Genomic DNA, 57,671 nt, shown 5'->3' with positions numbered 1-57,671 from the left:
TCGGCGAGCCGATGACACTGTCGTCGGTGACCGCGACCGGCGACACCCACGACCCCGGCCGGCACCGCGCGACCGCTGTGCTCGACACCGACCTCGACACCCTGCTCACCCAGGCGATCACCGCGCACAACTCGGCCAATTCCGCGCTCATCGTCGCCGCCCTCGCCGCCTACGTCCGCTCGGTCACCGGCAATCCCGACGTGGTGCTGAGCCTGCCCGTCTCGGCGCGCACCACCGTGGCGTTGCGCCGCTCGGCGGGTGTGGTGTCCAACGTCGTTCCGCTGCGCGTGCGTTTCGACGAGAACACCACCGTCGCCGACGTGGTCCGCCAGACCGAACTGCAGATCACCGGCGCCCTGCGACACCAGCGCTACCGCTCCGACGACATCCGCCGCGACTGCGGCTACTCGCGCGACGCCCGTGGGTTCTTCGGGCCGATGGTCAACATCATGCTGTTCCACGACGAGCTGAAATTCGGTGACATCACCGGTCAGCTGCACGTGCTGGCGACCGGCCCCGTCGAAGACCTCTCCATCAATATCTACAACGGCGACGGCGGCCGTATCCAGCTCGACTTCGAGGCCAACCCCCGCCTCTACGGCGAGGCCGAGAACTCGGCGCATCACGCCCGCTACCTGGACTTCCTCGCCCGGTTCCTGGCCGCCGCCCCCGACAGCCCGGCCAACGCGCTCAACGCCATCACCGCGACCGAACGCGAACGCGTGCTGCGGGAATGGAATGCCACCGAGATCCCGGTGCCCACCGGCACGCTCGTCTCGCTGTTCACCGATCAGGTGCGACGCAGCCCGCACGCCGTCGCGCTCGAGTACGGCGACCGCGCCATCGGCTACACCGAACTGTCCGAACGGGTGAACCAGCTGGCCCGCGAACTCATCGCGCGCGGTGCGGGCCCGGAGACCACCGTCGGATTGTGCCTGCACCGCAGCATCGAGATGGTGATCGGCATGTACGCCGTGCTCGCCACCGGCGCCGCATACCTGCCGATCGATCCGGAACATCCGGTCGACCGCATCGATGCTGTTGTGGCGCAGGCGAAACCGGTGTGTGTGCTGACCGCCGCCCGCGACGGTGTGCGGCTGCCTGCGGGTGCCGTGCGCGTCGATCTGGACACGCTCGACGTCACCGGGCACGACACCGCCCCCGTCACCGACGCCGACCGCCGTGCGCCGCTGCGGCCCGAACATCCCGCCTACGTCATCTTCACCTCGGGCTCCACCGGCAAGCCGAAGGGGGTGGCGGTCACGCACGCCGCCATCGTCAACCGGCTGCGGTGGATGCAGGCCGAATACCCGCTCGACCACAGCGACGCGGTGCTGCAGAAGACCCCGGCCACCTTCGACGTGTCGGTCTGGGAGTTCTTCTGGCCGTTGCAGGTCGGGGCGCGGCTGGTCGTCGCCGTACCCGGCGGGCACCGCGATCCGGCGTATCTGGCGCGGATCATCACCGAGAAGTCCGTCACCACAGCGCATTTCGTGCCGTCCATGTTGTCGTTGTTCGTCACCGATCCGCGCGTGCGCGGCGGTGCGAACCTGCGGCGGGTGTTCTGCAGCGGTGAGGCCCTGCCCGGCGCCACCGTCGCCCACTTCCATGCCGCACTGCGCGGGCCGGAACTGCACAACCTGTACGGGCCGACCGAGGCCGCGGTCGACGTCACCTACTGGCCGTGCCCGGTCGGGGCGACCACCGTGCCGATCGGGTCGCCGGTGTGGAACACCAAGACCTACGTGCTCGATCCGCAGCTGCGCCCGGTCCCGCCCGGCGTGGTCGGCGAGCTGTACCTCGCGGGCACCCAGCTGGCGCGCGGCTACCTCGGCAGGCCCGATCTGACGGCCGACCGGTTCGTCGCCAACCCGTTCACCCCCGGGCAACGCATGTACCGCACCGGCGACCTGGCCCGCTGGCAGCTCGACGGCGGCGTCTTGGAATACCTGGGGCGCACCGACTTCCAGGTCAAGATCCGTGGGCTGCGCATCGAACTCGGCGAGGTCGAGTCGGCGCTGCTCGCTCAGGACGGTATCGCCCGTGCCGTCTGCGTGGCACGCACCGGCCGCACCGGCGACGACGAACTCGTCGCCTACGTGGTCGCCGCGCCGGGCGCCGCGGCACCCGAGGTGGCGGCCTTGATGGCGGCGCTGCGCCGGGCGCTGCCCTCCTACATGGTGCCCTCGGCCTTGGTCGTGCTCGACGAACTGCCGCTGAGCGCCAACGGCAAGGTCGACCGCAAGGCACTGCCCGCCCCCGAGGTGGGTGTGCGGGTGACGACGGGCGCGGACGCACCGCAGACCGAGCTGGAATGCGCGCTCGCCGAGATCTTCACCGAGGTGCTCGCGCTCGACGGCACCGGAATCGGCGTGCAGGACAGTTTCTTCGACCTCGGTGGCAACTCGCTCGTCGCCGCGCGCGCCGTCGCCAGGATCAACACCACCCTCGACGCGAGCATCAGCATCCGGCACCTGTTCGAGTACTCGACCATCGCGTCGCTGGCCGAGTACATCAGCACCCACCGGCCCGAGTCCTCCACGCCCGAGCTGGTTCCCGCGACCCGGCCGGAACGGGTGCCGCTGTCGCTGGCCCAGCAGCGGCTCTGGATCCTCAACCGGTTCGCCGAACACGCCGCCGCCTACAACATGCCGCTGGCGCTGCGGCTGACCGGCCGGCTGGACCTCACCGCCCTGCGAGCCGGCCTGCGGGACGTGCTCGACCGCCACGAAAGCCTGCGCACCAGCTTCCCCGACGGCCCGGACGGGCCGTACCAGCTGATCCATCCCGCCGCCGCCGTGGCACCCGAACTCGTCGCGCGCGACGTGGACGGCCGGATCGACGACCTCGTCGCCGAGGTCGCCGGTCGCGGCTTCGACCTGCGTGACGAGACTCCGCTGCGGGTGGTGCTGTACCGCCTGGCTCCCGACGAGCATCTGCTGGTCGTGGTGCTGCACCACATCTGTGGCGACGGCTGGTCGGTCGCGCCGCTGGCCAGGGATCTGATGACCGCCGTCGCCGCCCGCGCCGAGGGCAATGCGCCGCGGTGGACGCCACTGCCCGTGCAGTACGCCGATTTCGCACTGTGGCAACGGGAACTGCTCGGTGACGAGACCGACCCGGAGGCACCGCTGGGGCGTCAGCTCGGGCACTGGCGCCGGGCCCTCGCCGGACTGCCCGATCAGCTCGACCTGCCGCTCGACCGTCCGCGCCCGCTGCGACGGACCACCGGCGGCGACACGGTCGCCTTCACCATCGATGCCGAAACACGCCGGGCAGCAGCCCAACTCGCCAGCGGCCGCGGGGTGAGCATGTTCATGGTGCTGCACGCCGCGCTGGCCACGGTGCTCGCGCGCGTGTGCGGCAGCACCGACATCACCATCGGCACCCCGATCGCGGGACGTTCCGACCCGGCGCTCGACGAGCTGGTCGGCATGTTCGTCAACACCCTCGTGCTGCGCACCGAGGTCGACCTCGGCGCCGGTTTCGACCGGGTCCTCGACCAGGTCCGCGAAACCGACCTCGACGCCTTCGCCAACCCCGACGTGCCCTTCGAACGGCTCGTCGAACTGGTGAACCCGGACCGGTCGACCAACCGGCATCCGCTGTTCCAGGTGATGCTGTCTTACGACCGCACCCCTGAGCTGCGCGTCGAACTGCCCGGTGTGGCCGCCGAACTCGTACCCGTGCAGACCGGTGTCGCCAAGTTCGATCTGCAGCTCGAGGTGCGCGACAACCACGATGACGGCCCGCTGCACGCCGAATTCGGTTATGCCACGGATGTTTTCGACCGCTCGACCATCGAGGGCGTCGCCCGCCGGTTCACCACCATGCTGCGGTCCGCGCTGGCCGCGCCGCAGGAACCGATCGGTGACCTGCCGCTGCTCGACCGTCGCGAGATCGCGCGGCTCGTGCCCGTGGTGGGCGCACCGGCCGAACCGGCCGACACCCTCGCGCGCCTGCTCGCCGATACCGCCCAGCGCCTGCCCGATTCGGTCGCGGTGCGTTATCTCGGGCTCGATACGACCTACCGGGAGCTCGACGAGCGCTCGAACAGGTTGGCGCGCAGCCTGATCGCCCACGGCGCGGGCCCGGAGTCGGTGGTGGCGGTGGCGTTGCCGCGTGGGCTGGAATCGATCATCGCCATCTGGGCGGTGGCCAAGACCGGTGCCGCGTACGTGCCGGTCGACCCGGCGTACCCCACCGAGCGCATCGCGCACATGATCGGCGACTCCGGTGCGGTGCTCGGGCTCACCCTGCCCGAACACCTCGCCGCGCTGCCGACCACCGTCGGCAAGCACCGCCGGGCGCCGGAATGGCTGGTGTTCGGGACCGCCGCCTTCGAGGCCGACTGCGCACACCGCTCGGCCGCGCCTGTGCGCGACATCGAGCGCACGCACCCGATGCGGCCGACCCAGCCCGCGTACCTGATCTACACCTCGGGCTCAACCGGCCTGCCCAAGGCGGTCGTCGTCACCCATGCGGGCATCTGCTCGCTGGCCAGCGAGCAGACCCAGCTGTTCCGGGTGACCGATGCCGCCCGTACCCTGCACTTCTCCTCACCGAGTTTCGACGCCTCGGTGCTGGAGCTGCTGCTCGGCTTCGCCGCGGGCGCGACCGTCGTCGTCGCCCCGGCCGACCTGTACGGCGGCGCCGAACTGGCGGGATTCCTTCGCTCGGAGCGGATCACGCACGCCTTCATCACCCCGGCCGCCCTGGCGACCGTGCCCGCCGGTGAGTTCCCCGAACTCAACACCGTCATCGTCGGCGGCGAGGCCTGCTCCGACGAACTGGTCGACAGCTGGGCCGGTCGCTACCGGATGCACAACATGTACGGCCCGTCGGAGGCGACCGTCGCGGTCACCGCGAGCGTCGCCATGGTGCCCGGCGAACCGGTGCCGCTCGGTGCGCCCGTGCGCGGGATGCGCTTGTTCCTCCTCGATGCCCGGCTGCACCCGGTGCCGCCGGGGACTCCGGGGGAGCTGTATGTGTCCGGTCCCGGTGTGGCGCGCGGGTACCTGGGCAAACTCGGGCTCACCGCACAGCGCTTCGTCGCGAACCCGCACGGCCGGGTGGGCGAAAGGATGTACCGCACGGGCGATCTCGTGGTCGCCGACGCCACCGGACGCCTGCGTTTCCTCGGCCGCGCCGACGACCAGATCAAGATCCGTGGCTTCCGGATCGAGCTGCGCGAGATCGACCATGTGCTGCGCGAACACCCGGGGGTGCGCTCGGCGACGACCGTGGTGCACGTGGACGAACACGGTCAGCAGCGGCTCGCGTCCTACGTCACCGCCGACGGGCCGATCGAACCGGCGGCCGTGCTCGACACCGCACGCGGCAGGCTGCCCGGTTACATGGTGCCCGCCGCGCTGGCGGTGCTCGACCGGATGCCGGTGACCCCGGCGGGCAAATTGGACCGAAAGGCCCTGCCCGCACCGGAATTCGCGGCGGCAGGCGGATCGCGCGCACCGCGTACCCATCTCGAGATGCGGGTGGCCGCGGTGTTCACCGAGATCCTCGGCAGGCCGGTGCCCGGCGCGGAGGACAGCTTCTTCGACATCGGCGGCAACTCGCTGCTGGCCACCCGGCTGGCCGCGGCGCTGCACGCCGACTTCGAGGTCGATCTGCCGGTACGCCAGATCTTCGAGGCGCCGACGGTCGCGGGCATCGCCGGTCTGATCGCGGAAGCGCCCCGGACGCAGCGGGTGGCGCTGGCGGTACACACCCCGCGCCCGGGACGCATACCACTGTCGCTGCCGCAGCAACGACTGTGGTTCCTCAACCGATTGTCACCCGAATCCAGCGCCTACAACATCGCTTTCGTCTTGCGAATCGGCGGCGATCTGGATATCGACGCCCTGCGCGGCGCGGTCACCGACCTGGTGCAGCGGCACGAGGTGCTGCGCACGGTCTTCCCCGAGGACCTCTCGGGCGCCCAGCAGGTGGTCTTGCCGACGGCCGGGTCGGTGCCTGCGATCGAGCCCGTCGACACCGATCCCGCACGGGCGGAGGAGGTGCTCGCCGAGTTCGCCAGGCAGGGCTTCGATCTGACCCACGAGACGCCGCTGCGAGTCTCGTTGCTGCGCACCGGCACTCAGGAGTACCTGCTCGGCGTGGTCGTGCACCACATCGCCGCCGACGGGTGGTCGCTCGGCCCGTTGACCAAGGATCTCGCGGTGTCGTACGTGGCGCGCGCCGGCGGCAGTGTCCCGGTGCGTGAACCGCTGCCGGTGCAGTACGCGGACTTCAGCCTGTGGCAGCGGGCCGTGCTCGGCGCCGAGGACGACCCGGACAGCATCGCCGCCACCCAGCTCGCGTTCTGGCGCGAGACGCTGGCCGAACTGCCCGACGAACTGCCGTTGCCGTTCGACCGGCCGCGTCCGGCGGAGCCGGTGGGCACGGCGGCCACCGTGGTGTGCCCGGTGTCGGCGCCGTTGCGTGCGGCGATGGAGGAGCTGGCGGCCGACACCGGCGTCAGCCTGTTCATGGTCGTCCGTTCGGCGCTCGCGGTGCTGCTGCGCGGGGTCACCGGTGGTCGCGACATCCCGATCGGCACCCCGGTCGCCGGGCGCACCGACATCCAGCTCGACGAGCTGGTCGGCATGTTCGTCAACACCCTCGTGCTGCGCTCCGACGTCGACCCCGGCACCAGCTTCACCGAACTGCTGCACGCCGACCGCGATTCGGAGCTGGCCGCGCTCGCGCACGCCGACCTGCCGTTCGAACGGGTCGTCGACGCGCTCGGCCGCGACAGCCGGGCCAACAACCGGCACCCGCTGTTCCAGGTGGCCCTGAGCATGCAGGACGACAGCGCACCGGAACTGGAACTGCCCGGTCTGCGGTTGCGCGCCGAGGAGCTCGACATCGCCCGCGCCAAGTTCGACCTGGAACTGCGGGTGGCCCCCGACGGCGACGGGCAGCGTTTCGAATTCGTCTACTCCACCGAGCTTTTCGACCGGGAGACGATCGAGACGCTGGCCAACCGGTTCGCCGCGATCCTCACCCAGGTGACCGCCGACCCGCGCAGGCTGGTGTGCGATATCGACCAGCTCACCGTCGCCGAACATCGCGCGCTCGTCCCGGCGCAGGGCCCGGCGCCGGTCACCCCGGTGGTGCTGTCCGACATCATCGACCGGGCCGCCGACTGGTATCCGAGCAGGCCCGCGCTGCGGTGGTTCGCCGGCGGCAGCGTGGCGGGCGAGGTCGGTGAACTCGACTACGACGAGGTGGCTCGCCGTGCCCACCGGCTCGGTCGCGCACTCATCGCACGGGGGATCGGCACCGGCGATCGAGTCGCCGTCGGCCTCACCCGGTCGCTGGACTGCGCGCTCGCCATCTTCGGTGTCGCCGCGAGCGGTGCCGCGTTCGTGCCCGTCGACCCGCGCTACCCGGCCGACCGGGTGCGGCACATGCTCACCGACTCCGGTGCGCGCGCCGTGCTCACCACCAGCGCCGACGCCCCCGCCCTGCGCGAGGCCGCCGGACCGCTCGACACCCGGTGGCTGCTGGTCGACGACCCCGACCTGCACACCGAACTGGCCGGATACGACGACGCCCCGATCCGCGACGCCGAACGCATCCGCCCCATCCACACCGCCGACCTGGCGTACCAGATCTACACCTCCGGCTCCACCGGTCTGCCCAAGGGCGTCACCGTCACCCACGGTGGTCTGGTCAGCCTCGCGCTCGACCTGCGCGAGCGGATGGGCCTCGACCGGTTCGCCAGGACGTTCTTCTTCTCCACCCCCAGCTTCGACGTGTCCGTGCTCGACATGCTGCTCGCGGTGTACTCCGGCGCGGAGATGGTGATCGGCCCGATCGACGTCTACGGCGGCGACGAACTCGGCGCCCTGCTGGAACGGGAGGAGATCACCCACACCTTCCTCACCCCCGCCGTACTCGCCTCGATCGACGCGAGCCGCTGGCCGCTGCCGCGCCTGCGCGGGCTGATGGCCGGTGGCGAGGCCGTGCCGCCGGACCTGGTGGAGAACTGGGCGCCCGGGCGCCGATTCGTCAACGCCTACGGGCCGACGGAGTTCACCGTCATCGCGGCCATGTCGGAGCTGCGGGTCGGTGTGCCGGTGACCATCGGTACACCGGTGCGCGGATCGCGGGCCCTGGTGCTCGACGAACGGTTGAAACCGGTCGTGACCGGGGTTCCCGGTGAGCTCTACATCGGTGGTGCGGGTATCGCCCAGGGCTACCACCAGCGGTTCGGGCTCACCGCGTCGCGCTTCGTCGCCGATCCGTGCGGGCCCGCGGGCAGCCGGATGTACCGCACCGGCGACGTGGTGCGCTGGACCGCCACCGGCGAACTGGACTACCTCGGCCGCAGCGACCACCAGGTGAAGGTACGCGGTTTCCGCATCGAGCTCGGTGAGATCAGCGCCGTGCTCGGCAGCCACCCCGATGTCCGTTTCGCCCATACCGAGGTGCGCACCATCGCGGGTGACGACCGGATCGTCGCCTGGGTGCAGCTGGGTGAAGGCGCGGTCCCGGCCGATCTGGCCGACGTGCGCAATCACGCCGTCAAACACCTGGCCGGACATATGGTTCCGGCCTCGCTGAACCTGATCGACGCCGTGCCGCTCACCCCCGTCGGCAAGCTCGACCGGACGGCGCTGCCCGAACCGGAGTTCACCGTCGCGGCGGGTCGCGCCCCGCGCACCGAGTCCGAACGCCTGGTGGCCAGGGTGTTCGCCGAGCTGCTCGGTGTCGAGGACGTGTCGGCCACCGACAGCTTCTTCGACATCGGCGGCAACTCGCTGCTGGCCACCCAGCTGGTCGCCCGGCTGGCGGCCGCGAGCAATGTGCGACTCGAGGTGCGTACCGTGTTCGCCGCACCGACCGTCGCCGAGCTCGCGGCGCTGGTGGAGACCGGGCCGTCCGGCGACGAAGGCCGCCCGGACCTGGTGAAACAGGATCGCCCGGAACGGATCCCGCTCTCGGCGGCCCAGCGCAGGCTGTGGTTCCTCAACCGGTTCAACGCCGGTGCGCAGGACCAGTCCGCCGGTGCGTACAACATCCCGGTGGTGCTGCGGTTGCACGGTCCGATCGACCTCGACGCACTCATCGCCGCCCTGCACACGGTGCAACGCAGGCACGAGACGCTGCGCACGGTGTTCCCGGAAACGGCGGGCGAGCCCGAGCAGCTGGTGCTCGACCCGCAGCTCGCGGCGGTCACCCTCTTCCATGCGAGTGCGACACCGCAGGAGGTCGACACCGCCGTCGCGCGTTTCGCCGCGCCGGGCTTCGACCTGTCGGTCTCGGTGCCGTTGCGGGCCGCGCTCATCACCGTCGACCGCACCGGGCTGCCGGTGCCCGCCCAGGCGAAACTGGCCGTCGCCGGGTCTCAGGAGCACGTGCTCGTGCTGGTGGTGCACCACATCGCCATGGACGGGTGGTCGCTGGAACCGCTCGCCGCCGAGGTGGCCGCCGCGTACCGTGGCATCCGCACCGGCGAACCGTTCGGCGAACAGATCCCCGAGATCCAGTACGCCGACTACACGCTGTGGCAGCAGCAGCTCCTCGGCACCGAGGACGACGAGAACTCGCTGATCCGCAAGCAGCTCGACCATTGGCGCGACACCCTCGACGGGCTGCCCGAACTGCTCACCGTGCCCGCCGATCGGCCGCGCCCGCCGGTGCCCTCCTACCGGGGCGGCACCGTGGACTGCACGGTCGACGCCGCCACCCACCGGGCGCTGCGCGGGATCGCCGCCGCCAACAACGTCAGCATGTTCATGGTGCTGCACGCCGCGCTCGCGGTGCTGCTGCACCGGGTGACGGGCACCGACGACATCGTCGTCGGCACCGCGAGCGCGGGACGTGGTCATCCGGCACTCGACGCGCTGATCGGCATGTTCGTCAACACCCTTGTGCTGCGCACCGAGGTGTCCGACGACCGCGCCTTCGTCGACCTGCTGCGCACCGTGCGCGACCGCGACCTCGACGCCTTCGCCCATGCGGATCTGCCGTTCGAGCGGCTGGTCGAGGTGCTCAATCCCGCACGCTCGCAGGCGCATCACCCGCTGTTCCAGGTGATGCTCTCGGTGCGCAACAACCCGGTGCGGATGCTGGAACTGCCCGGCCTGCGGATCGAGGCGGTCGACGCCGACGCGGGCATCGCCAAGTTCGATCTGCAGTTCACCTTCACCGAGACCCAGACCGGTGATCGCGTCGGTGACGGCATCACCCTGTCGGTGAACTACGCCGCCGACCTGTTCGAGGAGGTCACCGCGCGCCGCCTCGGCGACCGCCTGGTGCGGCTGCTCACCGCTGTCGCCGCCGACCCGAACACCGCCGTCGGCGACCTGGCCCTGCTCGACGCGGTCGAGTGGACCGCGCTGGCACCCGTCCACGGCGCCCGGCCCGACACCCCGGTCACCCTGGCCGAGGTGTTCGACGCCGCGGCGGCGCGGGCCCGCGACGGGGTGGCGCTCAGCGCGGGCGACACCGTGGTCACCTACGACGCCCTCGACCGCTGGACCAACCGGCTCGCCCGGCTGCTCATCGGCCAGGGCATCGGCCCGGAAAGCCTTGTCGCGCTAGGTATTCCGCGTTCGGTGGAGTCGGTGGCGACCATGCTGGCCGTCGCCAAGGCCGGTGCCGCGTTCGTCCCGGTGGACCCGAACTACCCGCCGCAGCGGATCAGTCACATGCTCACCGACTCCGGTGCCGCGATCGGGCTGACGTTGCTCGCGCACCGCGACCAGCTGCCCGGTGACTGCCGGTGGTTGGTGCTCGACGACCCGCACACCCGCGCCACCGTGCTCGGCACCGACGACGCGCCGATCACCGACGCCGACCGGGTCCGGCCGCTGCGCCTGGCCAACCCGGCCTACGTGGTGTACACCTCCGGGTCGACCGGCACCCCGAAGGGTGTGGTGGTCACCCACGGCGGCATCTCGAACTTCGCCGCCGAATGCGCCGACCGCTACGACGTGCGACCGGGCAGCCGGGTGCTGCACTTCGCCACCCCGAGCTTCGACGGGTCGATGCTCGATATCCTGTTCGCGCTCGGTGGGGCGGGCACCCTCGTCATCACGCCCGCGGGCATCGTCGGCGGCGAGGACCTGCGTCAGCTGTTCATCCGGGAGCGGATCACGCACGCCTTCATCACCACCGCCGCGCTCGGCACCGTCGATCCGACGGGTGTGCATTCGCTCGCGCACATCCTCACCGGTGGTGAGGCGCTGCCACCGGACCTGCTCGCTCGCTGGGCGCCGGGGCGCAACTTCTACAACGTCTACGGGCCGACCGAGACGACCATCGTCACCCTGATGCCGCAACCGATGAGCCCGCAGGGCCCGATCACCATCGGCGGTCCCATCCGCGGTGTCTCGGCCACGGTGCTCGACCGGCGGTTGCATCCCACCCCGATCGGCGTCACGGGCGAGCTGCAGCTGGCCGGTGCTGCGCTGGCCCGCGGCTACCACAATCGGCCGGGGCTCACCGCGCAGCGTTTCGTCGCCAATCCCTATGGTGCGCCCGGCGAACGCATGTACCGCACCGGCGACCTGGTGCGCTGGCGCGACGGCAGGAAGTCGGCGCTCGACGTGGAGTACGTCGGCCGCACCGACCACCAGGTGAAGGTGCGTGGGTTCCGGATCGAACTCGGCGAGATCGATGTGGCCTTCGCCCGGCACCCCGACGTGGAGCTGGCGCTCACCGTCGGGCACACCACTCAGGCCGGGGTCACCGCGCTGGTGTCGTATGTGAAGGCCCGCGCGGGTGCGTCGCCGACGGTGCCCGAACTGCTCGAGCACATCGGTGCGCACGTGCCCAATTACATGGTGCCGCAGGCGATCATGCTGCTCGACGAGGTGCCGCTCAGCCCGGTCGGCAAGCTCGACCGTGCCCGGCTGCCCGAACCGGTGTTCACCGCCTCGGGCGGGTACCGCGCACCGGTGACTGCTGCCGAGGTGGCGCTGTGTGCCGCCTTCGCCGAGGTGCTCGGGGTCGAACGGGTCGGCGCCGACGACGGGTTCTTCGAACTGGGTGGCAACTCGCTGCTGGCCACCAAAGTCGTTGCGGCACTGCGGGAGCAGGGCTACGAGATGCCGGTGCAGATGATGTTCGGCGATGCCACGCCGGCCGCCATCGCCGCCCGGCTCGACGGCGCCGACCCGGCGGACGTGATGGCCGCCGCCCTGGAACCGGTGCTGCCGATCCGCCCGTCGACCGGTCCGCACGACACCCCGCTGTTCTGTGTGCACCCGGCCATCGGCCTGGCCTGGTGCTACTCGGGGCTGCTCGCACACCTGGCTCCCGATCGTCCCGTGTACGGCCTGCAGGCCCCGCACGTGTCCGGTCAGGACAGCTTCACCTCCATCCCGGAGGCCGCGGGTCACTACGTGGCCAATATCCGGGCGATTCAGCCGCACGGGCCGTATCACCTGCTCGGCTGGTCGCTCGGTGGGCTCATCGCCCAGGAGATCGCGGTGCAGCTGCAGGAACTCGGCGAGGACGTGGCGCTGCTGGCGATGATGGACAGCTACCAGCTCGGCGACCGCTGGCTCGACACCGCGATGCCGAGCGTCGCCGACATCCTCGGCGAGTTCGGTGCCGACCTCGTCGACGGCGCACCACTGCCCGCCGACCTCGACCTGCACGAAGCGGCGGATCTGCTGCGCGCACAGCCGGGGCCGTTCGCGGCGCTGTCGGTGGACAACCTGCAACGCCTCTACACCGGGTACGCCGACGGGACGGTGATGGCCAACGCGTTCCGGCCGCGCACCTTCGACGGCGACCTGCTGTTCTTCACCGCGGCGGCGGACGAGATCAACGCCGCCGATCCCGCCAGGCGGGCCGGTTCCTGGCAACAGTTCGTCACCGGCACCATCCACAACCACGACCTGCCCTGCAGGCACGCGGCGATGACCACACCGGAGGTGCTGGCGGCGATCGGCCCCGTGCTGCACCGCCATCTCGACGGGGTGCCCGGGATCACCGTGTGCGGCGGCGCCGAGAAGGAGATGCGTCCGTGAGTCTGGCGGTAGAAGTGCGCGGCCTCGCCAAGAGTTTCGGCAAGGTGCGCGTACTGAAGGAGATCGACCTCGAGATACCGGCGGGCACGGTGCTCGGCCTGCTCGGGCCCAACGGCGCGGGCAAGACGACCACCGTGCGGATCGTCACCACGCTGCTTCGCCCCGACGCGGGCACGGTGCGCGTGGCCGGGGTCGACGTGCTGGCCGATCCGGCCGCGGCCCGCACCCGCCTCGGGTTGTCCGGCCAGTACGCGGCGGTCGACGCGAACCTGACCGGATACGAGAACCTGCGCATGGTGGCGCGCCTGTACGGCATGTCGAAGAAGCAGGCCACCGAACGTGCCGACGAATTACTCACCGCGCTCGGTCTCGACCACGCGGCGAGCCGACGCGCGGGCACCTACTCCGGTGGTATGGCCCGCCGCCTCGACCTGGCCGGTTCTCTCGTCGCACGGCCGCCGGTGGTCGTGCTCGACGAACCGACCACCGGCCTCGATCCCCGGGGGCGCCTGGACATGTGGAAGGTGATCGGCGACCTCGTCGACGACGGCACCACGGTGCTGCTCACCACCCAGTACCTGGAGGAAGCCGACCTGCTCGCCGACCGGATCACCGTGATCGACAAGGGCACCGTCATCGCCCGTGGCTCCGCCGACGAACTCAAGACCTCCATCGGCGGCGACCGGCTCACGGTCACCCTGGCCGCCGGGCAGAGTCCCGACCTCGCGGTCTCGGTGCTCGATCAGGTGGGTGTCGGCACGCCGATCCACGAGCCGGGCAGCGACGAAGTATCGGTGGTGGTCGGCAACGGCTCCCGCACGATGGTCGAGGCCCTGCGCCGGCTCGACGACGCGGGGGTGTGCGTGCTCGACGCCGTCGTGGTCCGCCCGACCCTCGACGACGTGTTCCTCTCGCTCACCGGAACCCCGGCCGAACCGGCCACCGAACCCGAAACCGACGACGTGCCAGAGGAGATCCTGTCGTGAGCGTGGCCCCCGACGTCGAGGTGGACAACGACACCCGCGAAATGCCCATCACCCCTGGCAGCTCGCGGCCCGCTGCCGCCGACCAGACCCCGCCGCGTGCCCGGTTCCTGCGCGACAGCGCGATCGTGGCCTACCGCAACCTGCTCACCATCCTGCGGGTGCCGACGCTGCTGGTGACCGCGACCATCCAGCCGCTGATGTTCGTGTTCCTCTTCGCCTACATCTTCGGCGCGTCCCTCGGCGGTGACCAGTACCGCGAGTTCCTGCTCGCGGGCATCTTCACCCAGACCGTGGCGTTCAATGCCGCGTTCACCACTGTCGGGCTGGCCGGTGACCTGCAGAAGGGGATCATCGACCGGATGCGAACGCTGCCGATGTCGCGACTCGCGGTGCTGATGGGCCGCACACTGTCCGACCTGGTGGTCAATGTCGCGAGCCTCGGGGTGATGGTGATCTGCGGGTACATCGTCGGCTGGCGGATCAACGGCAGCATCGCCGACGCCGCGCTGGCCTTCGCCATCATCCTGCTGTTCGCCTTCGCCATGTCCTGGGTGGGCGCGCTGACCGGGCTGATCTCGCCGACCGTCGAGGTGGCGCAGAGCGCGGGCCTGATCTGGATGTTCCCGCTGTCGTTCATCTCCTCGGCGTTCATCTCCGCCGAGACCCTGCCCGGTCCGCTGCGCACCATCGCGGAATGGAATCCGATCACCGCCGTCTCGGCCGCCGGACGCAAACTGTTCGACAATTCCGCGCCGCCGTCGTTCGCCCCGGCCACCGGCTGGGCAGCCGACAACTGCATCCTCTACGCGGTGATCTGCTCGCTGGTCATCCTGGCCGTCGCCATGCCCGCTGCGTTGCTGCAGTACCGAAAAGTGGCCAGTCACTGACGAGATGAAACGGCGAAGGCCGCCTTCCCGAGGGGAGGCGGCCTTCGCCGTTGTCGCCTGTGCTAGCCGCGGCGGCGGGACTTGAGCAGGTCGAGGCGCTCCTTGAGCAGCTCCTCGAGCTCCTCCTTGCTGCGACGCTCCAGCAGCATGTCCCAGTGGGTGCGCGGCGGCTTCACCTTCTTGGTTTCGACCGAGGTGCCCTCCATGAGCTGCCCCTCCTGGCCGTTACGGCACAACCAGGTGGGCGGGATCTCCGCGTCGTCGGCGAACGGGACGTCGAATTCCTCACCGTTGTCGGTGCGGTAGCGGGCGATCCGGCGCGGGGCCAGGTCATGGTCGCGATCGGTCTCGTAGCTCACCGCTCCGAGCCGACTGCCCCGGAGTACGCGATCTGCCATGTGTGCTCCTGTGTCTTTGGCGGCTGGCGCCGCGTGGTTGTCGGCCTGTTCCCCGCACCCTCTGGTCAGTCCAGATCGAGGCGGCCGACAACCGGTACGTGGTACTACCGTTCAACGCGCGGGAAGACTGAACTGTTCCATTGTAGTCGCTACGGCCCGGGTGGCCGTCGGACCCACTGGATGAGTGCCCGCTCAGCGAGACCTGAACCGCCGGATCGGTCGTCGGGCCGCTAGGGTTTCGCAGCATGTCGCGCAGTCGCCTGCTGTCCTGCTCGTGGTGCGGGCGGGAGATCGTCGATTCCGAATCGGGTCGGCGTCGCCGCTATTGCCGTCAGTCGTGTCGGCAACGTGCCTACGAACACCGCACGAGTCTCAAGGGGACGGGGATTCCCGAGGACGCGGTGGTGCTCACCGCCCAGGAGGCCGCCGATCTGGCCGACCGGTGGTTCGCGGCGCGGTGCGCGGCCGAGGACGTGGCGACGGCCGTGGCCGAGGGCGCGGATCAGGCCGAGCTGGCGCAGTTGAGTGCGACGCTCGTGCAGCTGACCAAGGAAGCCGAACGCCTGCGCTGACAGTGGCTAGGCCGGGTCGGCCGGTGTCTCGCGGGAGCGCAGGTAGATCGCCGTGACACCAGCGGCGACGAACCCGATCAGCCCGAGCGTCGCGCCGACCGTGGCCAGATCCGGACCGGTCAGCGGCTGACCGCGCAGTGCCTGCCAGAACACGAGAGTGAGCAGTCCGGCGTAACCCATGGCGGCGACGCCGATCAGTGCGGCACGAGTGCGCTCGGTGCGCAGCCACCGATAGCGGGCGGCGAGCGCGGTCAGCGCGACAGCCAGGACCAGCAGCACCTGGATGCCGTGCAGTCCGACGAAATGCGGGATCCGCAGATCGCCACCGGTGGTACTCCAGTGGGTGATCGGCATCGCGCCGAGCCCGTCCCGGGCGGCGTCGGCGGGGGAGCCCGGCACAACCGTGTGCCCCGCCATCAACCCGATCACGGTGCCGTCGGCCTGCCGTACCAGCTGCGCGCCGGTGAAGCCCATCAGATACCCGAGCATCATGCCTGCCACCGCCAGCCACAACCCGGCCTTCAAAGCGATCGCGGTCGGACGATCGGTGAGCTTCTGCCACGAGATGATCACCACCAGAACGAGATTCGCCAGAAACAGGCCGGGTACACCGGAGGCGAAGACCTGCTGGCCGATCTGATTGACCGGGTCGGCGGCGGTATTGAAATGGCTGAAGGTCCCGCGCGCCGCCTGTACGGCGATGAACCCGACGTCGAGCACCCCGGTGACCGCGAAGACGGTGCCGAGCCACCAGGTGGCCCGCCGCCCCCGATGCGGCAACCGCAGTATCCAGGCCAGCGTCAGGCCGTAGACGGCGAACGCGAAACCGAACTTCGCCGGTTTGAGCCACACCGATTCACCGAGCAGCAACCGGTCGTCGACGACCATGCCGATCATCGACACCACGACCAGCGCGGACATCAGGGCGGAATTGACCAACAGCGGGCCGTGCCAGGGTGCCTGCTCGCTCCTCGACCCGGTCTGGAACCGGAAGCGGGAAAGGGTCTGGGTGAGGTCGATCGTCGCCATGTCCCGACGGTAGAAATGCCGTGCGCCCCAGCGCCTCCCGCTGCGGAACGGTCCGGGTACCCCTACCGCCGTACTATGCCGACCTCACCCCTGGCTCACCCGTGGGACCACCCCTAGAACTCGGTGCGTGCCTCACCCCTGAGCGAGCCTTCGGCGCGGTGACCATTCCAGGGCGCGCGGTTGCCGGAGTGTCAGCTGTCGCCGGAGGCATCGTCCAGCGAAATGTGTTGGGCGACAAGGGATAGCACAGTCGCCAACGGAATCCCCGCCGAATTCGTTTCCGGGGCGGCCGGCAGGAGCTCGGCGAGCAACGGCGCCCACTCGTGGCGTCGTGCGGGAAAGCAGCGATCGAGCAGATCGCGCATGATGTCGGGGGCGATGGAGGCGCCGGGGGAGGCACCGAGCAGTCCGGCGATGGTGCCGTCGGCCCCGGTGACGAGTTCGGTACCGAACTGGAGTTCCCCGCCGAAGCGCCCGTCGGGTTTCACCAGCTGCGCGCGCTGACCGGCCTGGATCAGCTCCCAGTCGGCGGCGTCGGCGGTGGGATAGAACCGCTGCAGCTCGGCGAACTTGTCCCGACGCGAAGCCAGGAGCTGGCCGAGCAGATAGCGCCCGAGGTGCAGATTTCGCAAGCACGCGGACAACAGTGGCACCACGTTGTGCGGGCGCACCGTGGTGAACAGGTCGGTGAGCGACCCGTGGCGCAGCAGCCGGGTGCTGAAAGTGGCGTACGGGCCGAACATCAACGCGGCCGACCCGTCGACCTCCCGCCGATCCAGATGCGGCACCGACATCGGCGGTGCACCCAGCGAGGCCTGGCTGTACACCTTCGCGGCATGCTCGGCCACCACTTCGGGCTCGCGGGTCCGCAGGAACTGTGCGCCCATCGGCAGCACCGCGTACCCGCGCACCTCGGGCAGCCGGGCCCGCTGCAGCAGCCGCAGCGCGTAACCGCCCGCGCCGACGAACACGAACCGGGTGCGAACCAGGAACGTCCGCCCGGAATCCAGATCGCGCCCGCGCACGGTCCACAGCCCGTCGGCGCCGCGCCGCAGGCCGGTGATCTCGCGATGCAGCCGCACCGGATTACCCGCCTCGGTCATCGTCGCCAGCAACGCCCTGGTGAGGGCGCCGAAGTCGATATCGGTGCCGCCGGTGTGCCGGGTCGCCGCCATCGGTTGGTCGTCGGCCCGTCCACGCACCAGCAGCGGCGCCCACGCGCCGATCACCGCGCGATCCTCGGTGTACTCCATCTCGGCGAAGGCCGGCAGCTCGCGCAGGGTGGCCCAGCGGCGCCGCAGGTAAGCGATATCGCGTTCGCCGAAGACCACCGTCACGTGCGGTGTCGGGGTCAGGAAGGCCCCGAGGGGACTGCGCTCGGCCGACGGATGGGCAGCGTCCGGGTCGGGGAACGCGCCGCGTGCGGCCAGCGCCGACCAGAACCGCCGGGACAGGGCGAACTGCTCGGCGATCCGCGCGGCCTTGCTCGCGTCGTCCGGGTCGGGCATGTAGTTGAGCTCGCACAGCCCCGAGTGCCCGGTGCCCGCGTTGTTCCACGCACCGGAACTCTCGCCCGCCGGTTCCCCGAGTCGCTCGAACAGCGCGATCGACCAGTCCGGAGCGAGGGTGCTCAGCAGCGCGCCGAGGGTGGCCGACATGATGCCGCCACCGATCAGCACCGCGTCGAGAATGTCGTCCCCGCAACCGGATTCGTGTGTCCTGGCATCCATGTCGAACCTCCCGATAGCCGTGTACCGCCATCGTCGGGCCGCCATTACCGATCCGTCCAATACGGAATCGCCGGGCATATGATCCGGATATGGATGAATACGGCGCGCAGGCCGTCGCGCCCCTGCTCGCGGCCTTCGACGCGGCCGCCGAGGAGGGCAACTTCACCCGCGCGGCGCAGCGTCTCGGGGTGCCCCAGTCCTCACTGAGCCGCCGGATCAAGTCACTCGAACAGCATCTCGGGGTGTCCCTGTTCCAGCCGTCGGGGCGCGGCGTGACGCTCACGCCTCAGGGCCGCGACCTGCACGAACGAACGCGCGACGTGCTGCGCGCGCTCGACGACGCCGTGCGTCGCGTGCGGGCCGACGCCGATCCGGAGACCGGTCTGGTTCGGTTCGGATTCCCGCTCACCCTCGGACCGATCAGCGTCCCCGCGTTGCTCGCCCAGTTCCACACCCGCGCGCCCGGCATCCGCCTGCACCTGGTGCAGGCCCACGGTGAGGCGCTGGCGGAGCAGGTGCGCGACGGCAGGCTCGATCTGGCGGTGATGATCCCGCCGCCCGACGACCTGCCGACGGTCGTCCTCGGGTGCCAACGCATCGATCTGCACGTGGCCCGAACCCACCCGCTGGCGGGGCGCTCGCGGGTGGCGCTGACCGAGCTCGCCGATGCGGCGTTCATCGCCAACCCGCCGAGCTATCAGCTGCGAGCCCTGCTCGATTCCTGGTGCGCCGCAGCGGGTTTCACCCCACGCGTGCTGTTCGAGATCACCGAGTTCGAGACGCTGCGGGCGCTCGTCGCGCTGGGGCTCGGCGTGGCGCTGCTCCCACCCGCCGAGACACCGCACCCCGACCTGGCCGCGGTGCGCATCGATGGCGAACGCGACCGCGAGATCGGCCTGGTCTCGGGAGACCATGGGTCGACGCTCGCGGTCGCGCGGCTTCGGGATTTCCTGATCGCCGGTCGGGCGGCGATCAGTGGGTGGTGAGGATCAGTCCTGCGGGACGCCGACGTCGATACCGCGCGCGGCGAGCCACGGGTGCGGGTCGATCGGGGCGCCGTAGAGCGAGCCGTCCGGCACGTGCACCTCGTAGTGCAGGTGGGGGCCGGTGGACTGGCCACGGTTACCGACGGTGGCGATGACGTCGCCGGCGTTCACGTGCTGGCCCGGCTGGACCAGGATCTCGTTGACGTGACCGAACACGCCGATGGTGCCGTCGTCCTGCTGGACGCGGACCCACAGGCCGAACCCGGAAGCCGGACCGGTCTCGATGACGGTACCGTCGGTGACGGCGAAGACCGGCGCACCGATCGGGTCACCGAAGTCGATGCCGTTGTGCGCGGCACCCCAGCGGGGGCCGTAGTAGGAGGTCAGGCGGCCGTTGACCGGTCGAACGGTCTGCGGGCGCGGCGGCGGGGGCGGCGCGATGAAGGGCAGCGGAGCGGGCAGCGGCGGCAGCGCGGCCTGGATGGCCTCGCGGTGCTCTTCCCAGGCCACCGGTGCGGCGGCGGGGGTCTCGGCCTGCACCTCGGGCGCGGTGGCGGAGGTGAAGCGGGCCTGCGAAACGCCGAGGGCGTCTGCCGAAGACGCCGCGACGGCGGTGGTGGTAGGGGTCTCGGGGCCGCTGAAGGCGGCGGCGGACGTTCCCACGAGTGCGGACAGGGCCACCGCACCCGCGACAACGCCTCCCAGACGACCTGCGAAGGCGTCGGAGATTCGGGCGGATAACGGGTTGGTCACGAACATGTCTCGAAGGTAGCTAATTCGTAACCGGCGCGGCGAATCCTGTGGCTGCCATCACGAGCGGCTAAAACCCCAGTTGATCTATAACAATCGCATCTCGAAAACAGAAATTCCCGGGAGCGACCGGGTGAAATACCGTGACCGCAAGATCATTGCCGACCAGGCGTTATCCGCGCACACTTGTTCAGTGGACGCTAACGGAGTTCGGGCAATCACCGCGTTATCCGACGCGACCAGGCGCGCGATCTTCGAGTCGCTGCCGCAGGGTCCACGCTCGGTCGCCGAGCTGGCCGAGGCCACCGGTATCACCAGCTCGGCCGCCTCCCAGCACCTGCGCATCCTGCGCGAGGCGCACCTGGTGAGCATGCGCCGCGACGGCAACCGCCACCTGTACTCACTGGATCCGCGCGGCCTCAACGACGCACGCGACTACCTCGAACAGTTCTGGCCGAGCGCACTGGCCGCCCATGCCGCCGCGCTGCGCGCCGCCGGTCAGCCGACCACTGCGGTACCGCCCGCCGGTCAGCCCACCCGGCGATAACGCGAGCGACTCGACTCGGCCCAATCCTGCTTGTCGAGCTGCGCGTCGACCGCGGCGATCACCTCGGGTACTCCGATGCGCAACAGGCCGGGGTCGGGGGTGCGGGCATCGGGATCGCCGACCTGCCCTGCCCACAGCACCGCGTGCCTGCCGAGCAGATGCGCGGGCGGACCGCCACGACGCGGCGGGGTGGGCCCGAACAGCAGCACGGTCCGGGTGCCGAAAGCGGTGGCCAGATGCGCGACGCCGGTATCGCCGCAGATCACGAGGGCGGCGCCCGCCACGGTGGCCGCGAGATCGGTGAGGTTCTGCCTGCCCGCGAGTACCCGGTCGTCGGGCAGGCCGGCCTGCGCGGCCACCTGCACGGCGATGTCGCGTTCGAACGGATCGCCGGTGAGCACCACGTCGCGGCCGAGGACCATCAGGTGCCGCACCACGGCGGCGAACCGTTCCGGCGGCCAGCGGCGCGCAGGCGCACCGGCGCCGACATGCACCACGACGCAGTCGCGACGGCTGATGGAGGCAACAGGGGGGACCAGCCCGAGATTGCGCCGATCGGCGGTGATGCCCTCGCTCTCGAGCAACTGACACCACCGATCCGCCACATGGGCCTCGGGATCCCAGCGCGGCCCGGTGAGCCGGGGCAGGCCCGGCGTCCGGTGCCCGATGATCCGCTTGGCGCCGGTATCGGCCAGCGCTCGCGCGCTCGCACCGTCGGGGCCGTGCAGATTCACCGCCAGTTCGGGCGCGGGACCGTCCCAGATCAGGGCCGCCGGATCGGCGGTGGCGACGAGTTCGTCGACCGAGGAGATCAGGTCGACGATCTGTTCGAGGCGATGGGGCGCGGCCAGCACGATCCGGCTGCCTGGTTCGGCCCGGCGCAGGGCACGCAGAGCCGGGACCGCGGCGAGCAGATCACCGAGTCCACGAGCTTGCAGCACGAGTACAACCGACACTCCCATCACCTACCCGGGACCGGAACGCGCCAAACGTTCGCAGTGGCAATGAGGTGTCGCTCGTCACCGCGCGCCGCGTCCCGCCCGTTCGGCGGCGGGTTGTGTGCCGCGACACGATCACAGCTTCAGCAACTTTCCAGGGAATGAGAGCTGGCGGGCATAACATCTCGTCATGACGACAAATACCGTGTTGGAGAGCCCATTTACCGCGCTTGCCAAGAAAACCTGGCAAACAATTCTGGTCACCGGTCTTCTCGCGGTGGTCCTCGGCATCATCGTGCTCGTATGGCCCGGTCCGTCATTGCTCGTCGCGGGCGTGCTCTTCGGTATTTATATGGTTGCCAGCGGTATTTTCCAGCTGGTCGCCGCATTCACTCATCTGCCGAGTACGAGCCTGCGGGTGCTCTCGTTCATCAGCGGTGTGCTGTCGCTGATCATCGGTGTGTTCTGCTTCCGCGACGACCTCACCTCGATCGTGTTGCTCGGCTTGTGGATCGGCATCGGCTGGTTGTTCCGCGGTATCACCGTGCTTTTCGCGGCGATCTCGGAACCGAGCATTCCGGGCCGCGGCTGGCAGATCTTCTACGGTGTGCTGAGCGCGATCGCCGGTGTGATCCTGATCGTCTGGCCGATCAGCTCCATCGCCACGCTGGTTCTCGTCGTCGGTATCTTCCTGATCGTCATCGGCATCATGGAGGTCGTCACGGCGTTCGGGATGCGGAAGGACGCGCACCTGCTCGACCAGGCCACCCGCTAGCTACATTCGTCCGCAATGGCCGGCGCCATCGGGTGCCGGCCATTGTCGTGTGAACTACCCTCGGCAGTCATGGAATTCGTTTACGACCTGGTGGTCGTCACCCATCTGCTCGGCATGGCCGCGGTGGTCGGTGGGTATGTCGCGTCGCGCCCGGTGGTCTCGGAACTGATGGTGTGGGGCGCCCGCGCCCAGCTCGTCACCGGCGTGATCCTCGCGGGCCTCGCCTCCGGCCTCGAATCGCTGGACAAGGAACCCGACACGACCAAACTGGCGGTGAAACTCGTCATCTCGATCGCGGTGGCCGGGTTCGCCGAAGTCGGCCGGGCCGATGCCAAGCGCGGCAAGCAGGTCGGCTGGATGACCGATGCCGCGGGCGGACTCGCCATCGTCAACGTGCTGGTCGCCGTGCTCTGGAACTGACCGGTTACGAGACCTGACCGGCCATCGCCCGCGCCCGGCGCGTCAACTCCACTGTCGCGGCTCGCAACTGACCGATCTCGGTGAGCGGTTCGGCATAGCCGACGCGGGTGCGGGCCACTCCGCGCGGTGTCTCGACCCGCAGTTCGAGACCGTAGCGGTCGGCCCGTTCGCAGCTCGCGGCCGTGGCATCGGGGAAGCCGCCGAGTTGGGTGGCCATGGCGAGCAGGGCGTCGGCGTGGTCGGCGTTGAGGTGGGCGATGCCGGGCGCCGCCTGCGGCATGATCGGGTCCGGTCGCGCGGCCAGGTACTGCGCGGCAGTCGCGGACTCCATCCGGCCGTAGCCGCCGACCCAGCGCACTCGTTCCACTCGCAGCACCCACAGCGTGAAATCGCTGTAGTCGATGTAGTACTTGGCCGCGGGCACCGCGGCCAGGTGCGCGGCGCGGGCCGCCTCGGCCTCGGCGCCGGTCGGCCGCTCCACCACACCGGCCAGGGTGATACGCGTGCCCGCCAGGGGATCGGCGGGCATGTCCGGCGTCACGATCGCGATGCTGGCGCGCGGATCGGCGGCCAGATTGCGTCCGTGCTCGGCCAGGTGCGACACGCTCAGCACGGGAGCGCCGTCGAGCAGCCCGTAGGTGATGAACGACGCCCACGGCGCGCCGTCGGCGGTCAGGCTGGCCAGGGTGCCCGTATTGGACGCGGCCGCAATCGTTCTGGCCTCCTCGGCGGCGGACGGTCGCGCGTCGTTGGCCAGGGGAGCGGTGGGCAGCGGAATGGCCGGTGCGTCGCCGGGATCGCCGTGGTCGAGAGTCATGACCCCAGCGTATCGAGCTGGACCGGATGGTGGGGCGTCCCCGACAACCATCCGTGCAGTGCGGTGTAGACGGCGTCGTGATTGAGCAGGCTGAAATGGTTGGCGCCCGGTACATGCAACCCGTTGCCGCTGTCGAAACCGATGCGCCTGCTGTGCCCGACCCCGGAACCGCTCCCACGCAACACCATCCCGTCACCGACCACCATCCCGAGCGGATGCTTCGGACTGTGGGTGACGGTCGCGGTGACGAAGTAGTGGTCGGCACCGGCCAGCAGCGGTACCTCGCGCACCGCCTCGGCCCGCAGCGCGTCGACGTCCCGGTCGCGCCAGTCCTCGTCGACGAGGGAGCCCTGGCGCAGATCGCGGATACCCGCACTTCGCCTGCGCAGCAGGGTGCTCAGCGGGCGGGTCTCGGGCAGCCGGTCGAGCACCGCGGCCGCGTAGTGCACGAACTGTTCGAGCGGGGCGCCAAGATGCGGCGAGCCGAGGCACACCACCTGTCGCACCGAACGCGCCCAGACGGCGTCGCTCTGCTCGGCCCGGTGGCAGGCGCTGCGCGCGACGAGCCCGCCCATGGAGTGCCCGATCAGGCAGATCTCGTGGACCGGGAGCGGCCACTGCTCGACCAGCCGGGTCAACAGGGCGTCGAGTTGCGCGGCGTTCTCGGAGATGTGCAGGCCGGTGTTGTAGCGCACGAAGACCGGGGTGTAACCGAGGTCGTCTTCGAGGCGTTCGCCGTAGGTCGGCCTGCCGCCCAGACGCCAGGCGTGTTCGGTCTCGACCAGCCCGTGCAGCAGGACGACGAGCTTCGTGGTCGGCACGGGAACGTGCGCGGCCAGCTGTTCGGCCGGGACCGGGGCTCCGTCGACACGAATGGTCATGGGGGAGGCCAGGATCGGTGCGTCGTCCTCGAGCGCGTCGCCGATCAGTCCCTGGACGGCCGCGAGGAAGCCCGCGCCCCAGACGGTGCGCGAGGGCGCGGGCAGGCCGGGTACCTGCACCGCGCTCGCCATCTCGCCGACGACGTAGCCGGTGCCGCCGACGACCGCGTACACGCTCTCGGTGATGGCGTCGTGCACGACCTTCACCGGGTCCGCGGCCGACCCGACGCCCGCGCGCACGGCGGTGAACACCCGATCGCTGATGGCGCGGTGGATGGCCGCGATCCCGTCGACCGCACCGACGAACTCGTCGCCCGCCAGGCGGGCGAGCGCCTGGACTTCGGCCTGGGACTGGGGGAGTTGCTCGGTCACGCTTTTGAGAGTACAACTGTGCACTGAAACGCGGCGGATTCGGGGATGCTTCGGGAGATCTGACCGGACTCACCGGTCGGGTTCCGTGTTCCAGCACAAGGCATTAGATCAGCGCGATATGCGCATCTAAATATATAAGCCTCGCTGGAACACCGAGGAAAAGAACGGGCAAGGACGGCGGGGTGAGGGGTTCCGCCGTCCTTGCGCGGTCAGCCCTGCTGGGTGATTGCGTACCAGAGCGCGCCCATCGTGCCGAGCACGAACAGCGGTGAGATGACCCAGGTCTCCACCCGGTTGCCGGTGCGGTCGATCAGCGGCACCCGGGTGCGCAGCGGGAACGGCCACAGCAGCCGGCAGCCCCGCTCGGTGAGGCAGTCGCCGAGCAGGTGCGCGAGGCAGCCGAGGCCGACGCAGATCGGCAACCAGGCGGGCCGGTCGACGATCCAGTGGTCGACCGCGAAGGTGCCCGCGCTGGCCAGCACGATCACCGTGCCGTACGTGCGCACACTCTTGCCCGGCGGACACAGGTGCAACGACCGCACCGCCAGCGCGAGCAGGAAGAACACCAGGCTCAAGGTGAACGGCCTGCCGAGCCAGTGCTCACCGGCCCAGGTGGCGCCCACCGCGCCCGCGACGAACAACAGCGAATGCGTGCCGTGCCGGTGCCCGCCCGACACCCAGGAGATGAAGCGGCACAGGTGATGTGACACCGGCCCGAGCACGTGCGAGATGGTGCCGCTCGGGTGATCCGCGTCCGGCAGCAGGGCCGCGCCCGCGGTGAGGAAGGTACCCATGATCAGCTCGGCGACGCCGAATCGTGTTGTCTCGCTGTCGAACAGGGGGAAGGCGGCGACGGTGAGCGGCAGCGCCGCGGCGGTCCCCGCCCAGGCCAGCGCCCCACTGGTCGCGTGTGAATGTCCTAGCACCCCGCAACGTTAGAGGAAGTAAGGACCTGCTCGCATATGCCCAGGAGTGAACCGGCAACGCCGACAGGCGATCTGACAATTCCGGCATTTCGCGCAATACTGTGCGCCGACACCGGTATCGAATTCCGGTCCTGAGTACGGGGGAAGAATGCTTCACCGCCGCCTGTTCGCCGTGATCGCCATTGCTACCGCGCTCGCCACGAGCGCCTGCCTGGACGACACGAAGTCCGCACCGACCGGTCAGAGGTCCACCTCGACCTCGAGCACCGTCGCCGCCCCGCTGCAGAACCGCCGGGCCGACAACGGCGCCGTCGTCCAGCAGAACGGCCTCAACGGGTCGGGCGAGCTGAAGATCGTCAACGGCAATTCCTCCGACTGCGCGATCGTCGTCACCAGCAGCGACCCGAAGTCGCCGCAGGCCACGATCTACGTGCAGGGCAACTCCAACGCCACGCTGAGCGGCATTGCCGGCTCCTACTTCGTCTACATGAAGTACGGAACCGACTGGGACCAGGCCGCACTCGGCTTCACCCGGGATCAGGAATTCTCGAAGTTCGACGACGTGTTCGACGCCGACACCGAGTGGGAGATCACCCTGCAGCCCTCGATCGGCGGCAACGCCTCCACGAGCGACGTCCCCTCGTTCTGATCGAGCCCATCGCACAGGTCGCGTGATTGTGAACTGTGCCATGGTGCGCCCGGTGGACGGGCTCGTCGGCTACCCTGCCGGGAGTCCGTCCCCCGAACGAAGGTGATCCATAGTGACTTCCGTGGCCGAAGCCCCCGATATCGCGTCGAAGGTAGGGCACTACTACCGGGTGGACGACGTCTACGAGGTCGGCCGTGAGAAGGTGCGCGAATACGCCCGCGCGGTGCAGGATTTCCATCCCGCGCACTGGGAGGACGAGGCGGCCGCCGCGCTCGGGTACCAGGGTCTGGTCGCCCCGTTGACGTTCGTCTCCATTCCCGCGATGGCGGCCAACCGGCACCTGTTCGAATCGGTGGTCGTCGGCTACGACATGTTCGTGCAGACCGAGCAGGTCTTCGAGCAGCACAAGCCGATCGTCGCCGGTGACCGCCTGACCGTGGACGTGGAACTGTCCTCGGTGCGCCGCATCGCGGGCAAGGACCTCATCACCGTCACCAACACCTTCGCCGACGAATCCGGCGAGACCGTGCACATCATGCACACCACGGTCGTCGGCATCACCGGTGACGACGGGGTGGACCCCGAGATCACTCGTGCGGTGGAGAACGTGATGGTGCACGGGGTGAAGGTCTTCAGCCAGGACAAGGACGCCGCCGCGTCCGACGTCGAGACCCCGCGCCGCCCCGAGGGCGACATCCACCTGTCCGCCGCCGGGGCCGCCCGGGTGCCGAGCACCACGCTCGCCTTCGAGGACCTCAGCGTCGGCGACGAACTGCCGCTGCGCGACGCGCGCCTGTCGCGCGGCGATCTGGTGAACTACGCCGGTGTGTCCGGCGACAGCAACCCGATCCACTGGGACGAGCGCATCGCCCAGCTGGCAGGGTTGCCCGACATCATCGCCCACGGCATGGTGACCATGGGCCTCGGTGCGGGCTTCCTGTCCGCCTGGTCGGGCGATCCGGGCGCGGTGACCCGCTACGGTGTCCGCCTGTCGAACTACACGATCGTCGGCCGCGAGGGTGGACAGGTCGAGTACACCGGCCGGGTGAAGTCCCTGGATCCGGTCACCCGCACCGCGGTGATCGCGGTCGTCGCCAAGTCGGCCGGTCGCAAGATCTTCGGTCTGGCCACCGCCGACCTGCGTTTCCGCTGACCGTCTCGCCGCGGTGACTTCACCGCGGCGCCACGGCCACCTCGGATCCGGTTGCGCTGCCTGCCTTCTCGACCCGGCCGACCCGCACCCAGGTGTTGTTCACCGCCGACGTGCCCGAGAGCGGGTCGGTGCGGGCCGGGTCGTGCAGCAGGTTGACATTGGCGCCCGGCAGCGCGGCGGCCACCTGCCAGCCGACGCCGGGTTCGCGGTGGCCGTATCCGTGCGGCACGGCCACCACACCGGCCCGGATGTCGGTGCTGATCTCCACCGGAACCTCGATGGCGCCGACCGGGGACTCGACGGTGGCCTGGTCGCCGTCGGCGAGGCCGCGGGCGGCGGCATCGTCGGGGTGCATCAGGACCGTGCAGCGGTCGCGGCCCTTGACCATCGACTCGATGTTGTGCAGCCAGGAGTTGTTGCTGCGCAGGTGCCGTCGGCCGATCAGTTGCAGGTCGTATTCGGTTGTGGGGGAGTCGGTTTCGTCGAGGACTGTGCGGACCGCCGTGAGGAAATCGTCGGGTGCCAGGTGGACCGCCCGGTCGGGGGTGCCGATCAGTTCGGGTAGGCGGGGGCGCAACGGACCGAGGTCGATGCCGCCCGGTGTGTCGCGAATCTTGCCGAGTGTCAAACCTTTCCGGCCGCGCCGCAGGACCCCGTAGGGGCCTGCCGCCACCGCGGCCGCGGTCAAGCGCAGGGGGCTGAGCTGTTCGAAGACCGCGTCGAGGACCCGGCCGGTGAACCGGCGGGCGGGCAGTGGGATCACCTCGGTGACGAGGCGGGCCAGGATCTGCCAGTCGTCCTTGCCGTCGGCGGGTGGGTCGAACACCTTCGCGTCGTAGCGGGCGTTGTTGCGCACGCTGAAAATGGGGAACAGCAGGTTCAGCTCCTCGCGTTCCAGCGCGGAGACGGGCGGCAGGATGAAGTCGGCGTGCCGGGTGGTCTCGGTGATGTACATGTCGACGGCGACGAAGAAGTCGAGGGCGGCGAGGGCTTCGTCGAGCTTGCCCGCCTGTGGTGTCGAGAGCACCGGGTTGCCCGCGTAGGTGATCATCGCCCGGATCCGGTCCTCGCCTGGTTCGAGGATGTCGTGCGCGAGGGCGGCGACGGGCAATTCGCTGCGGAAGGACCGGTAGGCGCCGGTGCGGTCGGTCCACGCGCCGTGGCCCACCCGCAGGTACTTGGCGTACCGCGCGCCGTCGACGACGGGCGTGGCGAACATCTGACCGCCGGGCCGGTCGAGATTGCCGGTGACGGCATTGATCGTGTTCACCAGCCAGTGGGTGAGGGTGCCGGTGACCTGCTGACACACACCGATGCGCGCGTACAGCACCGCCGAGGGCGCGGCCGCGTGGTCGCGGGCGAGCTTGCGGATGGTGTCGGCCTCGACCCCGGCCGGACCGGCCATCCGCTCCGGCGTGGTGTCGGCGACCAAGGCGCTGAGTTCGTCCAGACCCACGCACTGCCCGCGCACCCGGCGTTCGTCGCACAACCCCTCGGTGAGCAGCACGTGCAGCATGCCGAGCAGCAGATAGACGTCACCGCCCGGCCGCACGGCGATGTGTTCGTCGGCCAGGCGGGCGGTTTCAGTGCGGCGCGGGTCGATCACCACCACCGTCCCACCCCGTTTGCGGACGTCTTTGATGCGCTGTTTGGCGCCGGGCATGGTGGTGATCGAGCCGTTCGACACCGCCGGATTGGCCCCGAGGACCACCAGTCGGTGCGTGCGATCGATATCGGCCACCGGCATCAGCACATTCGATCCGAACATCCGCCAGGCGGTGAATTCCTGCGGGAACTGGTCGATCGAGGACGCGGTGAAGAAGTTGCGGGTGAACAGGGCCGCTCGCAACAACCCGCCGTAGAGCACCGACGAACTGTGCGCTGCCGGGTTACCCATGTACATGGCGATCGCGCTCGGGCCGTGCGTGGCGCGCACGGCTCGCAGTCTGGTGCCGATCTCGCGGAACGCCTCGTCCCAGGTCACCGGGACGAATCCGGTGGCGGTGCGTCGCATCGGGGTGCGCAATCGGTCGGGGTCGTGATGCAGGCCGCCCATGGCGGTGGCCTTGGGGCAGATGTAGCCCCGGGAGAGAACGTCGTCGGGATTGCCTTCGATCCGGGTGACGCGGTCCTCCCGCACTGTCACCAGAATTCCGCAGTGTGCCTCGCACAGTGTGCATTGGCGCGCGATCGTCTTGCTGTCCACAGCTTTTCCCGCCTTCCGCAGAACCGCCTGGTTCCACGCTAACCGGTTCGGGCGGTCCGCAGATCCGACTACGGGCGGATATCTCGGAGAGCGCGTGGCGCTCACCAAGGTTAAAGAGACGAGACGTTGCGTCTTGACAGCGTGGCCGACTGTTGGCATGGTGTAACTCGTGAGTCGAGACGGACCGTCTCGTCTGGATAGGAGAGTGACATGACCACCGCCGTATCTACCCGCACCTGGTTCATCACCGGCGCCAGCCGTGGTCTCGGCCGCGCCTTCGCCGAGGCCGCGCTCGCCGCAGGGGACCGGGTGGTCGCCGCCGCCCGCACCCGCGCCGCACTCGACGAACTCGCCGCCGCCCACCCGGGCCGGGTACTGCCCCTGACCCTCGACGTCACCGACCGGGCCGCCGTGATCGGTGCCGTCGAGGAAGCTGTCGCGCACTTCGGCCGCCTCGACATCGTGGTGAACAATGCGGGCACCCTGTCGATGGGCATGATCGAGGAATTCACCGAGGACGAGGCCCGCGCCCAGTTCGAGGTGAACTTCTTCGGCGCCCTGTGGGTGAGCCAGGCCGTCCTCCCGCACCTGCGGGCGCAGCGCTCGGGCCACATCGTCCAGGTCTCGAGCATCGGGGGTCTGGCCGGATTCCCGCTGTCGGGAATGTACGCCGCGAGCAAGTTCGCGCTAGAGGGCATGAGTGAGGCACTCGCGCTCGAGGCGGCCGATTTCGATGTGCGGGTGAGCATTCTGCAGCCCGGTGGCTACTGGACCGAGCTCTACACCGCGATGCGCAACACCGAACCGATCGAGGCCTACGCCCCGCTGCGCGCCCAGTTGGAGGCACAGTGGGCGGAGGGTTCCATCGACAGCGAACCGGCGCTGGCCGCCGAGGCGCTGCTGGAACTGGTCGGCTCCGACGACCCGCCGCGGCGCCTGCTGCTCGGAAACATGGTGTACGACTTGGCCTTCGACCTCACCCGCGCCAAGCTCGACACCTGGGCGGCGTGGGAGGCGACCAGCCGGGCCGCCGAACGAGCGGTCGCCGCACCGGGCGGTCACTGAAAGCGGCGACGCCCACCAGGGTGCTGGTGGGCGTCGCCGTGGGAGCTAGGTGGTGACCGGCGTGCGGGTGGCGCGGTCGATGAGGTACTCCACCAGGTGGGTGAGCACCGCCTTGGCCGACGGACGGTCGCGGGCATCACACAGGATCACCGGGGTGTTCGGGTCCAGGTCCAGCGCGTCGCGGACCTCGTCCACGGTGTAGCGGGGAGCACCGTCGAAGCAGTTCACCGCGATCAGGAACGGCAGCCCACGACGTTCGAAGAAGTCCACGGCGGCGAAGGAATTGCTCAGCCTGCGGGTATCGGCGAGCACGATCGCACCGAGGGCGCCGCGGCACAGCTCGTCCCACAGGAACCAGAAGCGGTCCTGGCCGGGCGTGCCGAACAGGTACAGCACCAGGTCGCGGTCGATGGTGATGCGGCCGAAGTCGAGCGCGACCGTGGTCGTCGACTTCTGCTCCACCCCCGACAGATCGTCGACACCGGTGCTCACCTCGGTGATCAGCTCCTCGGTGCGCAGCGGGGCGATCTCGCTGATCGAGGAGACCATCGTGGTCTTGCCGACGCCGAAGCCGCCGGCGATGAGGATCTTGACCGAGGCGGCGAGGTGCCTGCTCATGGTCGGGTCAAAGTTTTCGGATGCCATCCAGAACCGCTCGCAATACGTTGAGGTCGCCGGCGCCTGCCTCGGCCGCTACCGGAGCCCGGAAGATGAGGTGGCCGTCGCCGATGAGATCACCGACGAGGATCTTGGTCACCGCAAGAGGAAGTTTCAGCACGGCCGACACCTCGGCCACCGACTGCGGACGTTTGCACAGCTGTGCGATCGTGCCGTACTCGGGTTCGGGCCTGCGCAGGGTCGGCGCGGGATGTACCGCGACAACCACTGTCAGCATGTCCAGGTCGTGCGCCGCACCCATGGTGCGGCCGCGGGTCACCGCGTACGGCCGGACCAGGGGTCCGGCCGCGTCGTCGAACCACGGATCGCCGAGTCGAGTCATGGTGCCGCGTCCTATATTTCGGCCAGCCCGTGACGCGGTTCCGCCGACAGGAAGCTGCCGACCCGCTGCACGGTGAGGTTCATCTCGTAGGCGACCATCCCGAGATTGGCCGACTCGGTGGCCTGCAACGCCAAGCAGGCGTTGTCACCGGCGGAGGTCACGAACAGGACGGCCCGATCGAGTTCGATCACGGCTTGGCGTACGCCGCCGCCGTCGAACCGGTTGCCCGCGCTGCGCGCCAGCCCGTAGAGCGTGGACGACATCGCCGCGAAATGCTCGGCGTCCTCCCGCTTCATCTGGGTGGAGCGCCCGAGCAGCAGCCCGTCGGTGGACAACACGACCGCGTAGCGGACCCCTGCCAGCCGGTCGACGAGATCGTCGAGCAGCCAGTTGAGATCACCTGGTTGGGGAGAGTTCACCTCAGCCTTCCTGTTCGTCCTGGTGAGAGTTCGACAGGGGCTTGCGGCCCTGTCGAGTGCCGATCTCGATCGCGGACATCAGGTCGCGGGCCTGCTCGGCGGAGCGGGGACGCGGCGCGGGCGCGGTCGTTTCGGCGGTGGTCGGTTCCTCGGCGAGTTCGGGTCGCAGATTCGTCTGCCGCTGACGGCGGGGCAGCAGGGGCCTGCCGTCAGGGCCGGTCTCCGGCTGCGGCGGGGCTTCGACCTCGACGACGCGGGTGTCGACGATCGGCTCGGCGGTGCGCGGTGCGGGCGGTTCGGCGACCAGGGTGGCCACCGGTGCCTGCTCGAGCGCGGCGGCGGGCGCCTGCTCGTGCGGGCGGGGCAGCCCACGGCGCAGCGGACCGGTGGTCGCGGGCGAGCTCGGCATCGCCGCCGTCCCGGCGAGCAGGTTCTGCGGGATGAGCACGATGGCGCGGATGCCGCCGTAGTCGGATTCGCTGAGCCGCACCGAAACACCGTGCGCGGTGGACAGTCTCGCGACCACGAACAGGCCGAGACGCGAATCCGAGGACAGCGTGCCCACGCCGAAGTCCGGCGGATCGGCGAGCATGTCGTTGTAGCGGGCCAGATCCTCGGGGCTCATGCCCATGCCCTGGTCGGTGATCTCCACGACCACACCCTTGCCGACGATGTTGCCGCCCGCCTCGACCCGCGACTGCGGCGGGGAGAAGGCGGTGGCGTTGTCGACGAGTTCGGCGAGCAGGTGCACGAGGTCGGCGACCACGGTGCCGACGACGTCGACCTCGGGCAGCTTGGTGACCCGCACCCGCGCGTAGTCGAGGGTTTCACCGATGGCACTGCGCACGATGTCCATCAGCGGAATCGGGTTGCGCCACTGGCGACCCGGGCGGCCACCGCCGAGGATGATGAGGTTCTCGGCGTTGCGGCGTTCACGGGTGGCCAGGTGGTCGAGCCGGAACAGAGTCTCCAGCAACGCCGGATCCTCTTGGCTGCGTTCGGCTTCGTCGAGGATCTCGAGCTGACGATGCACCACGATCTGGCTGCGGTGGGCGATATTGAGGAACACCGCGCGCACACCCTCACGGGTGCGTGCCTCGTCGACGGCCGCGCGCAGCGCTGCCGCGGCGGCGTGCTCGAAGGCGTCGGCGACCTGACCGATCTCGTCGCGGCCGAAGTCGAGCTTCGGGGCGATGTCGGCGGGATCGACCTGACCGCCCTCGCGCAGGGTGCGCATGGTGGCCGGCAGCTGTTCGTCGGCAAGGGCGAGGGTTTCGGTGCGCAGCCTGCGCAGGCGGCGGATGATCCGGTTGGCCAGGATCACCGCGACCAGGAACGCCAGCAGGCTGACCACGACGACGCCGCCACCGGCCATCGCCGCGTTCACCTCGGCGCGCTGTGCGGTCTTCTCGGCCAGCTTCTGGATATGGCTGTTGTGAGCACCGTAGGCCTCGATCATGGCCCGGTTGACTTCGCCTGCGGCGGTGTGCCATTCGGGGATCGACATGGGCAGGGCGGTGACGGTCTGCGTGCGGCTCGACGAGCCGGTCGGCTGCTGCGGCGCGGCGAAACGGCTCACGATCGCCGACTCCATCGCGGCGAGCTGGGCGAAGTGCGGCGAGGACATCATCGCGGCGATCGGGGCGCGCTCGTCCTCGTCGAGCTCGGTGACGATGCCGGCCAATTCGGTGTGGTAGTAACCGATCTGGTTGATGAGCTCCTCGATCGGGATGCCCGTCGGGCCGTCAGCGGTGACCAGCGACAGGGAGATCGCGTTGCTGCGCGACATCGCCTCGGCGGCGTGCAGCAGACGCACGCCCTCGGCCACACCGGAGGCCACCTCCGCGTCGGGGGCGGCGCGCTCGGCCACCTTGGTGCCCTGGGTGAGCACGTCGAGCAGGCGGCTGTAGAAGGTGTAGGCGTCGTTGGCGGGCAGCATCCGCGCGTCGGCGCCCTGGCGCACACCGGTCAGATGCGTCTTGAGAGTGTTGAATCCGCCCTTGTCGTCACCGATTTCGGAATCGTCGACCGCGCGGATATCGGTGGAGATATCGATCAGGCCCTGCACGGCCGCGTCGAGGCGGGTCCTGGCCGGGCCGAGGGCGTCGGCGGCGGTGTCGTCACCGGCCAGATAGGCCAGGGTGAGCTGACGTTCCGACTGCACCGCTTCGATCAGCGCGCGGGTATAGGGGACGGCCGCCTGCATCTCCGTCGCCCAGGTCTTGGCCTTGTTGCTCTCCTCGACCAGGTAGCCCGCCGTGCCGACGCCGACCACCACCAGGGTCAGACTGGGGATGAGAGCGATCGCCAGAATCCGGGTGCGAACACCGAGTCTCGCTAAGAACATCGCCATAACGTAACGGAATTGTTGCAGTGTTGCCGCACGGGTCTCGCTGAGCGAGACGCGATTTGGCATTCGGGGCGACCTCGAGCTCGCCCCGCCGGCTGAGCCGCGATGGCCCAGTCGGCGGGGGCTCGCCGTGCCCTGGCGTACCCGGAGGGGTGGGCCAGGTCAGGTCTTCTCCCGCGCCTACAGCGTGCGGTCGGCGCCGGTGCGCGGTGGCGGCGCGGCCGCGAGCGCGGCGTTCTCCGCCGCGGTCAACTGCCGCGCGCGCAGCACGAATCGCAGGCCGTGCGAGGCTTCCAGGGACTGCTCGGAGGCGGGTCCACGGGTCACATCGATGGTGAGGTGGGTGTCTTTCCAGCACTCGAATTGCTCCGGGCTGATCCAGAATTCGGTGTGCCAGCTCAGCCGACCGAGCAGGATGTCGCTCTTCTCGATCGGGAACTGCCTGGTGGGTAAGCACATCGGCGCGGAGTCGTCCCCGCAGCAGTCGCCCGCCTGCCGGAACAGCACCGGGCCGTTGTCCTCGATGACGCGGCGCAGCAGGTCCTGGGCGCGTTCGGTGATATCCACGCGGTGGATCGTGTTCTGCATCAGAACATCCCTGGTGTCGTCGTCGAATGGCGCACCAGCAGGTTCTTGGACCGCTGGTAGCGCCCGAGCATCATGGCGGTGTTCTCGCCCGCGGCGTGCGCGGGGTAGGGGTGGTAGCAGTTGGCCCACACCCGGCGGGTGCCGACCGCGCCCGCGAACCGGTGCGCGGTGCCGAGATCGCGGGTCCACACGCCCGCACCGAGGCGGTGGGAGGTGTCGTCGGTGACCCGCACCGCTTCGTCGAGCGTGTCGAAGCGGGTCACCCCGAGCACCGGGCCGAAGATCTCCTCCTGGAAGATCCGCATCGAGTTGTCGCCTTCGAAGACGGTGGGTTCGATGTAGTACCCACCCGGCAGGCCGTCGACCTTGCGTGCTTCCCCTCCAGTCAGCACGCGGGCGCCTTCGGCTCTGCCGATATCGAAGTAGGACAGGATCCTTTCGTACTGGTCGTTGCCGGCCTGCGCGCCGATCATCGTCTCGGTGTCGAGGGGATGACCGGACACGACGGCCTCGGTGCGGGCGATGCAGCGGGCGAGGAACTCGTCGTAGATCGACGAGTGGATCAGCGCACGTGACGGGCACGTGCCGACCTCACCCTGGTTCAGGACGAACATCACGAATCCCTCGACGGCACTGTCGAGGAATCTGTCGTCGGCGGCGAGGACATCGGCGGTGAACACGTTGGCGCACTTGCCACCGAGCCGCAGCGACACCGGGACGATGTTCTCGGCGGCGTGCCGCAGGATCAGCCGCGCCGTCGCGGTATCACCGGTGAAGGTGAGCTTGTCCAGCTGCGGGCTGCGCGCCAGCGGAACGCCCGCCTCCGCCCCGAATCCGTTGACCACGTTGAGCACACCGTCGGGCAGCAGGTCGGCGATCAGCTCCACGACGAGCAGCAGCGAGGCCGGTGTCTGCTCGGCCGGTTTTAGTACCACGCAGTTGCCCGCAGCGAGGGCGGGCGCGAGTTCCCATGCGGCGGTGAGGATCGGGTAGTTCCACGGCAGGATGTGCCCGACGACGCCGAGCGGACCGGACAGGTGGTAGGCCACGGTCTCGCTGTCGACCGTGGAGATCGTCCCCTCCTGTCCGCGCAGCACGCCGGCGAAATACCGGAAGTGGTCGACGGCCAGGGGCAGATCGGTGTGCAGGGTCTCGCGGACGGGTTTGCCGTTGTCCCAGGTCTCGGCCACCGCGAGCGGTTCGATGCTGTTCTCGATGCGGTCGGCGATGGCCAGCAGGATGCCCGCGCGGTCGGCCGGGGAGGTCGCGGCCCAGCCGGGAGCGGCGCGGCGGGCGGCGGTGAGCGCCAGGTCGATGTCGGCGGCGCCGGAACGGGCAACGGCGCAGAACGTCTCGCCGTCGACCGGGGAGGTGTTGTCGAAATAGCGGCCTTCGACGGGGGCGACCCATTCGCCTCCGATGAAGTTGTCGTATCGGGCGGCATAGCTGACTATGCCGGTATCCGATCCGGGCTTGCCGTAGATCATGCGTCTCGCTCCTCGCGACCTCGTGCGTGGTGGGACACACTATGGTCGGCGAAGGTTGGTACGAGGTTGGTCGTACCGTTCGCGCAGGTCAGCCCTGGCGCGCGGTGTACAGACGAGCGGTGACGACGGCCCGGCGGACGTCGTCGCGCGGCAGCAGTCGCAGGGCGTGTTCGTGCACGGCGACATCGCCGGGGCAGCGCTGCCCGAAGGCCACCGCGTGCTCGGGACGATCGCTGCCCAGCACCGCGTCGCGCAGGCCGACATCGAGATGGTCGCGCCACTGGTGCACGCCGGGCAGATCGGAGCCGGGTAGCAGCGGTCCGCGATACAGCCACAGCGCCGAGGTGAGGTCGCCGCCCTCGATGGCCGCGAGCAGTTCCACCGCGTCGCACGACACCGCACCGGTGAGCATGTACCGGCGGTTGGTGATCTCGCCCCTTGTCGCCCGGCGCAGATGGGAGACATCGGCTTTGAGCGTGTTCAGCGATACCGCGCGGTCGCCGTAGACGGCGGCGTGCAGCTGTTCCGGGGTGTATCCGTCGGGTTCGAGGGCGAGCAGGGCGAGGATCTCGAGCTGGCGCGGCGGCAGGGGGACGGGACGGCCGTCGCGCAGCAGCCTTGCCGCGCCGAGACATTCGAGACGGACACCGGGAACGGGAGTCGGTGCCTCGGCGCGCAGCATGGTCTCCACGGCCGTCACGAGGGCGCGTACCGAGGTCATCACCATCGGGTGCGAGCGTTCCCAGGTAGAGGACAGATCGAGGACACCGACGGTGCGGCCGTCGGGTCCGTGGATGGGCGCCGAATAGCAGACCCACCCGTGCAGGGCGGCCACCAGGTGTTCGGCGGAGAACACGGTGCAGGCCCGGTCGTCGTGCAGGGCGAGCGACAGGCCGTTGGTGCCCATATGGCTTTCGTCCCACACCCCGCCGGGCGCGAAGTTCACCTGCTCACCCTGGCGGCGCAGGGTGCGGTCGCCCGCGGTCCACAGGATGGTGCCCGATTCGTCACTGACGACGGCGAGGTAGCCGGAATCCTCGGCGATACCACGCAATTGGCCCGCGAGTTCGGTGACCGGCCTGCGTAGCGGTGACTCCCGCCAGCGGCCGCTGATGTCGTCGAGCCCGGGGGCGACGGTCTGGGCCGGGTCGACGGTGTGCAGAGAACGCTGCCAGGATTTGGCCACCTCCCGGCGCACGGGCCCGGTGTCGCGGGGTAGTTGCAGTGGACGCGACGGGGCGGCGAGGCGGTTCCATTGCTTCTCGATCGCGCCACGATAATCCGCGAGCCCGTCGGGCCTGGGCGATCCGGGAATCGGATCGTCGGATGCGCCCACGTTCACTCCTGCTCGTCGGTGGCTGTTCCTGTCTATCAGGTGTGCCACCGGCGTGGGCCGGGATTACGGGCGGACTACCGGGTCACCGGGGTGTGCCCTGTCGCGTCGGCTTGACGCGCGGTCGGTTATTTGTTCAGGAACAGGCCCGCGATATCGGCGTTCTTGATGGGGGTGTCGATATTGCGCTGGCCCGCGCACAGCAGATCGACCTGCACGATCATCGCGTCGACTACGGTGCCTGCCGGTTCGTTGTCGTTGCCCGTCTGCTCTTTGATCGCCTTGGTGATGGTGATCCGCTTGGTGTCCGGCTCCTGGTTGATGTAGTCGCGGCAGGGGGTGTCGCCGCCCTGGTTGAGCAGGCGCTCGACATCGGAGCAGCCGGTCACGAGTGCCGCCAGCACCGCGAGTCCGACCGCGACGGCGCCGCTGCGGGTGGCGTGCATGGTTCCTCCTGAAAGGTCGCGCCCGGTGCGACTCGCCCGGGTCCGCTTCAGACTAGATGCCGAGCGCGGCGAGCCCGGAGGCGGTAGCGGAGCGTGTCCACGCCGGGACCTCGAGAGTCGGCACCATCGAACACAGCGGTCAGCTGCGGTGGATTCGCAACGGCACGAGCAGTTCGTCGGCGGTCAACGACCCGTGATGGCCGGGCATCTGCGATTGCAGGGGTTCGGCGCCGCTGCGGATCACCCCGCTCGTCCCGGTGGCGACCACCACGAGGTCACCGATCCGCGCCGCCACCTCCGGATTCACGCGCGGGCCGAACCACCCGGCCTCGATGACCTGGGCCTTGGTGCGCACCACGAACTCGTCACCGAGCGTGCTCGTCCAGGTGTCGGCGACCTGCTCGGTGGCTCCCGCTTCGGTGTAGACGTGGCGGGCGCGCGGTTCGCCGCCGAGCGCGCGCACGCCCTCGGAGAGGTGCGGGTGGGTGTCGAAGTCGATGCGGTGCACCAGCGGCACCATGCCGTGATCGGCGGTGACGATCAGTGCCGAGCGCGGCGGCAGGTTGCCTGCCAGCTCGGCCGCGATCCGGTCGACATTGGCCAGTTCGAACCGCCAAGCCCTGGTCTGCGGGCCGCGCGCGTGCCCGGTGGTGTCGAGATCCGAATGATAGGTGTAGACAAGGGTTTTCGGTGCCGAGCCGAGCGCGGAGAGCACACCGTCGACCAGGTCGCCCACCGAGAAAGCCGTCCGGAATCCGCCACCGCGCCAGCCGGCGCGGGTGAGACCCGAGCCGTCCTGGTAGCTCGGTGCCACCTGGACGGCCGCGATGCCCGCGGCGGTCGCGCGTTCGAAGGTGGTGCGGTGCGGCTGGATTCGCTCCGGTGGGAACTCGGCGATCGCGTCGAGTTTCGGCCCGTCGCCGGTGAGCTGCCAGCGCAGACCGTTGAACAGGCGGTCCTGCCCGGGCAGTTGGAAGGTGTAGCCGACGGTGCCGTGTTCGCCCGGCGGCAGGCCGGTGCCGAGGGTGGTGAGGCTGGTCGCCGTCGTACTGGGGAACCCGGCATCGAGGGTGGCCGCGGGCAACCCCGAAAGGAACGGCGCCGCAGCGCTTTCGGCGTCCAGAGCGGTGGCACCCAGCCCGTCGACGAGTAGCACGCACACATGATCGACATCCAGCTCGAGACCGAGTCGGTCGTGCTCGCCGGGCACGCCGAGGCAGGCCAGGATCGAGGGGAGCAGGTCGGCCAGTGACGCGTGGCCGTAACGCGGGAGGAGAAGTTCGTTCACGCCTGTCCGGTCTCGAAGCGGCTGATGAGGCCGTTGCGCACATCGAATCGCCAGGTGGTGCGCATGGAACCCCACCGGCTGTTGGTGTAGTCGGCGGTGAACTCGAGTCCGTCGGCTTCCACCGTGTCGATCTCCAGATGCCCGTTGGCGCTGAAGATCTCGGCCTCGGTCCACTGCGCGAGGTTGCGTTCCACGCCGTCGTCGGACATGGTGGCGTCTTCGGCGAGCACGCCGTAGAAGCGGTCGGTGTCCTGGGCGTTGAGCGCGTCGACGAACGCCTCGACCGCGGGATCGAGTTTCACAGTCTCAGCCATCGGGCCTCCTGCTCGTGTTCGGGCGCACTGGGTAGAACAGCCTTACCCACTCTAGGGCCGCTCGCACACCCCGCACCGCAAAATTTTCAGGTGCGTGTGGCGACGAGCGCGGTGAAGGCGCGCATGATCTCGTCGACGAGGTCGGGCGCGTTGGTTCCCAGCTGTTCACTGCGCTTTTCGAGGTGGCCGTCGAGCCACAGCGAGGCCAGTCCGTGGCCGAGACTCCACCACGCCACGGCCAGCGTGTCGGCCTGGTTCGCGGGAAGCTGTCCGGCGGCGACACATTCGGTGACGGTGTCGGCGAGCACGCCGAAGGCGGTGTCACCGGCGTGCGCGGCGTCGGGATGCTTGTCCGGTTGGGACAATTCGGGCCGGAACATCAGCCGGAACAGGGCCGGATTCTCCCGGGAGAACCGCACATAGGTGGCGGCGAGTTCGGTGAGCGCGGCCAGCGGGCTGCTCGCCTGCGCCCGCGTGGCGATCAATTCCTCGGCAAGGCGCTGGAAACCGTCGACCGACAGCGCCGACAGGAGCGCGGCGCGATCGGCGAAGTGGTGATAGGGCGCGCCGCTGCTCACCCCGGCCTCGCGCGCGACCCGGCGCAGGCTCACCGCCGCGAGCCCCTCGCTCTCGATCAGGCGCAGGCAGGCCGCCATCAGGGTGGCTCGCAGGTCGCCGTGGTGGTAACTGGTGCGCTTCACCCCTCCGAGCCTAGGCGACGCGCCCGGGAAAATAGGCACTGGACAGCAAATCTATGCGGTGCTTAGATTATCTGAGCACCGCTCAGATGGGTGGGCTCCTCCGAGGGAACGGAAGAACACCATGACCGCAAGGGTTCTCGTCACCGGCGCCACCGGCTTCGTCGCCGGCCACTGCATCGCCGAACTGCTCGAGCACGGATACGCCGTGCGCGGCACCGTGCGCGATGTGGGCGCCACCGCCAAGCGCGCCCACCTCACCGAGCTGGCCCGCCGCACCGGTGGCGAGCTGGAATTCGCCGCCGCGACGCTCGACGACGATGCCGGGTGGGCCGAGGCGGTGGCCGGCTGCGACACCGTGCTGCACGTCGCCTCCCCGTTCCCCGACAGTCCGCCGGAGAACGAGCGCGACCTCATCGAGCCCGCCGTGCAGGGCACACTCCGGGTGCTGCGTGCGGCGGCCGCGGCCGGGGTGCGGCGGGTCGTGCTCACCTCCTCGGTGGCGGCGGTCGCCTACGGCCACGGCAACGACGACGTGCGGACCGAGAACGACTGGTCGGTCGTCGACCGGATTCCCGCCTACCAGAAGAGCAAGACCCTCGCCGAACGCGCCGCCTGGGAGTACGTCGAATCCCTCGGCGACACCAGCGATCTCGAACTGGTTGTGCTGAACCCGGGCATGATCCTCGGGCCGCTGCTCGAGCCACGAACCAGCACCTCGCACGCACCGATCCAGCGCCTGCTGGCCCGCGACGTGCCGGGTTCGGTGCGCACCGGCTGGTCCCCGGTCGACGTGCGCGACCTCGCCATTGCCCACCGCCTCGCCATGGAAGTCCCTGCGGCGGCGGGCAACCGGTACATCTGCGGCGGCGAGCCGCTGTGGATGGCGGAGCTGGCCGGCCTGCTCGCCCGCGACTTCGGCCCCCAGGGCTTCCGCGTGCCGACGCGGGTACTGCCCAACGCCCTGGTCCGCCTCGTCGCCCGCTTCGACAAGACCGTTCGCCTCACCGTGCCGGTCCTCGGCCGTGCCGAACGGGTGAGCGCCGAGAAGGCTCGCCGCGAACTCGGCTGGACCATGCGCCCGGTGGAACAGACGGTCCGCGACACCGCCGACAGCCTGATCGCCTTCGGCGTCGTCACCGCACCGGGCAAGCGTCGATCAGCACCCGCCGTTCCGGCCGGAACACGTTGAGCGGGAGAGGAAGACGATGCTCATCACCGCTCTGATCCTGACCCTCGTCGGTGCGTTCCGACGGACTCGGCGCCGCCGCGCGGGTGGCGAAGAAGGCGCGGGATCTGCGTCGCGGCGCGTGGACGCCGCGTCCGTATTCGGGGGCCGTCTGCGGTCCGTAGCGCTGGTCGAGGGGTACCGCCGGGCGCGACGCGGGCCGGCGTCGGCCGCGCTGAGTGTCGGTGCTGCGGTGCGCGCTGTGGCGACGGGCGCGGGTGCCCAGATCAACCGTCTCGGACGGCGTATGCGGCAACAGGGACGGGCACTGTCGACTTCGGTGGCGGTACTGGTCTTGGCCGTCACGGGAACCCAATTGGCCTGCGGTTGAACCGGGTTCAGCGCCATTCCTGGCGTTGGAGGTCGAGGATCACCGGGTGCATGAGGGTGGAGACCTGAGGGTCTTTCGGGCGGCGGTCCGGGGGGAAGACGGTGGCGGCGGTGAGGGTTGTCTCGTCCAGGGAGCGTAGGGGAGTGGGGGAGCGCAGGGCGGGGGTCGGGGACTCGTTCATCGCCGCGAGGACGAAGCCCCAGTCACCGAAACTGGGGACATCCACGTGGAACGGGGTGGTGTGCAGTCCGGCAGAGCGCAGGGTGGCGTCGATGGTCCAGAAGGAGCGTGGCGCGAAGAACGGGGAACCGGACTGCACCACCAGGCGGGCGCCGGGCGCCAGGACGTTCGCGGTCATCGCGTAGAACTCCTGCGAGTACAGCTTGGCGACCGAGGTCTGGTCGGGGTCGGGCAGGTCGACGATCACCGCGTCGAAAAGCCCTGGCGCACCGCGCAACCAGTTGAAGGCGTCGGCGTTGACCACCCGCACGCGCGGATCGTCGAAGGCGTGCCGGTTCAGTTCGGTGAGCCGGTCGTCGGTGCGGGCCAGCTCCACCATCGCCGGGTCGAGCTCGACCAGCGTCACCCGCTCCACGTCGGGGTAGCGCAGGATCTCACGCAGCGCGAGCCCGTCGCCGCCGCCGAGCACGAGCACCGAGCGACGTGACCCGGCGAGCACCGGATGCACCAGCGCCTCGTGGTAGCGGTACTCGTCGACGGAGGAGAACTGCAGGCCGCCGTTGAGGAACAGCCGGGTGTCGGTGGTGGCGAACGGCGAGAACGACTCGGTGAGCACGATCTGCTGATACGGCGTGCGGGTCTGCCACACGATCGGATGCGCGAACAGTGCCTGCTGCGCGGTGGCCTCGAAACGGTCGGCGTACAGGTAGGCGCTCGACAGGCCGCAGGCGACGACGGCGGTGGTGGCGATCAATGTGTGCCGGGCGGCGCGGGTCATCCGGTCGCGAAAGAAGAAGAACGCCAACGCCAGACCGGCGATCGCGTTCACCACACCCACCACGAGGCTGCCGCGGATCTGCCCGAACACCGGCAGCAGCAGGAACGGGAACGCCAGGCCACCCAGCAGCGCACCGACATAGTCGGCGGCGAACAGGTCGGCCACCGCGCTGCTGGCCTCCTGCTTGCGCACCTGCTGCAACAGCTCCATCAGCAGCGGGATCTCGGCGCCGACGAGCATCCCGATCACCGCCGCCGCCACGACGAGCGCGGCGGTGTACACGTTGAGCCAGGCGTAGCTGGCGTAGAGCGCCGCCACCGACAACCCCCCGATCACCGCGAGCGCCAGCTCCACCGCGACGAACGCGGCGGCGGCATGCGGGCGCAACGGTTTGGCGAGGAGCGCACCGACTCCCATCGCGCACACCATCACGCTCAGGGTGATCGAGGCCTGCGCGGCGGTGTCACCGATCAGATAGCTGCCGAGGGTCACCAGCGACAGCTCGTACACCAGACCGCAGGCGGCGCAGACGAATACCGTCGCCAGCAGCGCCGCCCGCGCCAGGCGGTGGGTGGGCATCAGGTGAGGCCCGCGGCCACCACCAGCGCGACGGCGACATGGGCCGATGCCGTCACCCAGACCGCCGGGTGCGGTTCGGGATCGGCGACAACGGTCCGGAAATCACCGGGGGTGAGCGCGTCGAGCAGCACGAACGCCAACGCCATCGCGGCCAGCCCGATCACGCCGTACACCGCGCTCGCCAGCAGCGCCTTCACGATCTCCCCGTCGGAGGTCCAGATGGCGGTGGCGACGATGATGCCGGTGCCGAACAGGTTCGAGGCGAGCAGGGTCGCGGCATTGCGGTTGCGTTCGATCCAGATCTGAGCGCGCAGATCACCGGGTGTGAGCAGGTCGACGAGCCCGAATCCGACGGCCATCAACACGATTCCCACCGCGGAATAGGCGAGCGCGGCGCCCGCGTCCGCCCCCAGTTCGGCGAGCATGAGTGTCCTCCTGTGCTTGTGAGGCGAGATGCCCCGAATGAACTACTTGCCGCCGCTGTCGCTGCCGCCACCGCGGTAGTCACCCGCCGCGGAACCGCTGGTCCAGCCGTAGGTGCTGGTGTGCGAGTGATGACGGCGCGTGCCGTTGGCCCAGCTGTCGACCAGCACGAGCGAGCCGCCCGCGTGCGGCGACACCGCGACGAGGTCCTTGTCGAACCGCAGATAGTGGTTGTCGCCGGTATTGCGGCGGTCGCGCGGCTCGGTGGCCTTGGCGATGGCGGCCGCGACCGCGGCGGGCGCGGCGGCCGTGGTGAAGGCGAGGCCGTCGTTGGCCTGGTCGAGCTGGCGGGCACGCTGGTACTTCTCGGCGACGAACTCGCGCGGGTCCTGCGGCCCGGTCACCGCGACGACCGTGACCACCGCGACGATCACCGCGACCACGGAGGCCAGGATGCCGACCACGATCCATCTTGTCCGGGTCACCGTGGCACCCCGAAACCGGTGCGCCACAGAACTGTCGGCGTTGTGCTGATGAGAATCCCTCCCCGTCGAAAAACTGGCCGGACTGTATCACCGGGTTCGCGCCGCCGACCGTGGGGAGTTGAGCAACTGCGATTCAGATCACAGCGGGCTACCGGACCGTGTGCGGTGAGGGGATCGGCGGGGTCAGCGGGGTCGTTGCCACAGCAGCGTGTATCGCCACAGCAGGCGGCGGCGGATCTGCGCACCGGGCAGGAATTCCTCGGCGGCCCGCCGGATTTCGCTGAGCGTCTCCTCGGGATCCCGGATCGTCGCGTTCGGTCCGCCTGCTTCGCGGCGGTGGCGACGGTCGGTGGCCCAGACGACCGGTATCAGCGGGAGGTAGCCGATGTCGGTGAGCGGGTGCATCTTCCAGAGCCCGACCACCGCGAGTGTGCCGCCGGGGGCGACGAGGTCGCGTAGCGCCGCCATGCCTTCGCGGACGGGGACGTGGTGCAGGGTGGCGACGGCGGTCACCATGTCGAAGGTGTCGTCGAGGTCGCGGAAGTCGGCCTTGTCCAGGTGCACGTGGGGTGTCGACGGTGCGTTCGCGATGACCTCGGGGTCGATGTCGATGCCGAGCACCGCATCACAGCGGGTGGCGAGTTTGCGGGCGAGCAGGCCGTCGCCGCACCCGATATCGAGGGCGGTGCGGGCGTGCGCGGGCACCTGTTCGAGCAGCCAGGGGTGGTAGTGCGTGTTGTGGTTCCAGTAGGGGTCCGTCGACATGACCGGTCAACGCCCGCGCGGCCCACAGGGTTCCGAAAGGATCACCGCACAGGCGTTTTCGCGGATCAGGTGGCGGTGTGACCGGCCAGCCAGTCGGCGAATCCGGTGAGGCCGTCGAGCACGACATCGGCGCCGGCCGCGCGCAGTCCGTCGGCATCGTAGGGGCCGGTGGTCACACCGACCGCGAACGCACCGGCCGCCTTCGCTCCGCGCATGTCACCGGCGTGATCGCCGACGAAGATCGACGCCGATTCCGCACGGAGCACCGCCGCCTTCCCGGTGGACCACAGATCTCCCGCCACCCGGTCCACGTCCCACCCCAGATGTTCCACATGTAGACGGGCGTGCGGTTCGTATTTGCCGGTGACGACTAGGGCTCGCCCGCCGCCCGCCCGAACGACTTCGAGCGCGTCGCCCGCGCCGGGCAGGGCCGGGATGCTCGCGATGACATCCGGATACAGCTCGCGGTACCGGGTGACCAGATGCGGGACTAGGTCGTCGGGTGCGCCCGCGTCGCCGAGCAGGGTGGCCAGCGGCGGGCCGAGGTGCTCGGCGAAACGCGCGCCGATCATCGGCAGGTCGAACTCCTGCGCGAGCGTGTCGATCGCCACGGCCACACCCGGCCGCGAGTCGATGAGCGTCATGTCCAGGTCGAAGCCGACGGTGATGGTCACGTCGCCGAGCGTATCGCCGCCGCGCTGGACGACCGATCAGGCATCGGCGCGAAACCGCCGGTAGAGCCCTGATTCACGTGGAACCGCCGCTGCACTCGGTGCCGAAATCGCTTGGGGGAGAGGGAATGCGCGGTGCACGGCGTGCGGGCAAGCAGTGGCAGCCGGATAACCTCGAGTACGGCGAGGGTCGTGATCGTGCAGGTCGGGGCGAATTCGCCTTCGCCGCGCTTGCGGAATCCTCGGTTACTCACATCGCGTGCAGTCATGCATCGAGTGCAATATTCCGGCCATGATCGTGCCTACCACCGCGTGAGCGGGATGCCCGATCGATCTCGGTTCAGCGCACATCGCGCGAGGGGAAGGTGCTCGGAGAAAAACAATGGCAAGGAGGTCGAAACACTCCCTGCCACTCTCAACATATAGCGCACCCCGGGTCTTGCCACAAGCCCCCGGTCGTCCTGCACAATCGCCTGCCTGAGTGTGTGACCAGCGGAAACAGAGGTGGATTGATGATCGACGTCATTGTCGTGGGCGCGGGTCCGACCGGGATGATGCTGGCCGGGGAGCTCCGGTTGCAGGGCGTGCGGGTGGTCGTTCTCGACCGGGATCCGGCACCGACCCCGGTCGTGCGTGCTCTGGGCCTGCACGCCCGAAGCCTCGAGGTACTCGCCCAGCGAGGCCTGGTCGACCGGTTCCTCGCACTGGGCTCGCGCCACCCGCTCGGCGGCTATTTCGCCGGCATCGCGAAACCTCAGCCCACCGGCCTGGACACCACCTACCCGTTCGTACTCGGCCTCCCGCAGCCCGTCACCGAACGCCTGCTCACCGAGCACGCCGTGGCCCTGGGTGCCGAGATCCGGCGCGACACCGAACTGGTCGGCCTCACCCAGGACGAGCATGCGGTGACCGCCGAACTGGCCGACGGCTCCACCCTCGCCGCGCGCTACCTCGTCGGTTGCGACGGTGGCCGCAGCACGGTGCGCTCGCTGCTCGGCATCGGCTTTCCCGGCGAACCCAGCCGGGCCGACACCCTGCTCGGCGAGATGCGGTTGACCGCGACGTCCGACACGGTGTCGGCCGTGAACACCGAGGTGCGCCGGACGCAGCTGCGCTTCGGTGCCGCGCCGATCGGCGACGGGTTCTATCGCGTGGTCGTGCCCGCCGACGAAGTAGCCGAGGACCGCACAGTCCCGCCGACATTCGACGAATTCCGCAGTCGGCTGATCGCCACGGCGGGCACCGACCTCGGCGCGCACACACCGCGCTGGCTCTCGCGCTTCGGCGACGCCACCCGCTTGGCCGAGGACTACCGCCGCGGCCGCGTCCTGCTCGCGGGCGATGCCGCCCACATCCACCCGCCGCTGGGCGGCCAGGGCTTGAACCTGGGTATCCAGGACGCGGTGAATCTCGGCTGGAAGCTCGCCGCCGAGGTCAACGGCTGGGCGCCGGCAGGGCTGCTCGACAGTTACGCCGCCGAACGCCGCCCGGTGGCCGCCGACGTCCTGGACAACACCCGCGCGCAGATGACTCTGGTCTCGCTCGATCCCGGCGCCCAGGCGGTGCGCCGCGTCCTGTCCGAACTGATGGACTTCGAGGGCGTCACCCGGCACCTGATCGAGAAGATCATCGCCACCGCCATCCGCTACGACCTGGGCGACGGCCACGACCTGCTCGGCAGGCGCCTGCCCGATATCGACCTCGCGCAGGGCAGTCTCTACGACCGCCTGCACGCCGGTCGTGCCCTGCTCCTCGACCCGGCCGGTGCGTTGTCGGTGACCGGCTGGGCCGACCGGGTCGATCACCTCGTGGACGGCACGGTCGATCTACCCGCCGCCCTGATCCGTCCCGACGGCCACGTCGCCTGGGTCGGCGACGGACGCCACGACCTCGCCCAAGCCCTCACTCGATGGTTCGGTGAGCCGCGCGCCTGATACCCGGTGCCGGGCACGGAGTTTCGCCGTAGGTCAGGCGGAATCGGTGATCCAGGCGCCCGGCCGACTCACTGGGCCGCTGCGGTGAACGGGGTGACGACCCGTGGGGCGGCGGGCCGGGACGGATGCCGCCACACCCCCTGCCGTTCCAGGATCGGCAGCACACCCTCACCGAACCAGTACGCCTCCTCCAGATGCGGGTAACCGGAGAGGATGAAGTGGTCGATGCCGAGCGCGGCGTACTCGAGCAGCCGCTCGGCCACCTCCGCGTGGGAGCCGACCAGGGCTGTGCCCGCCCCGCCGCGCACCAGGCCCACACCGGCCCACAGGTTCGGGGCGATCTCGAGGTTGTCGGTGCGTCCGTTGTGCAGCCGGGCCATCCGCCGCTGCCCCTCGGACTCGCTGCGGGCCAGGCTCGCCTGCACCCGTTCGATCTCGCCGGGCGCGATGCCCGAGAGCAGCCGGTCGGCCTCGGCCCACGCCTCGGCGGCGGTGTCGCGGGTGATCACGTGCACGCGCAACCCGAAGTCGACCGACCGGCCCTCCAGCGCGGCGAGACCACGAATCCAGTCCAGCTTCTTCGCGACCGCGTCGAGTGGTTCGCCCCAGGTCAGATAGGTGTCGGCATAGCGTGCCGCGACCGGGCCCGCCGGACCCGACGACCCACCGAAGAACACCGGCGGTACCGGATCGGGTCGCGCGCTGAGCAGCGCCTCGTTCACCCGCAGATGCTCGCCGGTGTAGGTGAACGGCTCGGTCGACTCCCAGAGTTCACGCACGATGTGCAGGAATTCCCCGGTGCGGGCGTACCGCTGCTCCTTGTCGAGGAAATCGCCGTAGGCCTGCTGCTCCTTCGGTTCACCGCCGGTGACCACGTTGAGCAGCAACCGGCCGCCGGAGTGGCGCTGGAAGGTCGCGGCCATCTGCGCGGCCAGGGTGGGGCTGACGAGGCCGGGCCGCAGGGCGACCAGGAATTTGAGCGTCTCGCTGGTCTGCACCAGCATCGCGGTGGTCAGCCAAGCGTCCTCGCACCAAGCCCCGGTGGGGGTGAGCACGCCGGCGAATCCGTTGTCCTCGGCGGCCGCGGTGAGCTGATTGAGATAGCGCAGGGTGGCCGGCCGGTCACCGGACATGAAACTGCCGTGCCCGCCCGCGACCAACCCCCGCGAATCGCCGTAGGTGGGCAGGAACCAGTGGAACGACAGTGCTTGCTTACTCATGGCAACGATGCTGACCGGCGCATCCGATGAGGTCACGCATTGTGCTCACCGTGCGCACAACTCCCACCCGCCGCACGGAACTAGACGTAACCATGCGAAACACGTAACCTCGTGGCAGGCTCGGGCGACGGTGCCCGGGCGGCGACGACCCTACGAAACGAGTTTCCTCAATGACGCGGCATGTCGACGTACTGATCATCGGCGCTGGCCTGTCCGGAATCGGCACGGCCTGTCACCTCATTCGCGAGCAGACCGGACGCAGCTACGCGATCCTCGAGCGCCGCGAGAACATCGGTGGCACCTGGGACCTGTTCAAGTACCCCGGCATCCGCTCCGACTCCGACATGCTCACCTTCGGCTTCGGCTTCCGCCCCTGGATCGGCACCAAGGTGCTGGCCGACGGCGCGAGCATCCGTCAGTACGTCGAGGACACCGCCAAGGAATACGGCGTCACCGACCACATCACCTTCGGCCGCAAGGTCGTGCACCTGGCCTTCGACCGCGACGCCGCGCAGTGGACCGTCACCGCCCTGATCGAGGCCACCGGTGAGACCGAGACCTGGACCGCGAACTTCGTCGTCGGCGCCAGCGGCTACTACAACTACGACAAGGGCTACCGGCCCGAGTTCCCCGGCGAGGCCGACTTCCAGGGACAGATCGTGCACCCGCAGCACTGGCCCGAGGACCTCGACTACACCGGTAAGAAGGTCGTTGTCATCGGTTCCGGCGCCACCGCCATCACGCTGATCCCGTCGATGGCAGACAAGGCCGCCCACGTCACCATGCTGCAGCGTTCGCCCACCTGGATCCAGGCGCTGCCGTCGGACGACCCGGTCGCCATCGGGTTCAAGAAGACCCGGGTGCCCGATTCGATCGCCTACAAGATCGGCCGCGCCCGCAACATCGCCCTGCAGCGCGCCAGCTTCCAGCTCTCGCGGACCAACCCCGAGCTGGCCAAGAAGCTGATGCTGGCCCAGGTGCGCCTGCAGCTCGGCAACAAGGTCGATCTGCGCCACTTCACCCCCAGCTACAACCCGTGGGATCAGCGCCTGTGCGTGGTCCCCAATGGTGACCTGTTCAAGGTGCTCAAGAGCGGCAAGGCCGACATCGTCACCGACCGCATCGCGAAGTTCACCGAGAAGGGCATCCTGACCGAGTCGGGCCAGGAGCTCGAGGCCGACATCATCGTCACCGCCACCGGTCTCAACGTCCAGATCCTCGGCGGTGCGACCATGAGCATCGACGGCAACCCGGTGAAGATGAACGAGACGGTCGCCTACAAGAGCGTCCTGTATTCAGACATCCCGAACTTCCTGATGATCATCGGCTACACCAACGCCTCCTGGACGCTGAAGGCCGACCTGGCCGCCGCCTACCTGTGCCGGGTGCTCAACATCATGCGCGACCGGGGCTACAGCACCTTCGAGGTGCACGCCGATCCGGAGGACTACGCCGACGAGTCGCTGATGGGTGGCGCCCTCACCTCGGGCTACATCCAGCGCGGCAACGGTGAGATGCCGCGCCAGGGCAAGCGTGGTGCCTGGAAGCTGGTGAACAACTACTACCGCGACCGCACGCTCATGCACAAGGCGCCCATCGAGGACGGTGTGCTGCGGTTCAGCAAGACCCGCTCGGCCGCCCGACCCGACGAGCAGGTCGCCAGCGCCTGACCGGCCGAACACACGGGCCCGTCGCACCGGAAGGTGCGGCGGGCCCGTCGCTTTTCCCTGGTGAATCGGGTTGCGCGAGCGCCTTTCCCGCGCGCGGGCGAATTATCCGCGGCTCCCGTAGGATCGCGATCGAAGACACCGCCCGGGGAGAAGTGAGGAGGACGGTGTGGGATCTCGCCTACCGGCGACCATCCGTGACGCGGGGACGTGGTTGCGGCGGTTCGCCGCGACGACACCGGGGGTTATCGGGGTTGTCCTCGTCCTCACCACCCTGGCCTGTCTGATCGCGGGATCGACTGCGGGACAACAGCTCGACGCCAAGATCGTCCGCTCCGAGCAGGTGCTCGATCGCACCGAACCGCTGGCCTTCGCCGCGCAGAGCCTCTACGTGTCGCTCTCGGCCGCCGACGCGGGCGCCGCCACCGCGTTCCTGTCCGGCGGCATCGAATCACCGCAGGTGCGCGACACCTACGAGCAGGCGCTCGCCGAGGCCGCCGCCGCCCTCGCCGAGGCGACGGCAGGCGCCACCGACACCAAGACCAGGGCGATCGTGGCCCGCATCGCCGCCGACCTGCCCACCTACACCGGGCTGGTGGAAACCGCGCGCGCCAACAACCGCCAGGGCTTCCCGGTCGGCTCGGCCTATCTGCGGCAGGCCTCCGACCTCATGCAGAACTCCCTGCTGCCGCACGCCGAGCAGCTCAACGAGGCCCGCTTCGCCGCCGTTCGTGACGATCAGCAGCGCATCGGCGCCCTGCCGCTGACGTCGATCCTGTTGCTGCTGCTGGTGTTGCTCGCCTGCGCGGTGGCCTCGGTGATCCTGCTGCGCCGCACCAACCGCCTGGTGAACCCCGGTGTGGCCCTGGCGGCCGCGGCGGCCGCGCTCGCCCTGCTGTGGACTGTCGGCTCGACGCTCACCGCCGCCCAGCTGCTCGACACCGGCGACTCCGGTGCGGGCGCGCGGGTGGAGAACCTGGCGGGCGCGCGCATCCTCGCCCAGCAGGCACGCACCGACGAGACCCTCGCCCTCATCACCCGGGGCGACATCACCGCACCCGAGGCCGCCTTCCGCACCCACACCGCCGACCTGGAACAGCGCCTGGCCGCCGCCGGTGCCGCCGACTCCGATGCCGCACGCGCGCTGACGAATTGGAACGCCGGACACAACGCGCAGCGCACCGCCTACGAGAAGGCCGACTTCACCGGCGCGGTCACCCAGGCCATCGGTACCGGCCCCGAGAGCTCGGCCACGAGCTTCACCCGCCTCGACAGCGAACTGCGCGACGCCCTCGCCCAGGCACGCACCGATCTGCGTGACGGCGTCGACGACGCGCGAACGGCCTTGACGCTGAGCCCCTTCGGCACCCTGCTCCTGCTGCTCGCCGCGGCCGGTGCGGTGGTCACGGGCCTGTGGCCACGGTTGAAGGAGTTCCTGTGAGCATTCGTCGTTCCCGGTTCGCGCTGTTTCTCGCCGCGACCGCCGTCCTGCTCGCGGGCTGCGGTGACGCGCCCGCCCCGTCGTCGATCGAGGCCACGGCCGTCGCACCACCGCTGCCGGGCGCCGAGGCGATCACCTCGGCACCGACCGCCGAGGGCACCGGATCCTGCGATACCGAGGCCACCTTGGCGCCGCGTGCCCAGCCGCGACCGGGGGCGATGCCCGCCGGATCGGCGATGGCCGCCATCGTCGCCAACGGCAGGCTGCGGGTGGGCGTCGACCAGAACACCTACATGTTCGGGTTCCGCAATCCGTCCACCGGGCGGCTCGAGGGTTTCGACATCGACCTGGCCCGCGAGATCGCCCGCGATCTGTTCGGCGACCCCGACCGCATCGAGTTGCGCTCGGTGACCGCCGCCGACCGCATCCAGTTGCTGCAGGAGCGCAAGGTCGACATGATCGTGCGCACCTTCTCCGCCACCTGCGAACGCCGCCGCGACGTCGACTTCTCCAGCGTGTACTACCGTGCGGCCCAACGCTTCGCGGCACCGCGCGGCGCCGGCATCGCCTCCGGTGCCGACCTGGCGGGCAAACGGGTGTGCGTCACCAAGGGCACCACCGCGGCCGCGCCGCTGTTCACCCTGCCGACCCCGCCGACGGTGCTCGGCGTGACCAACTGGACCGACTGCCTCGTCGCGCTGCAGCAGGGCACCGTCGACGCGATCAGCGGTGACGAACCGATCCTGTCCGGTCTGGTCGCCCAGGACCGCAACCTCGAACTCGTCGGTGCGCCCATCGGTTCGGGGGCCTACGCGGTCGGTGTGCCCAAGGGCAGCGACGAATTGGTGCGTTTCGTCAACGGCGTGCTCGAACGGATCAGCGGCGACGGCACCTGGGAACGGATCTACGCCCAGCATCTGTCGGCGCTCGGCCCCTCACCCGGCGCACCCGCGCCCAGGTACGCCGGATGAGTTCGCCGATACTCGGCACCGCCGAGATCGATCGTGAACTGGCCGGGCGCACCGCGGAATTGGCGACTGTGAGCAGTACCCTGCTCGAGCTGGACCGGCACCCCGGCATCGCCCTGGTGCGCCGCTACCCGCCGGAGGGGGAGACCGCGCGCCGATGGGCGCCGGTGGAGAAGGCGCTCGGCGAGCTCTTCGACGACCTCGCCCGCGTGCGCGCCATCCTCACCGAGGCCGAGACGGTGCGTGGGCGCGGCCGGATCGATGATCGTGCCCGCGCCCGGCTCACCGACCTGCTGCGGGGGCGTCCGCACGAAATCGCCCGCGTGCCGGTGCCGTTGGCGCAGCGCGGGCTCACCGGGCCGAGCGAAACCGTGGTGACGGTCGGGATCGCCGACTGCCTCGACCGCATGCGCGCCGCCTTCGCGTTCGTCGCGCCGTTCGCCGAGGAGGTCGAGGCCGTCGACCGGCAGGTACTCGGCGCCCTCGCGCCCTTGCAGCAGCGGGTGGAGCAGGCCAACGGCGCCTTGGCCGCCGCCACCGAACCCCTGGCCGCCCTGCTCCGCCGCGCGGGCACCGATCCGCTCGGCTTCGCGCCGGGTGAGATCGCCGCGGCACTGGCCTCGCTCACCGAGCTGATCGAGACCGAAACCGCCCGCAATGCCGAATACCTTTCGGTGGCAACCGATCTCCCTGCGTCCGTTGCGGCGCTGCGGGCCCGGCTCATCGACCTCGCCGACGCACAGCGTCGCGCCGACGACACCGCCGCCCGCGCCGAACGCAAGGTTCACACCGGACCGCTGCCGCCAGGTGGCGCGCCGGCGGCGACCTTGCTGGCCGAGCTGTCGACCCTCGGCGACGAACCGACCCGCTCGACCGTCGAACACCTCCTCGCCCTGCGCGTACGTGCCGACGCCGCGGCCGACAAGACCGCGCGCCGAACGGAATTGGCACAGGGTCTGCTCGATCGGCGGGCCGAACTGCAGGGCAGGCTCGCCGCCTACCGTGCCAAGGCCTCGCGCCTGGGTGTGGCCGAGGAACGCGATGTGCTCGCCGCCGACCGCATCGCCGCCGGCCTGCTCACGCGCACACCGTGCGATCTGGCCGCCGTCACCCGGGCGGTCGCCGACTATCGTTCGATCATCGGGGAGAAAGCGGGGCGGACAGCATGATCTGTAGTGAACCGGGTTGCGGCGGTGTGATCGAGGACGGCTACTGCGCCGTCTGCGGCACCGCGCCCGTGGCGGTCGCCGTCCACGGCGCCGCGCCGACCTCGCCCCGGCGCTCGGGCCACACCACGGCCGTCCGGCGAACACCTGCCCCGACAGGCGGCACCTCGACCGGTGCCGCCCCGAAGGTGGCCGCGCCGGGACTCTGCGCCGAAACAGGCTGCGACGGAACGATCGTCGACGGCTACTGCGACACCTGCGGCACCGCGCCCGCCCCGCTCAGCGCCCCCGTGCACAGCCCGTCGGCGGCGACCATCAGCGCCAACCGCACCTCGAGCCGTTCGGTGCGCACCCGCTCGGGCTCGGCCCGATCGACGGCGCGCGGCCGGCTCGGCGCCGGACTGGTCGAGGTGCCGCCGGTACCGCGCGTGGATCCCGCGTCGGCCGTGCTCACCGACCCCAAGGTCCCCGAATCCGACCGCTACTGCGGCCGATGCGACAAACCGGTCGGCCGGACCAACGACGGAATCCCGGGACGCACCAGCGGTTTCTGCCCGCACTGCGGTACCCGCTACTCGTTCGTGCCGCGCCTGCAACCCGGCGACCTGGTCGGCGGACAGTACAAGGTCGAAGGCGCCCTCGCGCACGGCGGGCTCGGCTGGATCTACCTGGCCACCGACATCCGCGTCAACGACCGCTGGGTGGTGCTCAAGGGCCTCATCGACACCGGCGACAGCGACGCGCAGGCCGCCGCCCTGGCCGAACGGCGCTTCCTCGCCGAGGTGGACCACCCCAATATCGTCAAGATCCACAACTTCACCGAGCACGCCGACGCCGACGGCGAACCGGTGGGCTACATCGTGATGGCCTATGTGGGCGGCACCTCGCTCAAACAGATCCTGCGCGACTACCGCGCCGCGCACAACGCCTACCTGCCGCCGGCCAGGGCCATCGCCTATGTGCTGGAAATGCTGCCCGCCCTCGGCTATCTGCACGCGCGCGGCTGGGCCTACTGCGATTTCAAACCCGACAACGTGATGCAGACCGAGGAACGCCTCGAACTCATCGACCTCGGCGCCGTGATCGCCATGGACGACACCACGTCCCCGATCTACGGCACCCTGGGCTACCAGGCCCCCGAGATCGCCGAAACGGGCCCGACCGTGGCCACCGAGATCTACACGGCCGGCCGAACCCTCGCGGTGCTGATGATGCGGGTGCCCTCGGTGGACGGCCGCCTCGGACCGCTGCCGACGCCCGACACCGAAGCGCTGCTGGCCCGCCACGATTCGCTGTACCGGTTCCTGCTGCGCGCCACCGACCCCGATCCGCTGGCCCGCTTCGCCTCGACGAGCGAGATGGCCGACCAGCTCACCGGTGTGCTGCGCGAGGTCCTCGCCGCCGAGGACGGTGTACCGCGCCCCGGCATGTCGGCCGCCTTCGGTCCTGCCCGCGCCGTCTTCGGAATCGAAAGCGCCACACCGGAACCCGCCGCGGTCGTCGCCGCCCTGCCCGCGCCGCTCGTCGACCCGGGCGACAGCGGCGCCGCGCTGCTGGCCACCACCGACGCCGCGACCCCCGCCGAACTCGAGCAGGCACTCACCGCGGGCCTGCGCGCGGTGGTGACCGGCGCCGGGGAATCGGTGGAGATCCCGTTGCGCCTCGTGCGCGCCGAACTCGAGGCGGGCGACGCCGACGCCGCCCTCGCCCGGCTCGCCGGGCTGGAGCTGGATTTCGACTGGCGCACGGTGTGGTACCGCGCTCAGGCCGCCCTGCTGAAGGGCGACTACGGCAGTGCCGCAGCCGATTTCGAGGCCGTCTACGCGGCGCTGCCCGGCGAACCCGCGCCCAAGCTCGCCCTGGCCGTGGCGCTGGAGCACGGCGACCGGCCACGCGAGGCGCTCGCCCTCTATGACCTGGTCTGGTGCACGGACCACACCTATCTGTCGGCGGCCTTCGGCGCCGCCCGGTTGCGCCGCGCCGACGGCGACCGCGCCGGTGCGTTGCGGGTACTCGACCAGGTCGAACGCACCTCGTCGATGTACACCGAGGCCCGCGTGCGTGCCGTGGAGACGCTGCTGGCCGAACGTGGTCCGGCCGAACTGGACGAAGCCGCGTTGCGCGAGGCGGGGGAGCGGGTCGAGCACTTGCGCCTCGACTCGCGTGCGCGCACCGCGCGGGTGCGCATGCACGTGCTCGAGGCGGCACTGAACTGGATCCGGTCGGGACAGCGGCCGAGTGCACCAGGCAAGCTGTTGGATGTGGAATTCACCGAAGTGGGAGTGCGGACGGGGTTGGAACGATGCTTGCGGACATTGGCGCGCGAAGCCGACGACATGTGGACCCGCTTCGTGCTGGTGGATCAGGCCAACAACGTGCGCCCCAGGACCACGCTGTGACCGCCCCGGGCTGCCCGGACTGCGCGGGCGCGGCCAGGGCGGGATACCGGTACTGCGAGAGCTGCGGTCGCGAACTCGGAGTGCGCAAGGCGGCCCTGCCGGTGCACGACCCGGTCACGGTGCCGCAGTGCCCCACCTGCGGGGAACGGCGCTACGAGGCCGGGCTGTGCGTGGTGTGCCGCACCCCGAAGCCGGTTCCGGACCGCTTCGAGGAAGACCTCGGCCCGGTGTACATCCTCACCGATCGCGGAATCAGCCACTCCCGCAACGAGGACGCGGTCGCCGCCGCCGTGCGCGACGGTGACGGTGTCCGGGTGATCGTCGTCAGCGACGGCGTCTCGACCTCCCAGGACCCCCAGGCCGCCTCCGGCACCGCCGCCCGCACCGGCGTCGACGCGGTGCTTGCCGCGCTCGCCGACGGCCGCCCCGCCCCC

45 protein-coding genes (2 of these 45 only partly in view) are annotated in these 57,671 nt (G+C 69.9%); 19 read left to right on the top strand and 26 right to left on the bottom strand.

What is annotated here, in order from left to right; genetic code table 11:
• The 3 genes in view from NCO8_RS00800 to NCO8_RS00790 are tightly spaced (at most 41 nt apart) and all read left to right on the top strand, a layout consistent with a single transcriptional unit that may run on beyond the window.
• A protein-coding gene (locus NCO8_RS00800; RefSeq protein WP_167353229.1) for a non-ribosomal peptide synthetase crosses the window boundary here: on the top strand, positions 1-12,992 show its 3' portion. Its footprint begins 652 nt before the window's first position; only the last 12,992 of its 13,644 coding nucleotides appear in the window; its start codon lies off the left edge, out of view; its stop codon occupies positions 12,990-12,992.
• A complete protein-coding gene (locus NCO8_RS00795; protein WP_067492211.1) occupies positions 12,989-13,978 on the top strand; it encodes an ATP-binding cassette domain-containing protein in 990 nt (329 codons plus the stop codon). Before NCO8_RS00800 ends, NCO8_RS00795 begins: the two co-directional genes overlap by 4 nt.
• Before the next feature lie 41 nt (positions 13,979-14,019).
• Positions 14,020-14,865, top strand: coding sequence for an ABC transporter permease (locus NCO8_RS00790; RefSeq protein WP_247606747.1), 846 nt, complete (start codon positions 14,020-14,022; stop codon positions 14,863-14,865).
• A gap of 62 nt (positions 14,866-14,927) precedes the next feature.
• Here the strand turns inward: NCO8_RS00790 and NCO8_RS00785 are convergent, their stop codons facing one another.
• A complete protein-coding gene (locus tag NCO8_RS00785; protein WP_067492212.1) occupies positions 14,928-15,263 on the bottom strand; it encodes an RNA polymerase-binding protein RbpA in 336 nt (111 codons plus the stop codon).
• Positions 15,264-15,508: 245 nt separating this feature from the next.
• On the opposite strand from NCO8_RS00785, the gene NCO8_RS00780 reads away from it, so the two are divergent.
• On the top strand, positions 15,509-15,835 hold the full coding sequence (locus NCO8_RS00780) for a hypothetical protein (RefSeq protein ID WP_067492213.1): 327 nt from the start codon (positions 15,509-15,511) through the stop codon (positions 15,833-15,835).
• Positions 15,836-15,841: 6 nt separating this feature from the next.
• Here the strand turns inward: NCO8_RS00780 and NCO8_RS00775 are convergent, their stop codons facing one another.
• Positions 15,842-16,864, bottom strand: coding sequence for a hypothetical protein (locus NCO8_RS00775; RefSeq protein WP_067635500.1), 1,023 nt, complete (start codon positions 16,862-16,864; stop codon positions 15,842-15,844).
• Positions 16,865-17,055: 191 nt separating this feature from the next.
• Positions 17,056-18,594 carry a malate dehydrogenase (quinone) gene (gene mqo / locus NCO8_RS00770; protein ID WP_067635498.1) on the bottom strand — a complete coding sequence of 513 codons (1,539 nt, stop codon included), beginning with the start codon at positions 18,592-18,594 and terminating at the stop codon, positions 17,056-17,058.
• A gap of 89 nt (positions 18,595-18,683) precedes the next feature.
• Between mqo and NCO8_RS00765 the strand changes: the two genes are divergently transcribed.
• Entirely contained in the window at positions 18,684-19,580 is an 897-nt protein-coding gene (locus tag NCO8_RS00765; protein ID WP_067635496.1) for a LysR family transcriptional regulator, read from the top strand.
• 3 nt (positions 19,581-19,583) lie between these two features.
• Here NCO8_RS00765 and NCO8_RS00760 read toward each other — a convergent pair whose 3' ends face one another.
• Positions 19,584-20,339 (bottom strand): M23 family metallopeptidase, encoded by a 756-nt coding sequence (locus NCO8_RS00760; RefSeq protein WP_084456271.1) that lies wholly within the window; start codon positions 20,337-20,339, stop codon positions 19,584-19,586.
• Positions 20,340-20,523: 184 nt separating this feature from the next.
• On the opposite strand from NCO8_RS00760, the gene NCO8_RS00755 reads away from it, so the two are divergent.
• Complete coding sequence (locus tag NCO8_RS00755; protein WP_067492218.1) at positions 20,524-20,877, top strand: ArsR/SmtB family transcription factor; 354 nt, start codon at positions 20,524-20,526, stop codon at positions 20,875-20,877.
• Here the strand turns inward: NCO8_RS00755 and NCO8_RS00750 are convergent.
• Entirely contained in the window at positions 20,859-21,839 is a 981-nt protein-coding gene (locus NCO8_RS00750) for a glycosyltransferase family 9 protein (RefSeq protein WP_067492219.1), read from the bottom strand. The two genes, NCO8_RS00755 and NCO8_RS00750, sit on opposite strands and share 19 nt — an antisense overlap.
• Before the next feature lie 166 nt (positions 21,840-22,005).
• Here NCO8_RS00750 and NCO8_RS00745 point away from each other — a divergent pair, with 166 nt between their 5' ends.
• On the top strand, positions 22,006-22,590 hold the full coding sequence (locus tag NCO8_RS00745) for an HdeD family acid-resistance protein (RefSeq protein ID WP_067635494.1): 585 nt from the start codon (positions 22,006-22,008) through the stop codon (positions 22,588-22,590).
• A gap of 69 nt (positions 22,591-22,659) precedes the next feature.
• Entirely contained in the window at positions 22,660-23,010 is a 351-nt protein-coding gene (locus tag NCO8_RS00740; protein WP_067635492.1) for a hypothetical protein, read from the top strand.
• A 4-nt stretch (positions 23,011-23,014) separates the two neighbouring features.
• Here NCO8_RS00740 and NCO8_RS00735 read toward each other — a convergent pair whose 3' ends face one another.
• From NCO8_RS00735 to NCO8_RS00725, 3 genes are all read right to left on the bottom strand, one after another.
• Complete coding sequence (locus NCO8_RS00735; RefSeq protein ID WP_067635490.1) at positions 23,015-23,827, bottom strand: HugZ family pyridoxamine 5'-phosphate oxidase; 813 nt, start codon at positions 23,825-23,827, stop codon at positions 23,015-23,017.
• Positions 23,824-25,080, bottom strand: coding sequence for a lipase family alpha/beta hydrolase (locus tag NCO8_RS00730; protein WP_067635488.1), 1,257 nt, complete (start codon positions 25,078-25,080; stop codon positions 23,824-23,826). Before NCO8_RS00730 ends, NCO8_RS00735 begins: the two co-directional genes overlap by 4 nt.
• A gap of 209 nt (positions 25,081-25,289) precedes the next feature.
• Entirely contained in the window at positions 25,290-26,006 is a 717-nt protein-coding gene (locus tag NCO8_RS00725) for a metal-dependent hydrolase (RefSeq protein ID WP_067492224.1), read from the bottom strand.
• A 148-nt stretch (positions 26,007-26,154) separates the two neighbouring features.
• Between NCO8_RS00725 and NCO8_RS00720 the strand changes: the two genes are divergently transcribed.
• Both NCO8_RS00720 and NCO8_RS00715 read left to right on the top strand, forming a co-directional pair.
• Positions 26,155-26,655 carry a hypothetical protein gene (locus tag NCO8_RS00720; protein ID WP_067635486.1) on the top strand — a complete coding sequence of 167 codons (501 nt, stop codon included), beginning with the start codon at positions 26,155-26,157 and terminating at the stop codon, positions 26,653-26,655.
• A 112-nt stretch (positions 26,656-26,767) separates the two neighbouring features.
• Entirely contained in the window at positions 26,768-27,808 is a 1,041-nt protein-coding gene (locus NCO8_RS00715; protein ID WP_067635484.1) for a fused (3R)-hydroxyacyl-ACP dehydratase subunits HadA/HadB, read from the top strand.
• A 19-nt stretch (positions 27,809-27,827) separates the two neighbouring features.
• Here the strand turns inward: NCO8_RS00715 and NCO8_RS00710 are convergent, their stop codons facing one another.
• Complete coding sequence (locus NCO8_RS00710) at positions 27,828-30,014, bottom strand: molybdopterin oxidoreductase family protein (protein ID WP_067635481.1); 2,187 nt, start codon at positions 30,012-30,014, stop codon at positions 27,828-27,830.
• A gap of 210 nt (positions 30,015-30,224) precedes the next feature.
• Here NCO8_RS00710 and NCO8_RS00705 point away from each other — a divergent pair, with 210 nt between their 5' ends.
• Positions 30,225-31,079, top strand: a complete 855-nt coding sequence (locus NCO8_RS00705; RefSeq protein ID WP_067635479.1) for an SDR family NAD(P)-dependent oxidoreductase — start codon at positions 30,225-30,227, stop codon at positions 31,077-31,079.
• Between the two features lie 45 nt (positions 31,080-31,124).
• Here NCO8_RS00705 and NCO8_RS00700 read toward each other — a convergent pair whose 3' ends face one another.
• From NCO8_RS00700 to NCO8_RS00650, 11 genes are all read right to left on the bottom strand, one after another.
• On the bottom strand, positions 31,125-31,724 hold the full coding sequence (locus NCO8_RS00700; RefSeq protein ID WP_067492229.1) for a GTP-binding protein: 600 nt from the start codon (positions 31,722-31,724) through the stop codon (positions 31,125-31,127).
• On the bottom strand, positions 31,705-32,079 hold the full coding sequence (locus NCO8_RS00695; protein WP_067492230.1) for a DUF742 domain-containing protein: 375 nt from the start codon (positions 32,077-32,079) through the stop codon (positions 31,705-31,707). Before NCO8_RS00695 ends, NCO8_RS00700 begins: the two co-directional genes overlap by 20 nt.
• A gap of 11 nt (positions 32,080-32,090) precedes the next feature.
• The gene (locus NCO8_RS00690) at positions 32,091-32,498 is read right to left on the bottom strand and encodes a roadblock/LC7 domain-containing protein (protein WP_067492231.1); all 408 of its coding nucleotides are present in this window, start codon (positions 32,496-32,498) and stop codon (positions 32,091-32,093) included.
• A 1-nt stretch (position 32,499) separates the two neighbouring features.
• Complete coding sequence (locus NCO8_RS00685; protein ID WP_067635558.1) at positions 32,500-34,845, bottom strand: sensor histidine kinase; 2,346 nt, start codon at positions 34,843-34,845, stop codon at positions 32,500-32,502.
• A 183-nt stretch (positions 34,846-35,028) separates the two neighbouring features.
• Entirely contained in the window at positions 35,029-35,436 is a 408-nt protein-coding gene (locus NCO8_RS00680; protein ID WP_067635477.1) for a DUF779 domain-containing protein, read from the bottom strand.
• A complete protein-coding gene (locus NCO8_RS00675; protein WP_067635475.1) occupies positions 35,436-36,923 on the bottom strand; it encodes an aldehyde dehydrogenase family protein in 1,488 nt (495 codons plus the stop codon). The genes NCO8_RS00680 and NCO8_RS00675 overlap by 1 nt, the downstream gene beginning before the upstream one ends.
• 88 nt (positions 36,924-37,011) lie before the next feature.
• Complete coding sequence (locus NCO8_RS00670; protein WP_067635473.1) at positions 37,012-38,265, bottom strand: transcriptional regulator; 1,254 nt, start codon at positions 38,263-38,265, stop codon at positions 37,012-37,014.
• 119 nt (positions 38,266-38,384) lie between these two features.
• The gene (locus tag NCO8_RS00665; protein WP_067492235.1) at positions 38,385-38,702 is read right to left on the bottom strand and encodes a hypothetical protein; all 318 of its coding nucleotides are present in this window, start codon (positions 38,700-38,702) and stop codon (positions 38,385-38,387) included.
• A gap of 139 nt (positions 38,703-38,841) precedes the next feature.
• Positions 38,842-39,990: an alkaline phosphatase family protein gene (locus tag NCO8_RS00660; RefSeq protein WP_084456267.1), complete on the bottom strand. Its 1,149-nt coding sequence runs from the start codon at positions 39,988-39,990 to the stop codon at positions 38,842-38,844.
• Positions 39,987-40,304, bottom strand: a complete 318-nt coding sequence (locus NCO8_RS00655) for a nuclear transport factor 2 family protein (RefSeq protein WP_067492236.1) — start codon at positions 40,302-40,304, stop codon at positions 39,987-39,989. Before NCO8_RS00655 ends, NCO8_RS00660 begins: the two co-directional genes overlap by 4 nt.
• Before the next feature lie 86 nt (positions 40,305-40,390).
• Positions 40,391-41,005: a TetR/AcrR family transcriptional regulator gene (locus tag NCO8_RS00650; RefSeq protein ID WP_067635471.1), complete on the bottom strand. Its 615-nt coding sequence runs from the start codon at positions 41,003-41,005 to the stop codon at positions 40,391-40,393.
• A gap of 121 nt (positions 41,006-41,126) precedes the next feature.
• Here NCO8_RS00650 and NCO8_RS00645 point away from each other — a divergent pair, with 121 nt between their 5' ends.
• A complete protein-coding gene (locus NCO8_RS00645; RefSeq protein WP_067635469.1) occupies positions 41,127-42,194 on the top strand; it encodes an NAD-dependent epimerase/dehydratase family protein in 1,068 nt (355 codons plus the stop codon).
• 374 nt (positions 42,195-42,568) lie between these two features.
• On the opposite strand, the gene NCO8_RS00635 is transcribed toward NCO8_RS00645, so the two are convergent.
• The 5 genes from NCO8_RS00635 to NCO8_RS00615 form a co-directional block, all read right to left on the bottom strand.
• Positions 42,569-44,098, bottom strand: coding sequence for a polyamine aminopropyltransferase (locus tag NCO8_RS00635; RefSeq protein ID WP_067635465.1), 1,530 nt, complete (start codon positions 44,096-44,098; stop codon positions 42,569-42,571).
• On the bottom strand, positions 44,098-44,523 hold the full coding sequence (locus NCO8_RS00630) for a DUF350 domain-containing protein (protein ID WP_067492240.1): 426 nt from the start codon (positions 44,521-44,523) through the stop codon (positions 44,098-44,100). Before NCO8_RS00630 ends, NCO8_RS00635 begins: the two co-directional genes overlap by 1 nt.
• A gap of 42 nt (positions 44,524-44,565) precedes the next feature.
• Positions 44,566-45,006: a DUF4247 domain-containing protein gene (locus tag NCO8_RS00625; protein ID WP_167353228.1), complete on the bottom strand. Its 441-nt coding sequence runs from the start codon at positions 45,004-45,006 to the stop codon at positions 44,566-44,568.
• A 183-nt stretch (positions 45,007-45,189) separates the two neighbouring features.
• Positions 45,190-45,771: a class I SAM-dependent methyltransferase gene (locus NCO8_RS00620; protein ID WP_067635461.1), complete on the bottom strand. Its 582-nt coding sequence runs from the start codon at positions 45,769-45,771 to the stop codon at positions 45,190-45,192.
• 65 nt (positions 45,772-45,836) lie between these two features.
• Entirely contained in the window at positions 45,837-46,445 is a 609-nt protein-coding gene (locus NCO8_RS00615; protein WP_067635459.1) for an HAD family hydrolase, read from the bottom strand.
• Between the two features lie 509 nt (positions 46,446-46,954).
• On the opposite strand from NCO8_RS00615, the gene rox reads away from it, so the two are divergent.
• On the top strand, positions 46,955-48,376 hold the full coding sequence (gene rox / locus NCO8_RS00610) for a rifampin monooxygenase (RefSeq protein ID WP_067635457.1): 1,422 nt from the start codon (positions 46,955-46,957) through the stop codon (positions 48,374-48,376).
• A 68-nt stretch (positions 48,377-48,444) separates the two neighbouring features.
• Here the strand turns inward: rox and NCO8_RS00605 are convergent, their stop codons facing one another.
• Positions 48,445-49,596, bottom strand: coding sequence for an LLM class flavin-dependent oxidoreductase (locus NCO8_RS00605; protein WP_067635455.1), 1,152 nt, complete (start codon positions 49,594-49,596; stop codon positions 48,445-48,447).
• A 170-nt stretch (positions 49,597-49,766) separates the two neighbouring features.
• Here NCO8_RS00605 and NCO8_RS00600 point away from each other — a divergent pair, with 170 nt between their 5' ends.
• The 6 genes from NCO8_RS00600 to NCO8_RS00575 form a co-directional block, all read left to right on the top strand.
• Positions 49,767-51,266, top strand: a complete 1,500-nt coding sequence (locus tag NCO8_RS00600) for a flavin-containing monooxygenase (RefSeq protein WP_067492246.1) — start codon at positions 49,767-49,769, stop codon at positions 51,264-51,266.
• Between the two features lie 166 nt (positions 51,267-51,432).
• On the top strand, positions 51,433-52,704 hold the full coding sequence (locus tag NCO8_RS00595; RefSeq protein ID WP_245655188.1) for a GlnX family signal transduction membrane protein: 1,272 nt from the start codon (positions 51,433-51,435) through the stop codon (positions 52,702-52,704).
• Positions 52,705-52,706: 2 nt separating this feature from the next.
• Positions 52,707-53,675: a glutamate ABC transporter substrate-binding protein gene (locus NCO8_RS00590; protein ID WP_084456292.1), complete on the top strand. Its 969-nt coding sequence runs from the start codon at positions 52,707-52,709 to the stop codon at positions 53,673-53,675.
• On the top strand, positions 53,672-54,841 hold the full coding sequence (locus NCO8_RS00585) for a hypothetical protein (protein WP_067635451.1): 1,170 nt from the start codon (positions 53,672-53,674) through the stop codon (positions 54,839-54,841). The genes NCO8_RS00590 and NCO8_RS00585 overlap by 4 nt, the downstream gene beginning before the upstream one ends.
• The gene (locus tag NCO8_RS00580; protein WP_210739927.1) at positions 54,838-57,237 is read left to right on the top strand and encodes a serine/threonine-protein kinase; all 2,400 of its coding nucleotides are present in this window, start codon (positions 54,838-54,840) and stop codon (positions 57,235-57,237) included. Before NCO8_RS00585 ends, NCO8_RS00580 begins: the two co-directional genes overlap by 4 nt.
• Positions 57,234-57,671, top strand: partial view of a PP2C family protein-serine/threonine phosphatase gene (locus NCO8_RS00575; RefSeq protein ID WP_245655187.1) — the start only. Its footprint extends 576 nt past the window's final position; 438 of the gene's 1,014 nt are visible here — the first part of the coding sequence; it begins with the start codon at positions 57,234-57,236; the stop codon falls past the right edge of the window. The genes NCO8_RS00580 and NCO8_RS00575 overlap by 4 nt, the downstream gene beginning before the upstream one ends.

This window comes from Nocardia coubleae NBRC 108252 (assembly GCF_001612805.1).
Lineage (GTDB): Bacteria > Actinomycetota > Actinomycetes > Mycobacteriales > Mycobacteriaceae > Nocardia > Nocardia coubleae.
The sequence above is the reverse complement of the archived record's forward strand: the minus strand, read 5'-3'. Positions and strand labels throughout refer to the sequence as shown.

Bases quoted from the DNA above. Each gene is read 5' to 3' on its own strand.
- NCO8_RS00760 (WP_084456271.1), bottom strand. From the start codon at position 20,339: ATGTTCGTGACCAACCCGTTATCCGCCCGAATCTCCGACGCCTTCGCA.
- NCO8_RS00680 (WP_067635477.1), bottom strand. From the start codon at position 35,436: ATGCAGAACACGATCCACCGCGTGGATATCACCGAACGCGCCCAGGAC.
- NCO8_RS00600 (WP_067492246.1), top strand. From the start codon at position 49,767: ATGACGCGGCATGTCGACGTACTGATCATCGGCGCTGGCCTGTCCGGA.
- NCO8_RS00720 (WP_067635486.1), top strand. From the start codon at position 26,155: ATGCTTCACCGCCGCCTGTTCGCCGTGATCGCCATTGCTACCGCGCTC.
- NCO8_RS00645 (WP_067635469.1), top strand. From the start codon at position 41,127: ATGACCGCAAGGGTTCTCGTCACCGGCGCCACCGGCTTCGTCGCCGGC.
- NCO8_RS00620 (WP_067635461.1), bottom strand. From the start codon at position 45,771: ATGTCGACGGACCCCTACTGGAACCACAACACGCACTACCACCCCTGG.
- NCO8_RS00765 (WP_067635496.1), top strand. From the start codon at position 18,684: ATGGATGAATACGGCGCGCAGGCCGTCGCGCCCCTGCTCGCGGCCTTC.
- NCO8_RS00685 (WP_067635558.1), bottom strand. From the start codon at position 34,845: ATGTTCTTAGCGAGACTCGGTGTTCGCACCCGGATTCTGGCGATCGCT.
- NCO8_RS00695 (WP_067492230.1), bottom strand. From the start codon at position 32,079: ATGACTCGACTCGGCGATCCGTGGTTCGACGACGCGGCCGGACCCCTG.
- NCO8_RS00635 (WP_067635465.1), bottom strand. From the start codon at position 44,098: ATGCCCACCCACCGCCTGGCGCGGGCGGCGCTGCTGGCGACGGTATTC.
- NCO8_RS00745 (WP_067635494.1), top strand. From the start codon at position 22,006: ATGACGACAAATACCGTGTTGGAGAGCCCATTTACCGCGCTTGCCAAG.
- NCO8_RS00580 (WP_210739927.1), top strand. From the start codon at position 54,838: ATGATCTGTAGTGAACCGGGTTGCGGCGGTGTGATCGAGGACGGCTAC.
- NCO8_RS00735 (WP_067635490.1), bottom strand. From the start codon at position 23,827: ATGACTCTCGACCACGGCGATCCCGGCGACGCACCGGCCATTCCGCTG.
- rox (WP_067635457.1), top strand. From the start codon at position 46,955: ATGATCGACGTCATTGTCGTGGGCGCGGGTCCGACCGGGATGATGCTG.
- NCO8_RS00775 (WP_067635500.1), bottom strand. From the start codon at position 16,864: ATGGCGACGATCGACCTCACCCAGACCCTTTCCCGCTTCCGGTTCCAG.
- NCO8_RS00655 (WP_067492236.1), bottom strand. From the start codon at position 40,304: ATGGCTGAGACTGTGAAACTCGATCCCGCGGTCGAGGCGTTCGTCGAC.
- NCO8_RS00665 (WP_067492235.1), bottom strand. From the start codon at position 38,702: ATGCACGCCACCCGCAGCGGCGCCGTCGCGGTCGGACTCGCGGTGCTG.
- NCO8_RS00675 (WP_067635475.1), bottom strand. From the start codon at position 36,923: ATGATCTACGGCAAGCCCGGATCGGATACCGGCATAGTCAGCTATGCC.
- mqo (WP_067635498.1), bottom strand. From the start codon at position 18,594: ATGGATGCCAGGACACACGAATCCGGTTGCGGGGACGACATTCTCGAC.
- NCO8_RS00740 (WP_067635492.1), top strand. From the start codon at position 22,660: ATGGAATTCGTTTACGACCTGGTGGTCGTCACCCATCTGCTCGGCATG.
- NCO8_RS00585 (WP_067635451.1), top strand. From the start codon at position 53,672: ATGAGTTCGCCGATACTCGGCACCGCCGAGATCGATCGTGAACTGGCC.
- NCO8_RS00780 (WP_067492213.1), top strand. From the start codon at position 15,509: ATGTCGCGCAGTCGCCTGCTGTCCTGCTCGTGGTGCGGGCGGGAGATC.
- NCO8_RS00785 (WP_067492212.1), bottom strand. From the start codon at position 15,263: ATGGCAGATCGCGTACTCCGGGGCAGTCGGCTCGGAGCGGTGAGCTAC.
- NCO8_RS00605 (WP_067635455.1), bottom strand. From the start codon at position 49,596: ATGAGTAAGCAAGCACTGTCGTTCCACTGGTTCCTGCCCACCTACGGC.
- NCO8_RS00705 (WP_067635479.1), top strand. From the start codon at position 30,225: ATGACCACCGCCGTATCTACCCGCACCTGGTTCATCACCGGCGCCAGC.
- NCO8_RS00790 (WP_247606747.1), top strand. From the start codon at position 14,020: ATGCCCATCACCCCTGGCAGCTCGCGGCCCGCTGCCGCCGACCAGACC.
- NCO8_RS00700 (WP_067492229.1), bottom strand. From the start codon at position 31,724: ATGGCATCCGAAAACTTTGACCCGACCATGAGCAGGCACCTCGCCGCC.
- NCO8_RS00630 (WP_067492240.1), bottom strand. From the start codon at position 44,523: ATGCTCGCCGAACTGGGGGCGGACGCGGGCGCCGCGCTCGCCTATTCC.
- NCO8_RS00750 (WP_067492219.1), bottom strand. From the start codon at position 21,839: ATGGGAGTGTCGGTTGTACTCGTGCTGCAAGCTCGTGGACTCGGTGAT.